60 protein-coding genes and 1 tRNA gene (1 of these 61 only partly in view) are annotated in these 54165 nt (G+C 63.1%); 32 read left to right on the forward strand and 29 right to left on the reverse strand.

All coding sequences use genetic code 11. The features are described from left to right. Nucleotides 1-312 precede the first annotated feature (312 nt). The 9 genes from HZZ16_RS32795 (at nucleotide 313) to HZZ16_RS32835 (ending at nucleotide 9934) form a co-directional block, all read left to right on the forward strand. On the forward strand, nucleotides 313-1128 hold the full coding sequence (locus HZZ16_RS32795; protein ID WP_197954413.1) for a sugar phosphate isomerase/epimerase family protein: 816 nt from the start codon (nucleotides 313-315) through the stop codon (nucleotides 1126-1128). Nucleotides 1129-1158: 30 nt separating this feature from the next. Beyond that, nucleotides 1159-2796, forward strand: coding sequence for an ABC transporter substrate-binding protein (locus HZZ16_RS32800; RefSeq protein WP_197954414.1), 1638 nt, complete (start codon nucleotides 1159-1161; stop codon nucleotides 2794-2796). A gap of 2 nt (nucleotides 2797-2798) precedes the next feature. Next, nucleotides 2799-3782: an ABC transporter ATP-binding protein gene (locus HZZ16_RS32805; protein WP_197954415.1), complete on the forward strand. Its 984-nt coding sequence runs from the start codon at nucleotides 2799-2801 to the stop codon at nucleotides 3780-3782. Next, nucleotides 3779-4765, forward strand: coding sequence for an ABC transporter ATP-binding protein (locus tag HZZ16_RS32810; protein ID WP_197954416.1), 987 nt, complete (start codon nucleotides 3779-3781; stop codon nucleotides 4763-4765). The genes HZZ16_RS32805 and HZZ16_RS32810 overlap by 4 nt, the downstream gene beginning before the upstream one ends. After that, a complete protein-coding gene (locus HZZ16_RS32815; RefSeq protein WP_197954417.1) occupies nucleotides 4765-5694 on the forward strand; it encodes an ABC transporter permease in 930 nt (309 codons plus the stop codon). Before HZZ16_RS32810 ends, HZZ16_RS32815 begins: the two co-directional genes overlap by 1 nt. Next, nucleotides 5691-6554: an ABC transporter permease gene (locus HZZ16_RS32820; protein ID WP_197954418.1), complete on the forward strand. Its 864-nt coding sequence runs from the start codon at nucleotides 5691-5693 to the stop codon at nucleotides 6552-6554. Before HZZ16_RS32815 ends, HZZ16_RS32820 begins: the two co-directional genes overlap by 4 nt. A gap of 300 nt (nucleotides 6555-6854) precedes the next feature. Then, nucleotides 6855-8705 carry a dihydroxy-acid dehydratase gene (ilvD, locus tag HZZ16_RS32825; protein WP_197954419.1) on the forward strand — a complete coding sequence of 617 codons (1851 nt, stop codon included), beginning with the start codon at nucleotides 6855-6857 and terminating at the stop codon, nucleotides 8703-8705. Nucleotides 8706-8924: 219 nt separating this feature from the next. Beyond that, on the forward strand, nucleotides 8925-9248 hold the full coding sequence (locus HZZ16_RS32830) for a hypothetical protein (protein WP_197954537.1): 324 nt from the start codon (nucleotides 8925-8927) through the stop codon (nucleotides 9246-9248). Between the two features lie 488 nt (nucleotides 9249-9736). Then, entirely contained in the window at nucleotides 9737-9934 is a 198-nt protein-coding gene (locus HZZ16_RS32835) for a hypothetical protein (RefSeq protein WP_197954420.1), read from the forward strand. 506 nt (nucleotides 9935-10440) lie between these two features. Here the strand turns inward: HZZ16_RS32835 and HZZ16_RS32840 are convergent. Next, nucleotides 10441-10869, reverse strand: coding sequence for a hypothetical protein (locus tag HZZ16_RS32840; RefSeq protein ID WP_197954422.1), 429 nt, complete (start codon nucleotides 10867-10869; stop codon nucleotides 10441-10443). A gap of 367 nt (nucleotides 10870-11236) precedes the next feature. On the opposite strand from HZZ16_RS32840, the gene HZZ16_RS32845 reads away from it, so the two are divergent. Together HZZ16_RS32845 and HZZ16_RS32850 are read left to right on the forward strand one after the other, a co-directional pair. Next, on the forward strand, nucleotides 11237-11518 hold the full coding sequence (locus HZZ16_RS32845; RefSeq protein WP_197954423.1) for a hypothetical protein: 282 nt from the start codon (nucleotides 11237-11239) through the stop codon (nucleotides 11516-11518). 23 nt (nucleotides 11519-11541) lie between these two features. Then, the gene (locus tag HZZ16_RS32850; RefSeq protein WP_197954424.1) at nucleotides 11542-12033 is read left to right on the forward strand and encodes a hypothetical protein; all 492 of its coding nucleotides are present in this window, start codon (nucleotides 11542-11544) and stop codon (nucleotides 12031-12033) included. A gap of 373 nt (nucleotides 12034-12406) precedes the next feature. Here HZZ16_RS32850 and HZZ16_RS32855 read toward each other — a convergent pair whose 3' ends face one another. From HZZ16_RS32855 to HZZ16_RS32890, 8 genes are all read right to left on the reverse strand, one after another. Beyond that, a complete protein-coding gene (locus HZZ16_RS32855; protein ID WP_197954425.1) occupies nucleotides 12407-12952 on the reverse strand; it encodes a hypothetical protein in 546 nt (181 codons plus the stop codon). Then, entirely contained in the window at nucleotides 12949-13392 is a 444-nt protein-coding gene (locus tag HZZ16_RS32860; protein WP_197954426.1) for a hypothetical protein, read from the reverse strand. The genes HZZ16_RS32855 and HZZ16_RS32860 overlap by 4 nt, the downstream gene beginning before the upstream one ends. A gap of 121 nt (nucleotides 13393-13513) precedes the next feature. Continuing rightward, the gene (locus HZZ16_RS32865; protein ID WP_197954427.1) at nucleotides 13514-14230 is read right to left on the reverse strand and encodes a hypothetical protein; all 717 of its coding nucleotides are present in this window, start codon (nucleotides 14228-14230) and stop codon (nucleotides 13514-13516) included. Nucleotides 14231-14529: 299 nt separating this feature from the next. After that, nucleotides 14530-15990 (reverse strand): terminase large subunit domain-containing protein, encoded by a 1461-nt coding sequence (locus HZZ16_RS32870; protein WP_246510600.1) that lies wholly within the window; start codon nucleotides 15988-15990, stop codon nucleotides 14530-14532. Then, nucleotides 15902-16249: a hypothetical protein gene (locus tag HZZ16_RS32875; protein ID WP_197954428.1), complete on the reverse strand. Its 348-nt coding sequence runs from the start codon at nucleotides 16247-16249 to the stop codon at nucleotides 15902-15904. The genes HZZ16_RS32870 and HZZ16_RS32875 overlap by 89 nt, the downstream gene beginning before the upstream one ends. Next, nucleotides 16242-17003 carry a hypothetical protein gene (locus tag HZZ16_RS32880; RefSeq protein WP_197954429.1) on the reverse strand — a complete coding sequence of 254 codons (762 nt, stop codon included), beginning with the start codon at nucleotides 17001-17003 and terminating at the stop codon, nucleotides 16242-16244. The genes HZZ16_RS32875 and HZZ16_RS32880 overlap by 8 nt, the downstream gene beginning before the upstream one ends. 11 nt (nucleotides 17004-17014) lie before the next feature. Then, nucleotides 17015-18028: a hypothetical protein gene (locus tag HZZ16_RS32885; RefSeq protein WP_197954430.1), complete on the reverse strand. Its 1014-nt coding sequence runs from the start codon at nucleotides 18026-18028 to the stop codon at nucleotides 17015-17017. Beyond that, nucleotides 18028-18225, reverse strand: a complete 198-nt coding sequence (locus HZZ16_RS32890; RefSeq protein ID WP_197954432.1) for a hypothetical protein — start codon at nucleotides 18223-18225, stop codon at nucleotides 18028-18030. The genes HZZ16_RS32885 and HZZ16_RS32890 overlap by 1 nt, the downstream gene beginning before the upstream one ends. A 206-nt stretch (nucleotides 18226-18431) precedes the next feature. Here HZZ16_RS32890 and HZZ16_RS32895 point away from each other — a divergent pair, with 206 nt between their 5' ends. Then, nucleotides 18432-18662 (forward strand): hypothetical protein, encoded by a 231-nt coding sequence (locus HZZ16_RS32895; protein ID WP_197954433.1) that lies wholly within the window; start codon nucleotides 18432-18434, stop codon nucleotides 18660-18662. Nucleotides 18663-18666: 4 nt separating this feature from the next. Here the strand turns inward: HZZ16_RS32895 and HZZ16_RS32900 are convergent, their stop codons facing one another. From HZZ16_RS32900 to HZZ16_RS32935, 8 genes are all read right to left on the reverse strand, one after another. Beyond that, nucleotides 18667-18918: a hypothetical protein gene (locus HZZ16_RS32900; protein WP_197954435.1), complete on the reverse strand. Its 252-nt coding sequence runs from the start codon at nucleotides 18916-18918 to the stop codon at nucleotides 18667-18669. Next, entirely contained in the window at nucleotides 18915-19112 is a 198-nt protein-coding gene (locus HZZ16_RS32905) for a hypothetical protein (RefSeq protein ID WP_197954437.1), read from the reverse strand. The genes HZZ16_RS32900 and HZZ16_RS32905 overlap by 4 nt, the downstream gene beginning before the upstream one ends. A gap of 504 nt (nucleotides 19113-19616) precedes the next feature. Then, on the reverse strand, nucleotides 19617-20672 hold the full coding sequence (locus tag HZZ16_RS32910) for a helicase RepA family protein (RefSeq protein ID WP_210342706.1): 1056 nt from the start codon (nucleotides 20670-20672) through the stop codon (nucleotides 19617-19619). Next, nucleotides 20669-20893, reverse strand: coding sequence for a hypothetical protein (locus tag HZZ16_RS32915; RefSeq protein WP_197954441.1), 225 nt, complete (start codon nucleotides 20891-20893; stop codon nucleotides 20669-20671). The genes HZZ16_RS32910 and HZZ16_RS32915 overlap by 4 nt, the downstream gene beginning before the upstream one ends. Next, nucleotides 20886-21212 (reverse strand): putative PDDEXK endonuclease, encoded by a 327-nt coding sequence (locus tag HZZ16_RS32920; protein WP_197954452.1) that lies wholly within the window; start codon nucleotides 21210-21212, stop codon nucleotides 20886-20888. Before HZZ16_RS32920 ends, HZZ16_RS32915 begins: the two co-directional genes overlap by 8 nt. Next, nucleotides 21212-21523: a TSCPD domain-containing protein gene (locus HZZ16_RS32925; protein ID WP_197954454.1), complete on the reverse strand. Its 312-nt coding sequence runs from the start codon at nucleotides 21521-21523 to the stop codon at nucleotides 21212-21214. The genes HZZ16_RS32920 and HZZ16_RS32925 overlap by 1 nt, the downstream gene beginning before the upstream one ends. Next, entirely contained in the window at nucleotides 21520-21705 is a 186-nt protein-coding gene (locus tag HZZ16_RS32930; protein WP_197954456.1) for a hypothetical protein, read from the reverse strand. Before HZZ16_RS32930 ends, HZZ16_RS32925 begins: the two co-directional genes overlap by 4 nt. Before the next feature lie 207 nt (nucleotides 21706-21912). Then, nucleotides 21913-22101, reverse strand: coding sequence for a helix-turn-helix domain-containing protein (locus HZZ16_RS32935; protein WP_197954458.1), 189 nt, complete (start codon nucleotides 22099-22101; stop codon nucleotides 21913-21915). A gap of 157 nt (nucleotides 22102-22258) precedes the next feature. Here HZZ16_RS32935 and HZZ16_RS32940 point away from each other — a divergent pair, with 157 nt between their 5' ends. From HZZ16_RS32940 to HZZ16_RS32950, 3 genes are all read left to right on the forward strand, one after another. Further along, nucleotides 22259-22513, forward strand: coding sequence for a hypothetical protein (locus tag HZZ16_RS32940; RefSeq protein ID WP_197954460.1), 255 nt, complete (start codon nucleotides 22259-22261; stop codon nucleotides 22511-22513). After that, nucleotides 22510-23676, forward strand: a complete 1167-nt coding sequence (locus HZZ16_RS32945) for a tyrosine-type recombinase/integrase (RefSeq protein WP_197954462.1) — start codon at nucleotides 22510-22512, stop codon at nucleotides 23674-23676. The genes HZZ16_RS32940 and HZZ16_RS32945 overlap by 4 nt, the downstream gene beginning before the upstream one ends. A gap of 68 nt (nucleotides 23677-23744) precedes the next feature. Continuing rightward, nucleotides 23745-23834 (forward strand) — tRNA-Ser (locus HZZ16_RS32950). Nucleotides 23835-24488: 654 nt separating this feature from the next. Here the strand turns inward: HZZ16_RS32950 and HZZ16_RS32955 are convergent. After that, nucleotides 24489-24734, reverse strand: coding sequence for a hypothetical protein (locus tag HZZ16_RS32955; protein ID WP_197954464.1), 246 nt, complete (start codon nucleotides 24732-24734; stop codon nucleotides 24489-24491). 438 nt (nucleotides 24735-25172) lie between these two features. Beyond that, nucleotides 25173-25781, reverse strand: coding sequence for a sll1863 family stress response protein (locus tag HZZ16_RS32960; protein WP_197954465.1), 609 nt, complete (start codon nucleotides 25779-25781; stop codon nucleotides 25173-25175). Nucleotides 25782-26182: 401 nt separating this feature from the next. Between HZZ16_RS32960 and HZZ16_RS32965 the strand changes: the two genes are divergently transcribed. The 5 genes from HZZ16_RS32965 to HZZ16_RS32985 all read left to right on the forward strand — a co-directional run bounded on the left by HZZ16_RS32965 (nucleotide 26183) and on the right by HZZ16_RS32985 (nucleotide 30285). Then, a complete protein-coding gene (locus tag HZZ16_RS32965; RefSeq protein ID WP_197954467.1) occupies nucleotides 26183-26479 on the forward strand; it encodes a hypothetical protein in 297 nt (98 codons plus the stop codon). Between the two features lie 192 nt (nucleotides 26480-26671). After that, nucleotides 26672-28705: a VTT domain-containing protein gene (locus tag HZZ16_RS32970; protein ID WP_197954471.1), complete on the forward strand. Its 2034-nt coding sequence runs from the start codon at nucleotides 26672-26674 to the stop codon at nucleotides 28703-28705. After that, nucleotides 28705-29379, forward strand: a complete 675-nt coding sequence (locus HZZ16_RS32975) for an endonuclease/exonuclease/phosphatase family protein (RefSeq protein ID WP_197954477.1) — start codon at nucleotides 28705-28707, stop codon at nucleotides 29377-29379. The genes HZZ16_RS32970 and HZZ16_RS32975 overlap by 1 nt, the downstream gene beginning before the upstream one ends. A gap of 171 nt (nucleotides 29380-29550) precedes the next feature. Continuing rightward, the gene (locus HZZ16_RS32980; protein ID WP_035999201.1) at nucleotides 29551-29742 is read left to right on the forward strand and encodes a hypothetical protein; all 192 of its coding nucleotides are present in this window, start codon (nucleotides 29551-29553) and stop codon (nucleotides 29740-29742) included. A gap of 222 nt (nucleotides 29743-29964) precedes the next feature. Continuing rightward, entirely contained in the window at nucleotides 29965-30285 is a 321-nt protein-coding gene (locus tag HZZ16_RS32985) for a DUF1476 domain-containing protein (protein WP_197954478.1), read from the forward strand. Between the two features lie 19 nt (nucleotides 30286-30304). Here the strand turns inward: HZZ16_RS32985 and HZZ16_RS32990 are convergent, their stop codons facing one another. Continuing rightward, entirely contained in the window at nucleotides 30305-30880 is a 576-nt protein-coding gene (locus HZZ16_RS32990) for a TIGR00645 family protein (protein WP_197954480.1), read from the reverse strand. 156 nt (nucleotides 30881-31036) lie between these two features. Between HZZ16_RS32990 and HZZ16_RS32995 the strand changes: the two genes are divergently transcribed. Beyond that, the gene (locus HZZ16_RS32995; protein WP_197954482.1) at nucleotides 31037-31327 is read left to right on the forward strand and encodes a hypothetical protein; all 291 of its coding nucleotides are present in this window, start codon (nucleotides 31037-31039) and stop codon (nucleotides 31325-31327) included. Between the two features lie 33 nt (nucleotides 31328-31360). On the opposite strand, the gene HZZ16_RS38040 is transcribed toward HZZ16_RS32995, so the two are convergent. Beyond that, nucleotides 31361-31489, reverse strand: a complete 129-nt coding sequence (locus HZZ16_RS38040) for a hypothetical protein (protein WP_283815893.1) — start codon at nucleotides 31487-31489, stop codon at nucleotides 31361-31363. Nucleotides 31490-32281: 792 nt separating this feature from the next. Here HZZ16_RS38040 and HZZ16_RS33000 point away from each other — a divergent pair. After that, nucleotides 32282-33208, forward strand: a complete 927-nt coding sequence (locus tag HZZ16_RS33000; RefSeq protein WP_197954484.1) for a septal ring lytic transglycosylase RlpA family protein — start codon at nucleotides 32282-32284, stop codon at nucleotides 33206-33208. Here the strand turns inward: HZZ16_RS33000 and HZZ16_RS33005 are convergent. Continuing rightward, nucleotides 33205-34158, reverse strand: coding sequence for an alpha/beta fold hydrolase (locus tag HZZ16_RS33005; protein WP_197954486.1), 954 nt, complete (start codon nucleotides 34156-34158; stop codon nucleotides 33205-33207). The two genes, HZZ16_RS33000 and HZZ16_RS33005, sit on opposite strands and share 4 nt — an antisense overlap. A 154-nt stretch (nucleotides 34159-34312) precedes the next feature. Between HZZ16_RS33005 and HZZ16_RS33010 the strand changes: the two genes are divergently transcribed. The 9 genes from HZZ16_RS33010 (at nucleotide 34313) to HZZ16_RS33050 (ending at nucleotide 43998) form a co-directional block, all read left to right on the forward strand. Then, the gene (locus tag HZZ16_RS33010; protein ID WP_197954488.1) at nucleotides 34313-35575 is read left to right on the forward strand and encodes a D-alanyl-D-alanine carboxypeptidase family protein; all 1263 of its coding nucleotides are present in this window, start codon (nucleotides 34313-34315) and stop codon (nucleotides 35573-35575) included. Between the two features lie 2 nt (nucleotides 35576-35577). Continuing rightward, nucleotides 35578-36264 (forward strand): dTMP kinase, encoded by a 687-nt coding sequence (gene tmk / locus HZZ16_RS33015; RefSeq protein ID WP_197954497.1) that lies wholly within the window; start codon nucleotides 35578-35580, stop codon nucleotides 36262-36264. Further along, the gene (locus HZZ16_RS33020; protein ID WP_197954499.1) at nucleotides 36261-37307 is read left to right on the forward strand and encodes a DNA polymerase III subunit delta'; all 1047 of its coding nucleotides are present in this window, start codon (nucleotides 36261-36263) and stop codon (nucleotides 37305-37307) included. The genes tmk and HZZ16_RS33020 overlap by 4 nt, the downstream gene beginning before the upstream one ends. A 46-nt stretch (nucleotides 37308-37353) precedes the next feature. Further along, nucleotides 37354-39309, forward strand: coding sequence for a methionine--tRNA ligase (metG, locus tag HZZ16_RS33025; protein ID WP_197954501.1), 1956 nt, complete (start codon nucleotides 37354-37356; stop codon nucleotides 39307-39309). Nucleotides 39310-39322: 13 nt separating this feature from the next. Beyond that, nucleotides 39323-40099: a TatD family hydrolase gene (locus HZZ16_RS33030; RefSeq protein ID WP_197954503.1), complete on the forward strand. Its 777-nt coding sequence runs from the start codon at nucleotides 39323-39325 to the stop codon at nucleotides 40097-40099. Between the two features lie 13 nt (nucleotides 40100-40112). Next, nucleotides 40113-40910 (forward strand): MBL fold metallo-hydrolase, encoded by a 798-nt coding sequence (locus HZZ16_RS33035; protein ID WP_028179866.1) that lies wholly within the window; start codon nucleotides 40113-40115, stop codon nucleotides 40908-40910. 161 nt (nucleotides 40911-41071) lie between these two features. Further along, nucleotides 41072-41665: a TRAP transporter small permease gene (locus HZZ16_RS33040; RefSeq protein ID WP_197954505.1), complete on the forward strand. Its 594-nt coding sequence runs from the start codon at nucleotides 41072-41074 to the stop codon at nucleotides 41663-41665. 2 nt (nucleotides 41666-41667) lie between these two features. Then, entirely contained in the window at nucleotides 41668-42981 is a 1314-nt protein-coding gene (locus HZZ16_RS33045; protein WP_197954507.1) for a TRAP transporter large permease, read from the forward strand. Between the two features lie 39 nt (nucleotides 42982-43020). Beyond that, complete coding sequence (locus HZZ16_RS33050) at nucleotides 43021-43998, forward strand: TRAP transporter substrate-binding protein (protein WP_197954510.1); 978 nt, start codon at nucleotides 43021-43023, stop codon at nucleotides 43996-43998. A gap of 54 nt (nucleotides 43999-44052) precedes the next feature. On the opposite strand, the gene HZZ16_RS33055 is transcribed toward HZZ16_RS33050, so the two are convergent. The 3 genes from HZZ16_RS33055 to HZZ16_RS33065 are packed head-to-tail and all read right to left on the reverse strand — an operon-like array spanning nucleotide 44053 to nucleotide 48672. After that, nucleotides 44053-45714, reverse strand: a complete 1662-nt coding sequence (locus HZZ16_RS33055; protein WP_197954512.1) for an acyl-CoA synthetase — start codon at nucleotides 45712-45714, stop codon at nucleotides 44053-44055. A gap of 21 nt (nucleotides 45715-45735) precedes the next feature. Further along, nucleotides 45736-47625, reverse strand: coding sequence for a TRAP transporter large permease (locus HZZ16_RS33060; protein WP_197954513.1), 1890 nt, complete (start codon nucleotides 47623-47625; stop codon nucleotides 45736-45738). A gap of 15 nt (nucleotides 47626-47640) precedes the next feature. Further along, entirely contained in the window at nucleotides 47641-48672 is a 1032-nt protein-coding gene (locus HZZ16_RS33065; protein ID WP_197954514.1) for a TRAP transporter substrate-binding protein, read from the reverse strand. Nucleotides 48673-48997: 325 nt separating this feature from the next. Here HZZ16_RS33065 and HZZ16_RS33070 point away from each other — a divergent pair, with 325 nt between their 5' ends. Next, nucleotides 48998-49579 carry a M24 family metallopeptidase gene (locus HZZ16_RS33070; protein ID WP_246510602.1) on the forward strand — a complete coding sequence of 194 codons (582 nt, stop codon included), beginning with the start codon at nucleotides 48998-49000 and terminating at the stop codon, nucleotides 49577-49579. Here HZZ16_RS33070 and HZZ16_RS33075 read toward each other — a convergent pair. From HZZ16_RS33075 to fsrB, 4 genes are all read right to left on the reverse strand, one after another. Further along, entirely contained in the window at nucleotides 49480-51330 is a 1851-nt protein-coding gene (locus tag HZZ16_RS33075; protein ID WP_197954515.1) for a patatin-like phospholipase family protein, read from the reverse strand. The genes HZZ16_RS33070 and HZZ16_RS33075 overlap by 100 nt on opposite strands. 33 nt (nucleotides 51331-51363) lie before the next feature. Further along, nucleotides 51364-52059 (reverse strand): DUF4956 domain-containing protein, encoded by a 696-nt coding sequence (locus tag HZZ16_RS33080; protein ID WP_197954516.1) that lies wholly within the window; start codon nucleotides 52057-52059, stop codon nucleotides 51364-51366. A 201-nt stretch (nucleotides 52060-52260) separates the two neighbouring features. Beyond that, nucleotides 52261-53088, reverse strand: coding sequence for a hypothetical protein (locus HZZ16_RS33085; RefSeq protein ID WP_197954517.1), 828 nt, complete (start codon nucleotides 53086-53088; stop codon nucleotides 52261-52263). Between the two features lie 87 nt (nucleotides 53089-53175). Continuing rightward, nucleotides 53176-54165: the 3' portion of a siderophore utilization protein FsrB gene (fsrB, locus tag HZZ16_RS33090; RefSeq protein WP_197954518.1), read on the reverse strand. The gene runs 303 nt beyond the window's last position; 990 of the gene's 1293 nt are visible here — the last part of the coding sequence; the start codon falls outside the window, past its right edge; the stop codon is at nucleotides 53176-53178.

Genomic DNA, 54165 nt, shown 5'->3' on the forward strand with positions numbered 1-54165 from the left:
GCCCCATGTGGTCCCCCAACCCCATGTAGCGCGATCAGAGGGTGATGCCCGTGGAAGTAGCCGCCGATCGATGTCCCGCGATGTACGCGAAGGACGGCTGGGATTCCATTCCGGATCACTACGGACACGATAGCGCTTGCCTTGTGCCCGTTCGGCATCGCTTGCAAGCGATCATTGCTGCTGCTTGAACCGCAGCACGCGCGGGCAGGATGTCCACATCTCGTCCACGCTGCGGAAGACGCATTTCACGGGCCTGTCATTGAACTGGTCTAGCGCTGCTCCCCGTCATCGCTGACGACGAAGGAGCATGCCATGTCGAAGCCGGTGCTGGGCGCCGCATTGTCCATCAAATCGATCCCCGCGCATCGTGACTGGCTACTCGAAAAGCAGCGCGATCTGGAAATCCAGGACTTCTTCCGCGCCGATCTGCTCGATAGCGACTGGCGCGCAACCGCAAGCGAGATCAAGCAGATGCTCACCGGTCACAGCGGCCGGCTCGGCATCCATGGCCCGTTCTGGGGCTTCAAAATCGACAGCCACGATCCGATGATCCGCCAGGCCGTGACCAAGCGCCTGCTGCAGGGCCTTGAGGCCGCCGAGTTCCTCGGCGCGACGCAGATGGTAATCCATTCGCCGTTCACGACCTGGGACCACAACAATCTCGATCTCGATCCCGAGAACCGCGCCAATATCGTCGAGCGCGTCAAGGCGACGCTCGCCGAGGTGATTGCGCGTGCCGAGACGATCGGCTGCGAGATCGTCATCGAGAACATCGAGGACAAGGATCCGCGCGACCGCGTGCGCCTCGCCAAGGCGCTGGAAAGCAGCAAGGTCCGCGTTTCTCTCGACACTGGGCATGCCAATTACGCCCACATCTCCACCGGTGCGCCGCCGGTCGACTATTACGTCGAGACCGCCGGCGACATGCTGACGCATGTGCACCTGCAGGACACCGACGGCTTTGCCGACCGGCACTGGGCGCCGGGCGAGGGCAATATTCCCTGGGTCGCCGTATTCCGCGCGCTCGGCCGGCTGACGTCGAATCCGCGGCTGATCCTCGAACTCCGCAATCACGACGACGTCCGTAAGGGCGCGGCGCATCTCGCCGCGCTCGGTCTCGCCGAATAACCGACATCGCAAAGGGCAGGGGTCATCCTCATGAGCAAACTCACCCGTCGCACCATCCTGAAATCCGGCGGCGCCGCCGCAAGCACCTTGCTGCTGCCGCGCTTTGCCATCGCGCAAGGCGACAACCGTCCCTCCGTGACCATCGCAGTCCAGAAGGTCACGAATGCGAACGTGCTCGATGTGCTGCGCGAGCAGTCCAATGTCGGCGAACGGGTGTTCTTCTCCTCGATCTGGGAAGGCCTGATCTCGAAGAATTGGCGCGGCAAACTCGAAGCCGTGCCGGGCCTTGCCACCGAATGGCGCCGCATCGACGACCAGACCGTCGAGGTGAAGCTGCGCCAGGGCGTCAAGTTCCACAACGGGGACGAGCTCACGGCGGAAGACGTCGTCTTCACCTTCAGCCGCGAACGCATGTTCGGCGAGACCGAGGCCAAGAACCGCTCCACCATCAAAGCGTTCGAGAAGATCCCGACTCCGCGCCCGGGCAAGGAGCTGCCGCCGGACGTTCCCGCCGTCGCCCGCCGCATCTGGCCGGACCTCGTGCGCGTCGATGCCGTCGACAAGTACACGGTGCGCTTCTACAACGCGACGCCCGACGTCACGATCGAGGGCCGGCTGTCGCGCTATGGCTCCGACATCATGAACCGCCGCGCCTGGGAAGAGGCGGCGAGCTATCTCGATTGGGCCCGCAAGCCGGTGACGACCGGCCCCTACAAGGTCGTCGAGCTCAAGCCCGACGTCTCGCTGACGCTGGAAGCCCACGACGAATATTGGGGCGGCCGGCCGCCGCTCAAGCGCATCCGCTTCCTCGAAGTGCCTGAGGTCGCGAGCCGCATCAACGGCCTGCTCTCTGGCGAATACCAGTTCGCCTGCGACATCCCGCCGGACCAGATCGCCGGCATCGAGAAGAATTCCGCCTTCGAAGTGCAGGGCGGCACGATTCAGAATCACCGCCTCACCGTGTTCGACAAGAACCACGCCGTGCTCGCCAATCCGCTGGTGCGGCGCGCCTTCACCCACGCGATCGATCGCCAGGCGATCGTCGACAGCCTGTGGGCCGGCCGCACCCGGGTGCCGAAGGGGCTGCAATGGGAGTTCTACGGCGACATGTTCAACGCCGACTGGAGCGTGCCGGCCTATGATCCCAAGCTTGCGCAGGATCTGCTGAAGCAGGCCAATTACAAGGGCGACCCGATCCCGTATCGCCTGCTCAACAATTACTACACCAACCAGGTCGCCACCGCGCAGATCCTGGTCGAGATGTGGAAGTCGGTCGGCCTCAACGTGCAGATCGAGACCAAGGAGAACTGGTCGCAGATCATGGAGCGTGCGCCGACGCGCGCCGTGCGCGACTGGTCGAACTCGGCCGCCTTCAACGATCCGGTCTCGTCGCTGGTCGCCCAGCACGGCCCTAACGGCCAGCAGCAGCAGATCGGCGAATGGACCAACACCGAGCTGAACACGCTCTCCGAGTTCCTGGAGACCTCGACCGACCGGGCCGCCCGCAAGAAGGCGTTCCACCGTATGCTCGAGATCGCCGAGCGCGAGGACCCCGCCTACACGGTGCTGCACCAGAACGCGACCTTCACGGCCAAGCCGAAATCGATCAAGTGGAAGGCGGCGCCCGCCTTTGCGATGGATTTCCGCGCCGGCAATTTCGAGGTGTGAAGGTGACGCCGCTGGTCAGCATCGAGGACTTGCGCGTCGCCTTCAATGGCGTGCCGGTTCTGCGCGGCGTCGATATTGCCTTGCAGAAGGGCGAGGCCGTCGGCCTCGTCGGTGAGTCCGGCTCCGGCAAGTCGGTGACGTGGCTGGCCGCGCTAGGGCTGTTGCCGCGCCATGCGCAAGTCTCTGGCTCGGTGCGGCTCGACGGGCGCCCGATTCTCGGCGCGCCGGCCGCCGAGCTCGACCAGGTCAGGGGCGGGCGCATCGCCATGATCTTCCAGGATCCGGCGAGCGCGCTCAACCCGGTGCTGACCATCCGCAGGCAGCTTTGCGAAGCGCTGGCGCTGCATCGCGATCTCCAAGGCAACGCCGTGAAGGCGGAGGCGCGGCGGCTGCTCGATCTCGTCGGCATCCCCGACGCAGGCCGGCGGCTCGAGGCCTATCCGCACGAATTCTCCGGCGGCCAGGTCCAGCGCATCATGATTGCGATGGCGCTGGCCGGCAATCCCGATCTCCTCATCGCGGACGAGCCGACCACCGCGCTCGATGCCACCATTCAGGCGCAGATCCTGGAGCTGCTTTCAACTGTGCGCCGCGAGCTCGGCATGGCCATGGTGCTGATCAGCCACGACCTCGGCGTCGTCGCGGAGAATTGCGACCGCGTCGCGGTGATGTATGCCGGCCGCATCGTCGAGCAGGCCCCGAGCAACCAGCTGTTCGCCGATCCCGTGCATCCCTATGCGCAAGGGTTGATCGGCGCGCTGCCGCCGCTCGATGGTCCGCGGCGGCGCCTCACCGCCATTCCCGGCACGGTGCCGGATCCCGCGCACATGCCCGGCGGCTGCGCCTTCGCGCCGCGCTGCGCGCTGGTCGCGGACGCATGTGGCCTTGCGGCGCCGACCCTCGCGCCGATCGCCGATGACCGCAGCGTCGCCTGCGTTCGCGCCGAGGTCTCGCGCCGCGCGCTGCTCGGGATTGCCGCCGAATGAGTCCGCCGCTCGTCGAGGTCTCCGCGATCTCGCGCACCTATGCGATGCGCTCCGGAATGTTCGGGCGAGCTGCGGCCGTGCACGCCGTCGATGGCGTGTCGCTCACGATTGCCAAAGGCCAAACGCTGGGCCTCGTCGGCGAATCGGGTTCAGGCAAATCCACCACGGGCCGCATCGTGCTCGGCCTCGAGCCGCCTGACAGCGGCGAGGTACGGTTCGACGGCAAGCCGATGGCCGCGCCTGGGACGACGGCATGGCGTGCGCAGCGCGCGCGGATGCAGATGATCTTTCAGGATCCGCTCGGCGCGCTGGACCGGCGGCTGCCGGTCGCAACGCAGATCCGCGAGCCGCTCGACATTCACGGCCTCGGCACGCCTGCCGCGCGCGACGAGCGCGTCCGCGAGCTGCTGCGCGCCGTCGAGCTCACGCCGGCGCATGGCGCACGCTATCCCGGCGCGCTCTCCGGCGGCCAGCGTCAGCGCATCGTGCTGGCGCGGGCGCTGGCCACGAAGCCGGATTTCCTGGTTTGCGATGAGCCGGTCAGCGCGCTCGACGTCTCGATCCAGGCCCAGGTGGTGAACCTGCTTTGCGATCTCCAGGCGCAGCTGTCGCTGACGCTGCTGTTCATCAGCCACGATCTGCGCGTCGTCAGGCAGATCAGCAACGTCGTCGCCGTGATGTATCTCGGCCGCATCGTCGAGATCGGCAGCGCCGACGATCTGTTTGCGCGGCCCGAGCATCCCTACACCCAGGCCCTTGTCTCGGCCTCGCCCGCGCCGGGCCGTCGCAGTGCCGGCCGCATCCTGCTGTCAGGCGATCCACCGAACCCGGCCGCGCGTCCCACGGGCTGCGCCTTCCATCCGCGCTGCCCACGCGCCATTGCGCGTTGTGCGCGCGAGGTGCCGGCGCTGTCCGCGGTCGGTGGCGACAGGCAGGTCGCCTGCCATCTCGTCACTGGCGCTGCGACACGGGACGCGGCGTGATGGGACGCTATTTCGCCATCCGGATCGGACGCGCGGCACTGACGATCGTGCTCGTCGTCACCTTCGCCTTCGTCGTGTTGCGGCTGTCAGGCGATCCCGCGCTGATGATCCTGGGGCCTGAGGCACCGCCGGAGGTGCTGGCGGCGTTTCGCAAGGCCTGGGGCCTCGATGATCCGATCTGGGCTCAATATTTCGATTATTTCGGAGCCATCGCCAAGGGCGAGCTCGGCCGCTCCATGCGCGACGGCCGGCCCGCGATCGAGCTGGTGCTGGAACGCATCCCGGCGACGCTGGCGCTGACCCTGCCGGCGTTCTTCTTCAAGGTCGCCCTCGGCGTTCCCGCAGGGATCTACGCCGCGCTGCATCGCGGCTCGGGAATCGACCGCGCCGTGATGATGACGGCGGTCGCCGGCTTTACCGTCCCGAGCTTCGTGCTCGCGCTGCTGCTGGTGCTCGTCTTCGCCGTGCAGCTCGGCTGGCTGCCTTCGGGCGGGCAGGACAGTTGGCGCCACGCCATCCTGCCGATCGCAACGCTCAGTCTCGGCGGCGCCGCGGTGCTGGCGCGCTTCACCCGCAGCGCCATGCTGGAGGTGCTGGGCCAGCCCTACATCCGCACCGCATCCGCAAAAGGCGTGCCCTGGCGCAAGGTCGTGACCTCGCATGCACTGCCGAATGCAGCGATCCCGACCGTGACCATCCTCGGCTTCATGGTGGGCACGCTGATCGCAGGCGCCGTCGTGGTCGAGAGCGTGTTCGCCTGGCCGGGAGTAGGGCGGCTGCTTGTCGTTGCGGTTGCCAATCGCGATCTCGCGGTGGTGCAATGTATCCTGCTGCTGGTTGCGATGACCATGGTGACGTCCAACCTGGTCGTCGACTTCCTCTACGGCTTCCTCGATCCGCGCCTGCGCAGCAAGGGAGCGCATGCATGACCGACGCGACGCTGAAGGATGCCAAAGCGTTTTCACGCCGCTTCAGCCTGCCGGCCATTCCGGTCTCGGTCGCGCTGGCGGTCACCTGGATCGTCGCGATGCTGCTGATCGCGGCCTTCGCGGAGAAGATCGCGCCCTACGGCTTCACGCAGCTCGACCTGCGCAACCGGCTGGCCGCGCCCGGCAATGCCGCGCACTGGCTCGGCACCGACGAGCTTGGCCGGGACGTGCTGTCGCGGCTGCTCGTTTCCATTCGCATCTCGCTGCTGATCGCGTTCGGCGCCACCGCGATCTCGGCCGTGGTCGGCACCGTGCTCGGCTTCCTCGCCGCGCATTTTCGCGGAGCCATCGAGCAGCTCGTCCTGATGCTGTCCGACTTCCAGGCCAGCATGCCGTTCCTGATCATGGCGCTGGCCGTGCTCGCCTTTTTCGGCAACTCGCTGCCGCTCCTGGTCGGCCTGATGGGCCTGTTCGGCTGGGAACGTTATGCCCGTATCGCGCGCGGTCTCGCCATCTCCGCCAACGCGCAGGGCTACGCCGCCGCCGTCCGCCAGTTAGGGGCGACGCCGTCGCGGATCTATCTCCGGCACATCCTGCCGAACATTGCCTCGACCCTGATCGTCTCGACCACGCTGGTGTTCCCCGAAGTGATCCTGATGGAGTCAGGCCTATCCTTCCTCGGCCTCGGCGTGCAGCCGCCGATGACCAGCCTCGGCAACATGGTCGGCTACGGCCGCGAATATCTGACCCGCGCGCCCTGGATCATGCTGGCGCCGGCGACCACCATCGTGGTCACCACGCTCGCCGTCTCCGTGATCGGCGACTGGCTGCGCGACCGGCTTGATCCGACATTGCAATAGGGGGTCTCGTGTCCCGGACGCGCGAAGCGCGAGCCGGGACCCAGGAGCCACGAGCACCCACTGCCACATGGGCCCCGGCTCTGCAGCGCACCGTCACTCCGGACGATGCTTCGCATCGCCGGGATAACGCTGCGCTGCGTCCGGGGCACGTGCGAGCCCCCCGCGCCGGGAGCAGGGGAGCCCTGTCCGACCCAAGTTCCCGTTGCGCCCGCCGGGTCCGTGCGCTATCCGGCCGGAAAGGCCTGAGGCGGCTCCATATTTTCCCGCTCAGGCAGCCAAACCCCGAGGACGGAAACCGCCATGCCAGCCTATCGCTCCCGCACCACCACCCACGGCCGCAACATGGCGGGCGCCCGCGGCCTCTGGCGCGCGACGGGCATGAAGGATGCCGATTTCGGCAAGCCGATCATCGCGGTGGTCAATTCCTTCACCCAGTTCGTGCCCGGCCATGTCCACCTGAAGGACCTCGGCCAGCTCGTGGCCCGCGAGATCGAGCAGGCCGGTGGCGTCGCCAAGGAGTTCAACACCATCGCGGTCGACGACGGCATCGCCATGGGCCATGACGGCATGCTCTACAGCCTGCCGTCGCGCGAGCTGATCGCCGATAGCGTCGAGTACATGGCCAACGCGCATTGCGCCGACGGCCTCGTCTGCATCTCCAACTGCGACAAGATCACGCCCGGCATGCTGATGGCAGCGCTGAGGCTCAACATCCCCGCCGTGTTCGTCTCGGGCGGGCCGATGGAAGCCGGCAAGGTCAAGCTCGCCGGCAAGACCAAGGCCGTCGACCTCATCGACGCCATGGTGGCCGCGGCCGATAGCAAGGTCAGCGACGAGGACGTCAAGGTGATCGAGCGCTCGGCGTGCCCGACCTGCGGCTCCTGCTCGGGCATGTTCACGGCCAATTCCATGAACTGCCTGACCGAGGCGCTGGGCCTCGCACTGCCCGGCAACGGCTCGGTGGTCGCAACCCATGCCGACCGCAAGCGGCTGTTCGTCGAGGCCGGCCACACCATCGTCGACCTGGTCCGCCGCTATTACGAGCAGGACGACGCCTCCGTGCTGCCGCGCAACATCGCCAACTTCAAGGCGTTCGAGAACGCGATGACCCTCGACATCGCCATGGGCGGCTCGACCAACACCGTGCTGCATCTGCTCGCCGCCGCCCATGAAGGGCAGGTCGAGTTCACCATGCGCGACATCGACCGGCTGTCGCGCCGCGTGCCCGTGCTCTGCAAGGTCGCCCCGTCGGTCGCCGACGTGCACGTCGAGGACGTGCATCGTGCCGGCGGCATCATGGGCATCCTCGGCGAGCTCGATCGCGCCGGCTTGATCGACACCTCTGTTACGACCGTGCACGCGCCGACCATGAACGAGGCGCTGGAGCGCTGGGACATCAAGCGCACCAAGAGCGAGACGGTGCGCACCTTCTATCGCGCCTCGCCCGGCGGCATCCCGACGCAGGTCGCCTTCAGCCAGGAGCGCCGTTACGACGAGCTCGATGCCGATCGCGAGAAGGGCGTGGTGCGCGATCTCGAACACGCCTTCAGCAAGGACGGCGGTCTCGCCGTGCTCTACGGCAATCTCGCGCAGGACGGCTGCATCGTGAAGACCGCCGGCGTCGATGCCTCGATCCTGAAATTCTCCGGCCCGGCGCGCGTGTTCGAGAGCCAGGACGCCGCGGTCGAAGGCATTCTGGGCGGCAAGGTCGTCGCCGGGGAGGTCGTCGTGGTGCGCTATGAAGGCCCGCGCGGCGGCCCCGGCATGCAGGAGATGCTGTATCCGACCAGCTATCTGAAATCGATGGGCCTCGGCAAGGCTTGCGCGCTCGTCACCGACGGTCGCTTCTCCGGCGGCTCGTCCGGCCTGTCGATCGGCCATCTGTCGCCGGAAGCCGCCGAGGGCGGCAACATCGGCCTCGTGCGCGACGGCGACCGCATCGCCATCGACATTCCGAACCGCAGCATCAGCCTCGAAGTCTCCGACGAGGAGCTCGCCAGGCGCCGCGCCGCGGAGGAGGCGAAGGGCGATGCCGCCTGGCAGCCGACCAATCGCAAGCGCAACGTCTCCACTGCGCTGCAGGCCTATGCCGCGCTCACCACCAGCGCCGCGCGCGGCGCGGTGCGCGAGGTGAAGCGGCGCGCGAAGTGAGCACGCATCGTTCGCCTCACGCGGATGGTCAATAAGTTCTGAACGGCCGGCGCAAGCCGGCTGTTCGCGTTAAGGATGCCCCGATGAAGTTCGGCAGCTTGCGATGTTGCGGCGTATACTAGCGGCCACCTTCGCAAATCCATTTCGGGCAACTGGGGCACCGCACCAATGTCTCGTACTCTTGCTGTCGTTTTCTCAACGGCCGTCGCCGCGATCTCCATGACGGGCGCGGCCTCCGCCGGCTGCTACAATTGCTACACGCCGCCGCCGTGCACAACCTGCTATCAGCAGCAATATGTGCCGCCGCAATACCGCACCGTCGACGAGACCGTGATGGTATCGCCCGGCGCCGTGGTCGCGCATCGCACGCCGGCGCAGTATCGCACCGTGATGGTGCCGCAGACCGTGATGGTCGCCCCGCCCAGCGTCCAGTACGAGCGCATCCCGCCGCAATACGCCACCCGCCAGCGCGTCGAGATGGTCTCGCCGGGCTATTCCTATTACGCCCCGGTGCAGATGAACTGCGCGTCCTGCGGCTACTGAGCCGAAGCGGCAGCGCAAAATCGAAGCGGCGCTCCTCGCGGGGCGCCGTTTGCTTTTGGCGAAGCGCAAAACGAGGCCCGGGTATGGAGACCAATCCGGCCGGGCCTCGCAACCAGCGACGCCCTGGGAGATGTCGCCAGTGTCCGGGAATTTGCGAAGGCACAGCTTAAGCGAACAGGCTGACGCTTGCCTGACAACAGCCGGAAGGCGAGGGCGGGCCAACTTCGCGTTGCCTTGCGCGGGCGACTGGGTTAAGCGACAGCCATTCCAGGCTCTGGAAGGGTGGCCGAGTGGTTTAAGGCACCGGTCTTGAAATTCTGAAACGGCTATGCCGGACTGTCCGGCATTGTCCCGTTAGATGCTGATTTGTCTGGCAAAATGTCAGGTCAGCGCTGCTTTCGTCCTTGCTCATTCTACGTCGTCCCAACCAGTTGGGTAGCAATCCCGGTAGCAGCCGGCGCTTGGCCTGACGTGAGCAGGGGCGAACGATGGAAGCGCTAATCGGGCTGATCCTTGGCATGCTGCTGGGGATCATCGGCTGCGAGCTTTGGCCGAGACGTAGAGAACTACTGATGGCGGCGGCGCTGCTGCTCATCTGGACGCCCATCGTTTTGGTTTATGGTGGAGCTGTGGCTGAGGATGCCGAGGGACTAATTCAGCCGAGGCCGTCCCTTGCTACGGTGTAGAGCCGTATTCCTCCACGCTGTAACCTTGATCACGATACGTTTTCACGATCCGCCTTGCTTGTTCAAACGCCTCGGATTCCTCCGATGCGATCGGGCTGCAGTGGACGGCTGCTTGATGGCCGTTGGACTGCAATCGAGCGAGGAACGCAGCCTCTATGTCGAGCATAGGCCAGTCAGTGGGGCGCGCGGGTCGTGAATAGTAAAGTTTTCTGACCCCATCCTCGACGGTGTTACCAGTGCAGAGCACAAATGTGCCGCTGCGCGCTAAACTCGGCGAAGCAAATAGCAGGAGTACGGCAACTAGAGGCAATCGAAACATTTGACCCTCCAGCAAACGTTGAAATGTTCAAAGATTGCACCTTCGCTCCAGTGAAGTCTAGCCTTTAGGCGTGCCCGCCGGCGGTAAAGCCGGCGGGCACGCGTTTAGCGGCCGCACAGGCGCCGCTCAGCGCGTTTGCGGGCCCACCTAAGCCGGTGAAGTGCCCATAAGGCTCGGATCAGGCGCATCAGACGTACCCGTCCAGTTGCCAGCTTTGCGATCCCACCTGCTCAAGCAAACCTTCCATGTCTCCGATGCCGAATTCGGCGTGGTCCTGCTCCAGGTCGCGCCGGCCACCCGCGGACCATCGCTCTTGGCTGTGGTAGTGGTCGAGGCTCCCCAGGGACGGCTCATCATCGTGGTCGTTCTCCGCCGGATCGTCATCCTCGGCGGGATCGTCGTCCTCTACGTCGGCCGATATGTCGTCCTCGAGCTCGGTGGCGACGTAGGGGTCGGAGGCGTCCAGAAAGGCGATCAGCCGCTCTATTTCGGCCGAAGCCTCTTTCCTGAGTCTGGCGAGGCGCTGGAGCGAGGTTTCACGCGCCCGCTGTTGGGTAGCGAGGCCCGGCGGGAGCGCGTGTGGCGAGTCCGCAGGCAGTTCTCTGACGTTTTCCATGGTGGTGCTTTCGGTATGGCCTCTCACAGCCGTTACCCGGAAACGGACCGGGCAGCCGGGGGGTGAGAACCTGCCGAAAGACAGGTCGTCGCGCTTTTAAGCCTCTCGGCTCTGGACATGGCGCAACGCCCCCGGCATAAAGCCAGAACGGCGCGCCCGCCAAGGCGCTCCTTAGCGCCTAGAAGGCCCGCCAAGGCCTTCCGCGCTTTCGGCAGCAATCGACGCCAATCGATCGCCAGCCTATTTCGGTCCGGGTTCTCACACCCACGGACATGCTGCTCCTGATTTGGTAAAAAATCCACCCCCCTTCGGGGCATTGCCTTTGGGCGCCCGCTGCGGTTGTATGACCGGGAGGGGGAGGGGCACCATGCAGAAGATTGTTTGGACTGGATCGCGCGCGTTGATCTCGATGTCTGTAGTCAGCCTGCTAGGTGGCTGCGGCGTCGCCGCCAAGATCGAGGCGAGGAACGATTACCGGACGTCAGCTGATCAGTACAAGGCCTGCCTCGCTGCCAATCCGGCCGCGCCTCAGAATTGCGAGGGCCTCCGATTGGCGATGGAAACGGACGAGCGCAAGTTCAACAATATGTCGGCTGGTACCAATCCCGGCTCTCAGACGTCGCACAACTTGACAATCCTGAATCGCTGATAGCGGCCAGCGAAGGGGCTTCGATGAAATGGCAATCGGCTCTAGCGGCGCTGTTAGTCTGCGCACGCTCTGCAAACGCGATCGAGCCTAAAAACGCAACCTACTACTGCACCAACGAAGCTTCTGGTGGCGTCAAATACAATCCGCAACTTCAAAAATGGACGTCAGCCCAGTTTAAGTCCGACAAACCATTCGTTTTAAGGCTACAGTTTCTGAACAGTAGGCGCGAAAAGCAGTTTAGCTGGACCGAGCTCACGACCGTGAACAGCTTTGCTGTGACGATTGCCGAAGCTGGATCGAACGAAGCCCGTCCTTGCAAGGCTGTTAAGGATTATCAACGGCCGGTCGAAATCTGGGGCGATGACTGGCTTAGGTGCAACGTTTCGCTCTCGGAATTTCGGTTCAATCCGGCAAACAACCGCTACCTTTCCGCTTATATTGTGGGTTACGTGGGTGGCGATAACGGTGGTGACACACCATCAGTATCCATCGGCACTTGTACAAAGATCGATTAGGCCATGCGCCCGCGCCGCATCGAATTTGTCGTCGCCGCCCTTGTGCTCAGTGGCTGGCTCCTGTGGAGATGGTTACATGCCGGCACCTGAACCGGATTGGTTTGCGCGCCTCGCATCCGGAATTGCTGTGCTTATTTCTGCCGCCACGTTCGACGCGGGTGGACAAGTACCGGGAGCGCAAAGCCAGCGATCAAGCGAAGCTTCCGACGGCTCGCATGCGTTGGAATCCGAATATTGATAGTCAGGGATGGTACACGCTGAAGGTCGGATTTCGAGATCTGACCAAGGCGGTGGTTTTTACAAAAGCCGAGCTGTTGTCGCCTCGCAATGGTGTGATTGCAGACCCCACAAAACCCGGCTCTGAAGGGGCTAATTATGCGACAGCTAGAAACGTCCCCTTCCCATTTAGGCATTCATCGCCAAAGCGCTTGAATGGATGCTCATTGTCCGCAGCATCGCAATCGCAGGTGTGAGGGATCGCGGGCCCAAAAGCCTCCGCTATAGCAATTCGAGCGTTCGCCTTCGCTCTATTGCGCGCGCTCTTTCCTTCGACCGTGATCTTTAAAGCAAAGTCCAGGTGAGACTCTTGCCCATGTTCGACCGTGTTTGTGATAGTCAGAATGTAATCAGGTCCATTGAGCGGGATGGCGCCGTATCTGGCGTTTCTAAAACCGCAATAATATCGACGAGACTTCGCGGTCTGATTCTGGATGGCGGCGATGCCACAGCCAATTTGATGTACCTGCTCGGTTTCCGGCACCAATCGCCTAAGTACGCCGGACTCATGTCCGCAGCCATCTTCGCCAGAGTTTTCAAAGCGCCAGAGCAACTCGTCGAGATGAACTTGATCTTCAGAAAAGAAGCGCGGAAAGATAATGCACCGCGCGATGCTATCATCTTCTTCAAGAGTAACGGTCATTTTAAAGCCGGTGTGTATCCCAACAATTTGAACTCATGTATATTGATAGAGTCCTTCGCCGTCAGCAACTGGCGATTGTCGCGAACAACATAGCCGACTTCACCGTCCGTTATCGTGATGGCACATCGCTTCATGCCTTCCGCCCAGAGCATGATGATGGCTTCATGGTCTTGGGTCGCAATCTTAGGAGGAGGTAGCTGAGCTTTCTCAATCTGATTTAGGACCGCGATTGCTGTTTGTACGGCGCCGCGCTCGACGGCTTCCTCTTTATCCGCCTTTGCCAAAGCACCTAAGCGTTTTTCGATCTCGTCATATCGCTGCTTAACACTTGCTAAGGCGCTCGCGGCCGGGCCTTCATCTATCGCAGGCGACGATCGGCCGTAGACTCGCCTATAGATCAGAGGTTCATAGGTTTCGTTCGGACTTACCTTCTGAAGCATCGAGAGATGCACAGCGCTGTCCGCTTTGTATCGAACTACGAGATTTGTAGCCGAAAGCGGCTCTGCCTTTTTTGCCGGCGGTGTAACCTCGATCGAATTAGGCTGGGACGAGTGCGTAAATCTAAGCATCGGAACCACTCGTTGGATTTTCAAGGCGCGCGGCAGCTCGCTCAGCGAGGCGCGTAAAAACGTGTGCCACATCGACGTTCTGAAGCGACTGGTTCGGCACAGTATTGACGTCCACTTTGTGAGAGAGCCGCTGATCAGTTCTCACGGCAAAGGGAGTTGCACCAGTTGTATCAAATTGCACTAGCTGCAAGTTGGCTACTGACCAGGTTGACAATTGATTCACTTGAAAAGTCGACGAACCATCCTCTGTTGCCTGAATATTGTATTGAATCATTGGATCAATCGAGTTTTTCGGGAATTTTGCTCCCGTCTGCGCCTCGATCATATCCGTTGCAGATCCCTCGAGCGGGAGAAGCTGATTCAAAACGAAAGCTCCCCGGGTCAGCGGGCATTGCTCCTGTATCAGCGCGGCTCCCTTGGTGAGCTCGGCTAGAATCGCTACTGGATTGTCGAGAAAAGGTTGATCCCCTACCGCATCAGGCGGCACATTGACCGTTAGGTCTATTCGACCGATCTGGCTGCTAATCGTGACCTGTCCTTGCGGTGTGGCGCCGCCCGCAATGGTCTGCTTTCCAGGACTGTTTGGAATCCGCCGGAATTCATCCGGGCCAGGCTCTCCATAAATCAACGCCCAAACCTTCCCAGCGTCCAGCGGGTCCGGTCTAGGAACTGTGAAGTACGCCATTTGTATATGATCGATGAATTTCACTGTGATTTTCCGGTTGCCAAATAGTAAATGGCGCGACCAGGCCAGATCAAGAGACGGCAGGCCACAATGGAACTCTATCTTAATAAGCTGAAGACAATGTAAGGGCGCTCTGGATTGCTGTGACGGATCGGGAGCTTGCCAATGCTATCACCCAGCCTCTGATCCGCGCAACTGGAACAAGCATCTGAAAGAGTGTCACAACTTAGACATTAGGTGACATGCAAGGTTTTGCGCTGCCGCCTCGGACGAAAACAGAGATAGGCGGATGCTCTCACAAGTCCAGTTCAGGGCCATGGGAATTACCCACTCATCCAGGCGCCGCTGTCGTGCCCGCCGCCCCAGAAGAACCCCCGCCGGCGCCGCGGCTTGTCCCGCCGATAGATCTGCTCTGCGAAGCGCAGCATCATCATCCCGTAGCGGGTCGCTGAAAGCAGGTCGTCCCCCAGCTTCACCACCTTGCCATCCTTGCGGTGGTACAGCCGGAATTCCTCGAACCAATCGAGCAGGGTGCTGAGCACCTTGAGCTTGCCCGTCTCCATCCGGGTTAGCATGTCCATCAGCCCGGCCTCGACGCTCACTGAGCCGTCCTCAAACTGCGCATGCAGGGCCAGCATGTTGAGCTGCTGGGCCCGGTACTGTTCGGCCAGCGCCACGCCGGCCCCCTCCAGTGTCTCCCGGCGGCCGTCCCGAGGCCAGGCCCAGGGCAGGGGGCCCCAGGACCGGATAGCGGCCGCGTGCATGACCGGAGTGGCTTCCCGCAGCCGGTGGGCCTTAATCACGTAGACAATGTCCTGATCGGCATCCCAGGCCAGCTCCACCGCGGCAAAAGGATGGTCCCAGCCGAAGTCCATGCCGCCGATGCGATGCCAGTGGGTAGGGATCTCGAACGGAGCCACCGTGATCGATTCCTCAGTGACCGGGAAGATGCGGCCAGAGCCCAGGATCGGAATGCCCTTGGTGCGCGCGTCCCGCTCATGGGCCGGGTAGCTGGCGACGATCTTTTTCCGCTGCTCGGGGGTGTAGTGCTCGGCTTCCTCGATCGTCATGGACGTATCGTGACGGTCGGGCGACTTCTCGAGCAGGAAGCGTCGCACGACTTCCGACATGCCGAGCAGGGGCGTGAACGTAAGCCAGACCGGGCCGGCGGTGACGTTGGTGCGTGTCAGTCCTTCCGAATAAATGTCCTCTGGCGGCTCCTCATCGAACCAAAGCCAGTGCAGGCTCTCGCCCTGCCACTTCTCACGGCCCTGAACGTAGGACTTCAAGCCGATAGAGCTGTGACCTGCCTGGACGTCACCACCGCCGCCCCAACGAACAATGATGCTGCCGACCAAGTCAGGCACGCCGGCGCCCGGCACCGTCTCGACGATGGCATCCTTCGGAATTGAGCCGGTGCCATGCTGGCCCACGCGACCGAGCAAGATGCGCTGCGGGTTGTCGCGTAGCGTCTCGCCGGTGGGGCTACCCACCCAGGCATAGGTGGGCTCGTTGAAGACCTTACCTTTCCAATCGTCAGGATAGCGGCCGGTCGCGTGCATGGCCGCTTCAAATCCGCCGGCGATCGTCTTGCCGACTTGGTTGGCCGCACGAAACAGCCGCTCGCGATACACCAGGCCAGCTTCATGGAAGGATCGCTGCTTGGGGTAAGGCCGATAATATTTCAGCCGGTTTTCAGTTGAGCGTCGCTTTTGCTCCGCCGTCAGCTCCGCTTCCAATTTGCTCAGCTTTGAGGCGTCGAATCTCGGCGAGGTATTCTGCAATTTCTTCGTCTCCCATCGCGTCGAGGCGGCCATCCTCAAGGATGAATTCCTTCGGCAGCACGGCTGTGATGATCTTCAGGTAGTCCTTCGGACTTTCCTTGAAGACGATGTCGATCGCGGCTTTGCCGAATTCGGTGAAGTGCTCCTGAAGCGCGACGACAAAATCCGCATGCAACCGGTTGCGCGCGCCCTTGCGCCGGCCGCCGTTGCCTTTGTTGCCGGGCAGAAACTGGCCCGTCTTCTCATCCTGCTCAGCCATCAGCGCCTTCGTTGCCTTGGTTTCCATTGCTGAACGGATGAAGCACAGTGTCATGCTCGACGTAACCGTTTGGATGATGCCCAACGACCTCACCGCGATCAAGATCAGCCAACATGTCGAGGTCAGTGATACCGTCGTCGTCGGTTGCCTTTTCCCAGTTCGATCGGTCATCGCGCTTCAGCGAGAACGGCTCAACCTTGCGGCCGTCAGGCTTCGTTCCGCTGCCATATCTCTCGTTCAGATAACGCTCAAGCTCGCTGCCGAGATCGCGGCTGTCTCCATACCGATCCCCGAACGCCTCGAGTGCAGCCCCTTCGTGGTCTTCGTCGGCGATCAGCTTATCCAACCGCTCGCTGCGCCCGACGTGCTCCCGAGAAAGTTGCGCGTAGGTCTTGCTGTCGATCTTGCCTTCAAGCCATTTCTGCTCGAGCGCGTCTGCCTTGACCTTTCGTTCGATAGCCTTTCGTTGCTCAAGAACGTCGTGGGAGTCGCGGCGGTCATCGTATCCGCGCGCCAGCTTCTCGAGTTCCTCAAGCGAACCATCCTTCATCATTTCCGAGAACTGCTCGACCGGAAGTTCGTCAAGCATCTGGTGCCACAAATGAGCTTCATACTCACGAAACTCCCTTTTTGTGAGCTTGCCGGCGGCAACCATTTCGCTGGCGAAAGCGATGGCGATATTCGCGCCGCGCAGTTGATCGGCAAATTCGCTCTTCGCGAACGAATGACGACGAAGAAGCTCGTGGCTGGGCATGCCCATACTCCCTAAAGCTTGATGAAGGTTGTCGCGAGGATGGTTGGCTGCACGGTTCGCACGGGCGAGGACGTTCCGCCTTGTGGGGAAGTGGTAACGGACCATCCGTTAATTGCCAGATTGGTAGAAGATCCTGGGCCGCTGGCGCCGATCGACTTTACCACCGTGGTGCTGCCTGCACCCTGAACGCCATCGGTTGTATTCCAGATCGTAACGGTACCGGTGTTAAGTGACACAGAGGGAGTGTACGGCGGAAGGTTCGCAGTCAAGAGCGTGCTGCTCTCGTTGCCGCCGGCCGAGCCAAGGGTCGTCGGGTTGAGACCAAAATACGATGCGGACAATCGCCCGGCGGCGCTGTTGCCCATGTCGTCGAGGCTTGCGACGACACGACCGCGACAGTCCGGCAACGTCAAAGTTTTGTTCGCCGCCCAGTCTGCATTGGAAGATGCGCCGCGACCGCCCGAAACCGACAAATTCGCATCGGCGCTCCAGAGATATTGAAACAGCGCCTGCGTGTCCGCGTTCGCTCGCTCCGTTGCCCCCGAGCTTGCAGAGCCGATCGTGCGACCATTGCAGCGGACCCAGCCGGCGAGCGTGCCCGTGCCATAAAACTGCATAAAGGCGCCGGTTTGGAAGATGGTAGTGGGATCAACCGTACCGCCACCGCCGCCACCGCCTGACGGTCCGACGATCAGCAAACTATCCTGAACGAGCTTCTGATTGCCGTTCTTGTCAGTGAGACGGATCTTGATCGTGCCATCAGCGCAGAAGACCTGCGGCACGCGGCCTGCGGCATCCAGCGTCAGCGGGTTGGGCCACGCTTGCGTCAACGCGGTGTCCTGGTAGCAGTTCTGAGGCTGCGCCGTGGTGCCGGCCTGGATGAAGTAGAGCTTCCCGCCGGCGAGAGGCCTTGCAAGCTCGTCCAGTTGCTGGGTCATGCTGATGCCGGGGATGGTGCCCGCGGCAAAGGCGCCCGTAGACGCGATTAGGGAGGCGCAGAGCGCGCCAATCAGGCGGCTGGTCATCACGCAACCCCCGCGGTCGAGGCACGCGGGGAGGGGATCACACCTTCACGGCGCAGCCGCTCCACGACGGTGTCACGGAGGAAGTTCGATCGCGTGGTGAAGCTTGCAGCCGCCGAGCGGTCGATGACCTCAAGTAGCTCGGGCGAGCACTTGAAGATGGCTTTTTCGGTGAAGCGGTCGGGTGTTTGATCGGACATCTTGGTTCGCACCATGAAGTGATTTGGTGCGACTAGCTTACGCCTTATGGGAATCCGAACGAAGAAAAATATGCAATCGCGTCAAATACTTGAGAGTACCAAGAAGGACGAAACAGCACGGAGAAGCACGGGCAGGCAAAATAAATGTGGATCGGCAAGTCCCGCGGGCGCTATCACCCGGCGGGACTCTAATGGGGTGGACCCTAATGACCGGCAACCTCGATCCACAAGATCAGATCAAGCTCGACACATGGTATCACCTCACAACGCTGCTCGATGACTACCATCTGCTGGCATTCGACCCGATCTATCAGCGTGACCAGGAACGGCGTGAGGAGAAAAGGCGGGCAGTCATGGCAAGCCGAGATAGGCTCGTCGCTCGATGGCAGGCCGCGCTTGGGCCGAAATGGCGCGACGCGCTACTGCAGCAGGATTGATATTTCACAATTCAGACGTCTCCGGCCGGATCATACAGACGATCGGCGGTGGCAGATCACCGAGGCGGCGGCGGCACTCCTCACGTGAGAAGTCAAACCGCATGCCATCCTGCCAGCCTTGATCGGGTTGCTGGCCGTACTTCAGCCGATATTCGACGCCATTCACCACGGGCGGGAAGACCTCTCTCTTAGGCTGCTCTTGGCCCTGGACGGCCCCGGTGATGACGAGCAGGCAGACTGCAACAGCGGCCCTCATGGCAGCACCTGGAAGCCTTGCCGTTCGATCTGATCGGCATCGAACCCGGGTGGGTAGGGCTCGGAAGCATCATCCATCCGCCGAACAGCCTGCCACTCGGCACCCAGCTTGCCGAGATTCGGCAGATTGGAGCCGTCGAGCTTGCCCGTGATCGCCGTTCGCTTGCCGTCAGTGAAAACGTACCTAAGAGCCATTTTTGCTCCTCCTCGCTGCTGAGCCGAATTGCCAAACCGGTGCTTGTCCGCCGCTAAGCTATTGAGTGGACTCAAAATCTGTCTTGTCGCCTGATGCGCTTGCTACCGCATTGCTACCAAAGGCCCTGAAAACGACGCCTCCGGGCCGATCTCGCCGGACACGCTGAGCCATTCGAGCAGCTGCTCGCACGATCGCCGTTCGATGCCGCTTCAGCGGCTTTCCTTCCAAGCGAGGATAACACCAGGCGGCCAGCTGTGACGTCGTCAGCTCGGCATCAGGCAAAGCCATGAACGCGCGCCAGACACGTCTCTGGATTTGACCAGCACCGTGCAAGGACACAACCGGCAACTTCTCGCCGCTTTGGCTGGCCGCTGGTGGCCTACCTTTTGCCATTCCCGATCCCTTGCAATTGAATGTTCGGATTGTTCGGACGTGTTCGGTTCGTGTTCGTGTTCGGATGTTCGTTCGGTTCGGGGGTTCTATAGAACCCCGAAACCCGAACATTACGAACATGCGTTCCATCGATCCATGTACTCCCGGGCGAGACCCTTGGCTTTCAGTCCAGCTCTGGCGTCCGTGAGGTCGGCACGGCGCCTCTCTCCGATGCCGGCTTCTCTGGCCTTGGCGTTCCAGTCCTCTGTCATCAGACCGCCTTTGCCGGCTTCCTGAAGCAGCAAGAGCATGGTGCGCTGGTTGGGTGTGAGCTTTGGCTGGCGGGCTTGGCTGGCCTGTACCTCGTCCGTGGGCTCCACGATGTTCACGGTGATAGGGTCTCCGTCCTCGTCCAAGCCGAACTCATGTACTTTCGACTTGAAGGAAAACAGGGGGCCTTCCGGGGCATCGTTGGCCTTGCTGATGGCTGCGGTCTTAATTTCCTCACCGCTGATCGTCACCAGCATATCAACGTCGCCCACGATGGCGCTGCTGCCTCTGGGGCCGCGGTCCGCTTCCTTGCCGGTATGTCCGACCAGCGCGACGTGAGGGCCGCCCGTGACGTTCTTGATGCGCTGCAGGTTCGCGAAGATGGCGCCTTGGTCCTTGGCCTGGTTTTCGTCTCCACCGCCGGCCGCAATGAGCTTGGCCCATGTATCGAAGATGATCACGCCGGCGCCTGAGGCGTTATCGTAGTCGGGCCCATAAAACTCCGCCTCAACGTCCGCAATGGTGTCTAGAACCTTACGGACCGAGTCCGGCCGGACCAGATCAACAACCGCGGGAACGACAGCGATCGGCAGCCTCTCGAGGCCCTTGGCTTTTGCGATCGCAAGCAAGCGCCGCCGGACAAGGTCCGCTCGCTCCAGAGCGAAGTAAATCACTCCGGTCTGATGCTTATTGCGATGGCCGAACCAATCGGAGCCGCTGGCAATTGCGACAGCGGCGTCCGCGAGTAGGGCGGACTTCAGGCTTCCAGGGGGGCCAACCCAGGCCGACGTCTCATCATAGGCGAATATGCCTTTGATGATGTGCGACTTGCCGGCCTCTGTTGGGCAGCGGATGTTGCCAAACAACTCGAACCCGAACCCCTTCGGGCGTACCTGCGCAATGTCGGGGGTTCTCATTCGCACCTCATCAGCTCGGGATAGACGAGGTCGAGCGCGCCCATTTCCTCCAGCCGTGCGTCAACCTCCCGGCTCGAGAGATTGCCGTTCTTCAGATTGACGCCCAGGATTTTTGCCTCGCTCTCCAGCCATCGCGCACGGGTGCACATGAAGCGCAAGCCGGCAAGCTGGAGCTGCTTTCGAATCTCTGGATCCGAGACCATGAGGACGTGCCTATCCATGGCCACCTGCCTTTGCCGCGATCTCGGCAGCCAGCTTGAGCGGAATGACCACAAGAGGCTCTTTGCGGTCCGCCCTGACAATTAGCAGGTCGCGGGCTTCCAGCCATTTGTAAAGCTCGCGGAAGCCGTCCGCGCGGCACTTAACTTCGGCGACGCGATCGATGCCGATCACTGGCACCGTGACGTCGCCGAGATAGGAGCCACCGGCGGAGCCACTGAGCGGCACGCGCTCAGCGGCAAAGCCACGGTCCTGGAGGAATTTGACGATCGCGCGTTCGGCACGATTGCCCTTGTCCCTTGATTTGCGCCCGCCCCTCATCAGAGCACCTCCGGAGGGCAGATACGATCGATGGCGGCTCCGATCGGGGAGGATGCGATGCCAAACCGGTCGCGCTTGACGCTATGGGCGATCTGCCGAAGTGACACTCCATACTGTAAGGCGAGGCTTGCGATGATGGCAGCGTCCGACATCAAAACGTCCAGCATGGAGTCCGACCGATCGGCATTGAGGAATATCTCGCCAACCGTCCCGTCAGGCTTGTAGCCGACCGTGATGGTTACGCGGATCCCGTCGCGATCAAACAGTTCAGTTTCGTTTGGCCGGCGGTTGGGGAGGCGTTCGCGAGTCATGCAGCCCCCTTGGGATTAGAGGGCAAGAGCGAGGCAACAAAGCCTGCTGTTTTACTAGCCTCAATGAGGCGTGCCGCTTCGCGCAACTGCCGGGCAAGCTCTTCCTGCTCTCCGCGCGCATAGTGCACGAGAGCATGATCACGGATGCGCTCGATTTGCTGTTTTAGGGCTTTGACGTGCATTTACCGCGCCTCCCCGTGAATAAGAGGAACCACAATCGAGGCCATGGCGAAGCTGATCGCGCACCGCCGGGTCAGGGCGAGGGCTTGCCGGTCGTTCAGCTTGGGGCTATGTCTTGCATCGAGCCCGCCGCCAAGCAGCTCGATTTCCGAAGCCGGTTCACCGTGTCGCGCGGTGGCCGGCTTCGCCGCGTTTTGAGAAGCCATAAGCTATGCGGCCTCCGTCTTGCGCGGGTTATCGAGCATCTGCTCAAGGGCCTTCACGGGTACTTTCAGCAAGCGCCCGATTTTGATGGTCGGAATCTCTCCGCGCGCCGCCGCGGCATACGCAAGATCGCGGCCAATGCCCAATCGCTTACCCGCAGCCGGCACGCTGATCGTGAGGACGTTCTCGCTCATATCTGCTCCATTCGAGTGGGTACTGATTTGTACCCCCCGAAACTGGGCGACCCGCTGCTACCCTGCAAGAACTTTTTTGTACCTATGAGGCACTTTTTTGTTCCCTGATGCCCTGTCTTGTGCTAAGTCATCCTTATTCGTCCTGAAGGGGAGACCGATGGCTGAAAAAGAACAGGAGCATCTGCGGATCCGACTCGGCGCCAAGTTGCTCAAGAGGATAGACGCAGCCCGCGAGAAGAGCGGCCGCACTCGGACGGACGAGATCGAGGCACGGTTGCTCGAGTCCTTCACCCGTATGGAAATGCAGGAGGTGGCGCAAATCGCGGTCAGGGAAACGCTTGCGGAGCTGGAGCGCCGGAAAGTCAGCGATTTCTACGAAGTCCTTGGGGGCAAAAAGGGGAGCGACAAGTGAAGGGCTGCATCAAAGAGCGTTCCCCCGGCCATTGGGCCATTATCCTTGACCAACGCGATCCTGCGACCGGTAAGCGCAAGCGCAAATGGCATAGCTTCAAGGGCACCAAGCGAGCTGCTCAGCTCGAATGCGCTCGGCTTATCAGCGAAATGACGGAAGGGGCCTATGTCGAGCCTTCCAAGCTCACGCTGGCGCAGTTCTTTGACCGGTGGCTGAAGCACATCAAGCCGAACGTCTCGCCACGCACCCATGAACGGTATGAGCAGATTGCCACCAAGAACATCGCCCCGCTTCTCGGCGCCAAGATCCTGTCGAAGCTTCAGCCGATCGATATCAGCGAGGCTTACGGCAAGGCTCTAGAGAGCGGCCGGCGGGACGGGAAGGGCGGTTTGTCACCCCGGACGGTTCACCACATGCACCGTGTTCTATACTCCGCCCTTGGCCAGGCCGAACGCTGGCGGCTGATCTCCCGTAACCCGGCAGCGCTGCTCGAGAAGCGAGATCGTCCCAAGATCGAACGCAAGCCGGTCAGAACTATTGATGCGAACACTACTGCCGCCGCTTTCGATGCTGCTCGGGAGCGCCGCCTTTTCATTCCGCTGATCCTCGCAACGCTTTGCGGCCTTCGTCGCGGCGAGATCACGGCGCTGCGCTGGCGCTCGGTCGACCTGGACACCGGCCAGCTTGCCGTGGTTGCCAGCACTGAGCAAACGGACGCCGGCACCATTCGCGAGAAGGAAGCGAAGAGCGGCCGCGCGCGCACGATCGCCATGCCGGCGATGGCCGTCGAGGAACTGCGCCGGTGGCGCGTCGTGCAGGCGGAGGAATTGCTGCGCCTCGGTGTGCGCGGCGACGATGACCGCCATGTGGTCACCCAGGCGGATGGCTCGCCGCTTCAGCCTCGCAGCCTTACGCACGCCGTTTCCGAGTTCCTGAAAGAATGGCGCGTGACGCTGCACGGCCTCCGGCACAGCCACGCCAGCCACATGCTGGCCTCGAACATCCATCCCAAGATCGTGCAGGAGCGGCTTGGCCATTCTTCCATCGCGATCACGATGGACATCTACAGCCACCTGATGCCTAACATGCAGGGAGAGGCTGCCGCGGCGGTTGACGTCGCCATGCGCGCCGCCATAAACAAGCGCACCGACGACGTTGGGTAGCAAAGCGGTAGCAGAGTCCACGAAACGTTCTCTGCGAAGCGACGAAAAGCTAAACAATTTCAAGGCTTGGAAGGGTGGCCGAGTGGTTTAAGGCACCGGTCTTGAAAACCGGCGTGCCCGCAAGGGTACCGTGGGTTCGAATCCCACCCCTTCCGCCACCTGCAAGTCCGATAGTGTCCTAACCCGTCTTTCTGTGTCGAAGAAGTGCTTGAGACTAAAGCGCTTGTCCAACATCTCTGTTCGATGTTGTCCGACGCCGCACGACCTCATCCAAGCCTAAGCCGTGGGTTGGGACGTGGGTTTAGGCGGACACTTCACGGAGCAGGCGAATGGGAAATCTGACCAAAAACGATGTGAAGAACGCAAAGCCTGGCGACAAACTCGCCGACGGCGGCGAGATAATCGAGAAGTCCCGCCATGGGCGGCCGCGCTCCGTTCAAATCAATTGCAGAGAATGTAGGACAAGTGGCCGACACTCGCCACGGAATTTGTACGTAGGAATTTACGCTGATGGACGTTGCTGGAATTTATCTTTGATTTCCTGCTGGCAATCGAGCCATGAGGCAGAAGACGTTTCCGCCAGACCTACCGTTGAACGGTTAAACATCTTGCCAGGGTTCCGCCGTTACGCATGCGTTGCGCGCAACGATCAGGGCCTAGCGTTGCACCGTTGCGTTACGCCTCCGCCACCCTACACGGGCGGGCGTAACCGCAACGCGTAACGCCCTCACGCGCGCGTAGCTGTTTCGTTTGACGCCGGGTGGCGGGACAGTTTCCGCATCCTACGGCATGACGGCGTGAGCCATTGTCAGTTAGGCGACCGGCTTCAAGGTCATCCGCATCGCCATGCCGGGATGCCAATTACATCCCGGCGGCTTGTAGTCCGATGATTGCCCCGTCGCTCTGCCTTTCCAGTAAGCGGCCGAACATTCGGCCTTCCTCAGATCGGCGTTGAGCAGGATCGTTTGGGCGCCGAAGTAAATAGCTGCGGCGCACAAAGCCACAAGTCCAAAAAAATTAAGAAAACCACGCCAATCGGCGTCCTCGACCTTACCCATGATACTCCACTCGCAATACGAGCGGAAACTATCACCGCAACTCCGTCGTAGGCAACCCCAGGCAACCGGCGGACAGCGGCGTGTGAGCCAGGAGCATCATTGCAAGCTGCCTAGATTGGTCTCAGTCAGCATGCGGGCCCCGAGGTAATGCCGACGCAAGGCAGCCTCGATAATCCCGAACACCGCTTCCGGCATCTCGTCGGATGGCGCGATCTGCTCGATTAGGTCTACGGCCCACGCTGCATCGCGAATCTGATACTGGATGAGTGCTCGGCTTGGTCAGCCAAGTGCGGCGCTTCAGATCAGACGCTTATTGCAATTGTTCTGATTATTTTGGCGTTGGCCCGTAAGGGCAGGGGCGTGCACCACGCTCCGCGCGCGGCCGTTGCCGCACGCGTTCCGCCCCCGTCTCCTCGGGCATGCAACTGAAGCCCACCTTCAGCTCTTCGTATCACCGCCCTTCAGCGCGTCCCAGGCGGCCTTGTTGGCCTGGTCGAACGCTTTGCGGGATTCGGCGAGTGCGGCGCTCATCACCGACCAGGACTCGCTGCCGGCCTGCTTCAGCTTTTGCAGGCGTGCTTCGGCTTCGGAGGCCTCGGACTTCATCTGCTTGAGCGCGGCGTCGACGTCCACGGTGCGGGCTGCAACGACCTTGCCTGCGGCCTCGCGGAATTTCTCTGCGGCTTCGCCCCAGGCCTTGGCCTGTGCAGCGGCAAGATCCCTGAACGTGGCCTGTTGCTGCTCCAGCTGTTTGCCGGCGCTTTCGAAGTAGGTTTTCATCTGGGCTTCGAATGCGTTCCATTGCCGCTCCAACTCGGCCTTGGCGTCCGCCCACGCTGCTTCACCCTCGTTCGCCTTGGCCTTGAGCAGCGCCTGAAACTCGCCGCGGCGCTGCGTCAGGTCGGACAGGAGCTGATCGGTCTTCACCTTGGACTCGGCCTTGGCCTGGCCGGCCTTGACCGCGAACGAGGCCAACGCGGCGTCCATTTCGTCGATCCGCTCCTTGGCCCAGTTGAGATAGAAATGCATGCTGCTCTGCTGTGACATGGCGGTCTCGGTTGATTTGCGTGAGGTCAATTTTCCAGAGCTTCGGCTTGTTGGTATTGACCTGTCTCAATGAAGCTGTGGAGGGAGCGCAGCGCGCCCGAGCCGAGGGACGCACGAACCTGCGGCAGGAACACTATCCAATGTGGGAAATTGGCCCGACAGGACGCTTCAAAGCGGGCAACGCATGTTCTTCTTTTTCTCGAACCGGCTGGGCTGTCTCGGCTCGCTGGTGATCTCCGGCCTGGTCACGGTGGCGCTGCTCCTCCTGCTCGGAGTAGTTCGGTTCTGATCATCAGCGCCTGGGATCTAATCCGTCATCTCCGCTGTCGCGATGGTGCTCCCTCAGGAACTTGGCTCCAGCTCGCCAGTTGTTCGCAGTCTCGACCACACGGAGAGCAGCCTTGGAAAGCACCATCATTGGAGAATTCGATACGCGCCGCGGCGCCGAGCTTGCGGTTGAGCATGTCGTGCAGGAATGCGGCGTGCCGCGAGGCGACGTCTTCGTCCAGCCTGCCGGCGCTGCGAACACGGTGGGAACACGCGCGGCAGGTCCTGACGTCAAGACAGCGCCCACTCCGGAGGGGCGGCAGAAGCTGGAAGGTCTGATCGAGGTGTCCGTCGATTTTCACGGCGATGCCCCTGAGAAAATTGCGGATGTTTTGAGGAGCGCCGGCGCGAAGACCGTCCGCACCAAATGACGAATTGTGCGATGGGCCCAGTCAGCGCCGGACGTCCGGCATTCGCATCGAACCGCAGCCGTTGACGGCGTGGAACCCCTTGAGCCTCCAGCGCGTTTAGACGCAAACGCGAATTGCGAGGTCCATCTGCTTCAGAGTTCATCGACACTGACTCCCGGCGACACCGTCTGGCGGCGGTGCAAGGCGCGGCGCGTGGCGGTTCTGAACGATGCCGCTGCCTATTTCGCAGCCCTGCGGGAGGCCCTGCTTCAGGCGCAGGATCTCGTCTACATCGTCGGATGGGATATTCATAGCAGGACGCGCCTGGTCGGAGCCTCCGGACATGCCGATGATGGCCTGCCTGAGGAGCTCGGTCCCTTCCTGCGCGCCCTGGTGCAGCGCCGGCCCGCCTTGCGCATCAACATCCTCGTCTGGGACTTCGTCTCGTTTTACGCTTCCGAGAGGGAGTGGAATTCCGCGGCGAAGTTCACCGCCGACACCGATGGCCGCGTCCGGTTTCATCTGGACGCCACGCTTCCGTTCGGTTCGGCGCAACACCAGAAGGTCGTCTGTGTCGACGGATCACTGGCATTCGTCGGCGGCCTCGATCTGACGATCAGGCGCTGGGACACGAGTGACCATCGCGCCGACAATTCCATGCGCTGCGACCCTCAGCGCAAGCCGTATCCGCCGTTTCACGACGTTCAGTGCCTGGTCGACGGCGAGGCCGCGGAGCAGCTGTTCGCCCTCGCGGAGCAACGCTGGCGTGCGGCTGGCCAACCGGCCGATGAACGGCGCGCACTGAGGAACGGTCGCTGGCCGGCGAACGTGCCTGTCGAGGCCGAGCACTTGCCGGTCGGGATCGCCAGGACCGAGGTGGTCTGTCCTGCAGGCTCGACCATCAAGGAGGTCGAACGCTCTTTCATTGCGGCGATCCGGTCGGCAACGAGCTTCGTGTACATCGAAAATCAATTCACCAGCGCGACCAGGATGGCGCAAGAATTGGCGGAGCAGATGCGCCGCGTGCCGTCGCTTCGGGTTCTGGTCGTCGCTCCGAAACTGCATTCCTCGTGGCTTGAATCCCAGGCCATGCAGAACGGACGTGGCGCCTTCATCGACTGCTTCAGCACGGCTGGCGTGGCCGATCGCATCCGCTTCGTCTATCCGGTCTCCCGCAGCGGGACCAAGGAAGCCGCCGTGATGGTGCACAGCAAGCTCATGGTCGTCGATGACCGGATCTTGCGGATCGGCTCGGCCAATTTGAACAATCGTTCCATGGGCGCCGACAGCGAATGCGACCTCATCTTCGAAGCTGAATCCGAGCAGCATCGGGATTTCATCGCTTCGGTCCGCCGTCGCCTCATCGCTCATTTCTGCGGTCTCGACGAGCAGGCCGTCACGCAAAACGAGCATCGGCTGTTTGCCATGCTGGACCAGATGTCGAAAAAGGGTGGGGCGAAGACGCTGCGAAAAGTGGAGTCCTCGGTTCTGACCAGCACGCTGGCCACCCTGGTTCAGCCGGTGGCGGACCCTGAACTGCCCCTTCATCTGGAGCGCGCGGCGTCGCGCATGTGGAGCACGAAGACGATCATGGGGATCGCCTCGATCGCGCTGGCGCTTCTTGGACTGGCGCTGGCCTGGACGTACACGTCCCTGAGCGATTACGCCGATGCGGGCCGGATCTCCTCGTTCCTGTCTGCCTATTCGCAGTCCGTCTGGGGACCGCCATTCGCGATTGCGGCCTTTGTCGTCGGCGGGCTGGTCATCTTTCCGGTTCTCGTGCTCATTGCTGCGACTGCCGCCGCCCTTGGGCCATGGCTGGGTTTCGTCACCGCAATGGCGGGCGTCTCGCTGAGCGCGCTCCTCCTTTTTGCGATCGGACGGTTCCTGGGCCGAGAGCGCCTTCAGCGCTTGCTGGGACGCCGTGCCGCGCGCATCCAGGAACGCGTTGTCGGTAAGGGAATCCTGGCCGTCGTCGTCATCCGGATGATTCCGATCGCCCCATTCTCGCTGGTGAACGTCGTGGCCGGTGCGAGCACGCTGCCGCTCCGTGACTTCCTGGTCGGAACGCTGCTGGGCATGATGCCCGGTATTCTCGCCATGGCCGTTCTTGGCGCCCAGATCGCAGATCTGGCCAGGAATGCGTCCTGGAGCAACGTATTGCTGCTCACGCTGGCATTTCTGGGCTGGCTGGGCGTCTGTGCGGGCGCTCAATTCCTCGCGACGTGGCTCGCCGGGAGGCGCTGATGGTGCCGATGCGCTTCATGACGTGGAATGTGCACGGCACGTTCAATCTCAATCCGACGTTCGATCTGGAGGGTGTTTGCTCCATCATTCGCAAATGGTCACCGGACGTCGTCGCGCTTCAGGAGGTGGATTCCCGATCGCGGTCGGACGATCCGTTCGCGAAGCTGGCGCGTGTCGTCGGCGATCATCGCATTCATGCCAAGTCGATCGTCACGGAGGACGGTGACTACGGCCAGATGCTCATGAGCCGCTTTCCGTTCTCCAGCGTGCCCGAGATCGTCGACGTCTCGTATCGGGAGCGGGAGCCGCGCAGGGCGATCGCGACGGGATTGCTGACGCCTTTCGGCGACGTCCGCGTGGTCGCCACTCATCTCGGCCTCAGCATCCACGAGCGTTATGCGCAGGCTCAGGCCGTGGTGAGCCTGGTGAAGCCGGAAAGGACCGTCGTTCTCGGCGATTTCAATGACTGGTTCTGGGTGAAATCGGTGCGGCGCGTGCTCGCGCAGGTCTGCCCGAACCGGACGCGGCTGCGGACCTTTCCGGCGTATCTGCCTTTGCTTCGGCTCGACCGCATCTATGCAACGCGGGACAGCCGGCTCGACAAGGTCTGGACCGACCAAGGGGCGAGAGCCTATTCGGACCATTTGCCCGTGATTGCGGACATCACGATCTGATGGCTCCGGCGCGCGGAGCGCGGGCGGGCTCTGACGCCATTGAGAAAAGCGTTTTGGTATAGGGACTTAGCTACTGTGCATGGGGTTGTTTTCGCAGAACTTCATGCCCCCGGCCAACGCTCTCGAGCGGGACCATGCGGAACTTTTTCCTCACGGCCACGTTCATTCGGCATGACTGAAGACCTTTCCTTCCGACGCAAACCCCTGACTCCCGAACAGCGCCACGCGCGCGATGCGGCTCGCCGGATCGAGGCCGAGAAGGCCATGCGCGACCACGAAGCGGCGCAGAAGGCGTTCTATGCCAACAAGGAACGGCTGAAGGCCGAGCGGCTGGCGCGCGAAGCGGCGGCGGCGAAGGGCTGAGCGAACGCGCTTCGCCGCTCAATCTCCAAAATCGCATCTGCTGGCGGCCTGCATTTGATCGTCGGCCGCCAATGCCGCTTGGGTGTCCGCTTCCCACCGGTAGGCTTGACGGCGCTCGGCTTCCGGGAGGAAGCTTCTGATGATCCAAAACTGACGTGAACCACGGAGACGTTCGTTCCCAGCAAGTCCGATCCTCATCAGCGACGCAGAATGGAGCTGACCATGACCACGTTCGACAAGCGCGAGCAGGGCTTTGAAGCCAAATTCGCCCACGACGAGGAATTCATGTTCAAGGCCACCGCGCGGTCCAACAAGCTGCTCGGGCTGTGGGCCGCAGGCCAGCTCGGGCTCAGTGGCGATGCCGCGGCAAGCTACGCAACGGCGCTGGTGACGGACCATCTGGAGAGCCGGACGATGGACGATGTGGTCGGCAAGGTCTCGGGCGATCTCGCAGGCAAGGGGATCGCGCGCGAGCAGGTCGCCGCCAGGCTCCAGGAATGTCTGCACCAGGCGCTGGCGCAGCTCGAAGCGGACCAGCAATGACACCTGCCGCAGCGCGTCATTAGGCGCGCTTGCGCATCCCGGACTCGCTGATCTTGTCGACATAGGCGATGCCGAGCGCCGACACGATGAAGGTGATGTGGATCAGCACCTGCCACATTACGCCGGTCTCGGTGAAGCCGGCGCGGTTCGAGCCCAAATTGCCGGCCTCGATGAAGGTGCGCAGCAGCGCGATCGAGGAGATGCCAATAATGGCCATGGCGAGCTTGATCTTCAGGACGCTGGCATTGACGTGGCCGAGCCATTCCGGCTCGTCGGGATGGCCCTGGAGGTCGAGCCGAGATACGAACGTCTCGTAGCCGCCGACGATCACCATCACGAGCAGATTGGAGATCATCACGACGTCGATCAGCGCCAGCACGCTCATCATGATCTGCTGCTCGGTGAGGTCGAGGGCGTGCCAGGAGAGGTGCCACAGCTCTTTCAGGAACAGCGCAATGTAGACGCACTGCGCCACGATCAGTCCGAGATAGAGCGGCAGCTGCAGCCAGCGCGAGCCGAAGATGATCATCGGCAGCGGGCCGAGCTGCGGCGAGGGCGGGCGGGGACCGGTTCTTGTCTCAGGCTCAACCGACATTCGGGCAGCACCCTCGCATCGCGACGATCTCGCCGTCATGTACCCCGACAAGATGGCTGGCGGAAGATGCGCCGCGCGCCTGCCGCCTTCCGCGGGCTATGCCGTTTCGTGCTACCGTGCCAGCCGCCGGAGACGGCGGCGAGCGGGAGGTCGGGCATGTCTCGGAGCGGCTTTGGCAAGTGGTTCGGCGCAATCGTGTGCGCCGGCGCCACGGTGGTCACTGCAGGTGGCGCCGAGGTCTCGGCGACGCCGCTGACGCCGTTTCGCTACGAGGCGCAGGCCCAGCGCCATTGCCCGCGCGACAAGGTCGTCTGGCTCGACTTCGGGAAGGGCGTCTATTATCGCAAGGGGCAGAAGCGCTACGGCCAGGGCTTCGACGGCAGCTTCGTCTGCCAGAACGAGGCCCGCGGCAGCTTCTATCGCCGCTCGCTGTTGGGCCTGCGCTGAGCGGCGGGTTTCGGCGGCTGGCGGACGCGCCGGCTATTTCCGTGGCGGCAGCCTGACCGGCACATGCGGGGAGGTGCTGATGACCCGGGGGCTTCCATCCGGATAGGTGCGGTCGCCGCGGATCAGGGATTCCAGGACCAGGAAGAACTTCTCGGCAAGCATTTGCGTCACCCTCGTTGGTGATGGCCTCTTGCAATTGGTCGAGGCGCCGAACGCAATAATTCAATCAACTGAATGGGAGCGGGGACAGCTGCGCCTGCTGCGCCGCAATGGAGAGAACCGTATTGGATAGCAGGACGTGCGGTTCAGCCAAACGCCAGGGCGACGAGACTCGAGCAGAGCAGCACCAAGCCGCCGGCGGTCAAGGCCAGGAAGCTATCCGATACGAGGTCATGATTACGCATGGGACACCTGCCGCTCTCGTGTTCGATGCGCGACCGGATCGACCAAGACCGTCCGAACGCGCCGCTTTGAAAGAGGTGATGCTTGCCGTCCGCGCGAGTGCCTTCAGGCCCTCGTGCGGTAACCCTCGAACGCATGGGCCAGGAAGATCCCCGCGCTTACCAGACCCATCAGTGCCGAAACCGTCTCGATCATCGTTAAATTCCAATTCCCGCCCTCGCATCCGAGAGAACGCGTGCGGCCTTGCACAGTCAAAAGAATTTCGGAGAGCGTTGCGACAATGGGGGTGGAGTGAGGATTTGGCGCAACAGAATGTCCTGCACTGGCACAGTGCAGGCGCCATCGGCCCGTACAACAACGGAAAAATGCGAACGTCCCGTTTACCATCCCGGCGTGATCGTCGCGGGCTCCCCATTTCCGCCGCGTTCGGGTTGCGTTATCGTTACTGTGTTCGATGCGGTGGTGGGCCGCCTCGGATGAGATGACCGGACAGCGCTCCCCCGTAGCCAAAGCGGGTTGGGTACGCCTCCGGCGAAGTGGTATTTGGGGCGCATGGGGATCCGTCGGTCAGATTCGGTTTTGCGGGCCGCGCGCGGTGTTGCGGCGGTCGCGACCTGCCTTGCGCTCGCCAATTGCGCCTCCTCGAACAAGTTCGCCAGCCGCGTCGATCCGAAATACGGCGTGTCCTCGAGCCCGCGCGTGGTGGCCTGGGGCGACCCGGTCCCAAAGGGTGGCGGCACCTACCGCGTCGGCAAGCCCTATGTCGTGGCGGGCAGGACCTACGTGCCGGAGGAGGACGTCAACTACCGCGCTGAGGGCATGGCGTCCTGGTACGGCGATGATTTCCACGGCCGCCTGACGGCCAACGGCGAGGTGTTCGACATGACCTCGCTAACCGCCGCGCATCCGACGCTGCCGATGCCGTCCTACGCACGGGTCACCAACATTTCGAACGGCAAGTCGCTGATCGTCCGCGTCAATGACCGCGGGCCCTACCACGGCAACCGCCTCATTGATGTCTCGAACAAGGCTGCCGAACTCCTTGAATTCAAAGGCAATGGCGTCGCCAAGGTCCGGGTCGAATATGTCGGCCGGGCGCCGCTCGAAGGCTCCGACGACCGTCAGCTTCTGGCGACCCTGCGGACCGGCGTCCCGGCGCCGTCGCCCTCGATGGTCCGGGTCGCCTCGGCCAAGCCGTTCGTGCCGGAGCTGCCGTCCTCCACCCGCGGCGCCATTCGCGGCGAGGTCCCGATGCCGGAGGGGCGGCCGTACAATCTCGGCAGCACCTCGGCCGACATGGCTTCGCTCAACGCCACCTCGGAAATGTCGGCCTCCAGCCGCAGCCGGGGGCGGGCCCTCCAGAACGCCCGCGCGGTGTCCTATGACGAGGACGGCCGCTACGCCGCCGACAGCGCGGCCGCATCGACCGATGGCGCCGCCGAGGCCCGCAGCATCCTGAGCGGCCGCGGTCTCTACTAGCCCGCGCTCTCCTTCAGGAAAGCCAGCAACGCCGCGTTCACCTCGTCGGGCCGCTCCTGCTGCACCCAATGGCCGGCGCCCTCGATGATCAGCTTGCGCTTCAGATTGGGCAGCACGCGCTCGAGCTCGTTGACACGCTTGGCGCCGATCAGGCCGGTGATGACGGCATCCTTGGAGCCGGCGATGAACAGCGAGGGTTGATGGATCTGCGCGTCCTGCCAGGGCGCCGTCAGCTCCCAATTGCGGTCGATGTTCCGGTACCAGTTCAGCCCGCCGCGAAAGCCGGACTTGCGGAAGGCCTCGGTGAAATAGGCCAGGTCTGCCTCGCTGAGCCAGGCAGGCAGCGGCTCGTCGGCGCCCGCATGGCCGAGAAAGCCCTTGCCCTCCTGCACGAACATGGCCGCGGTGGGATCGGCGAGGCCGCGCCCGCCAAGGACGATGCGCATGGTGCGCGCGACGTCGCGCTCGAGCTCGGCCTCGGCGACGCCCGGCGTCTGGAAATACTGCCAGTAGAAATTGGTGACACCGCCCTGGCGCAGCAGGTCGAGCGGCCTGCCGCGGCCGCGGAACGGCGGCGGCACGCTGAGGCCCGCGACCGCCGTGAAGATGTCGGGCCGGAACAGCGCCGCGTGCCAGGCGACCGGCGCACCCCAATCGTGGCCGACCACCATCGCCTTGGTCTCACCGAGCGCCTGGACGAGGCCGACCACGTCGCCGACCGTGTCGAAGATCGAGTAGGCGTTCACATCGAGCGGGGCCGCGCTCTGACCATAGCCGCGCATGTCGGGAGCGACGACGTGAAACCCGGCTTCGGCGAGCGCCGGGATCTGGTGGCGCCAGGAATAGGACAGTTCCGGCCAGCCATGGCACAGCACCACCAGCGGTCCCTGGCCGGCTTCGCGGACGAACAGCTCGACCCCGTTGGCCTTGATCGTGCGGGTTGAGGGCATTCGCTTTTCCGCCTTGTTTCAGAGGTTTGGTCGAAAAACATGAGGCGCCACGATAGGGGCGCGGCGAGAATCGTGCAATCTCAGCGACAAGCGTCCAACCGCGTGTTGTTCGCATCTGTTCCAGCTGTTAGAACGCCTCTCTCAGGGCTTCGCCATGGCACTTCGTCTTCCTTTGGTTCGTGGCAACTGGCTCACCGCCGGAACGCTGGCGCGCGGGCTGATCGCGGCTGTTTTGGTGGCTAGCATCGGCTGGGGCGGGACGCTCTATGCGGCCAACCAGAGCGTCCAGGGCGCCAAGAAAGCGGAAGATACCGGCTTCGACGGCGATGCCCCGACCGCGATCCTGATCGAAGCCTCCTCTGGCAGCGTGCTGTTCGAGAAGAACGCCGACGAGCTGCGCGCGCCTTCGAGCATGATGAAGCTGATGATCGCGGAGGTCGTCTTCAATGCGGTCAAGAAAGGCGACATCAAGCTGACCGACGAGTATCGGATCAGCGAGAACGCCTGGCGCAGGGGCGGGGCCCCCTCGGGCGGCTCGACCATGTTCGCCGCCATCAACAGCAAGGTCTCGGTCGACGATCTCCTGCGCGGCGCGATCATCCAGAGCGGCAACGACGCCTGCATCGCGCTGGCCGAAGCCATGGCAGGCAATGAGCGGATCTTTGCCGCCGACTTCATGACCAAGCGCGCCCGCGAGCTTGGCATGACCAAGTCGACCTTCGCCAATTCCAACGGCCTGCCCGATCCCGGCAACAAGATGACGGTGCGCGAACTCGGCATGCTCGCCCGGCACATCATCCTGGACTTCCCCGAATTCTACAAACTGTTCGGCGAGAAGGAGTTCACCTGGAACAAGATCCGTCAGTTCAACCGCAATCCGCTGCTCAATTCGATGGAAGGCGCTGACGGTCTGAAGACCGGCTACACCAAGGAAGGCGGCTACGGCATGGTCGGCTCCGCCGTGCAGAACGGCACGCGGCTGATCGTCGTCGTCAACGGCCTTGACGATCCCGAGGACCGCGCCACGGAAGCCAAGAAGATGCTGGAATGGGGTTTTCGCAATTTCGAGACCCGCACCCTGCTCGCGGCCGAGCAGCCCGTCGGCTACGCCAAGGTGTTCGGCGGCGAGAGCCGGTCGGTCAAGCTCGTCGCCAAGACTCCTGTGAAGGTGATGGTGCACAAGAACGGCAGCGACAAGCTGATTGCGCGCATCGTCTATAGCGGCCCGGTGCGTGCGCCGGTCGAGGCCGGCCAGCAGGTGGGCGTGGTCAGGGTCTGGCGCAGCGGCAACATCGCGGTCGAGACGCCGGTCTATGCCGCCGAGGCGATCGGCACCGGCTCGACCATGCGCCGCGCCATCGACGGCGCCAGCGAGCTCGTGATCGGCATGTTCCGTGCAGGTGCCGAGAAGCTCTGATCATGAGTGAGAGCGCGGCACAGCGGCCGTCCGGACGCGGACGCTTTATCACCTTTGAAGGCGGCGAGGGCACGGGCAAGTCGACCCAGATCAAGAAGCTCGCCGATCGCCTCACGGCGGCCAAGCTGCGCATCCGGGTCACGCGTGAGCCAGGCGGCTCGCCGGGCGCGGAGATCATGCGCCATCTGGTGCTGTCGGGCATGGGCAAGCTGCTCGGCCCCGAAGCCGAGACGCTGCTGTTTGCCGCTGCGCGCGACGACCATGTCCGCACCGTGATTCAGCCGGCATTGAGCCAGGGCGTCTGGGTGCTGTGCGACCGCTTCGCCGATTCGACGCGGGCCTATCAGGGTAGCCTCGGCCGCGTGCCAGAAGGCCTGATCAACGCCATGCAGCGGGTCACGATCGGCGATCTCAAACCGGACCTCACTATCATCCTCGACTTGCCGGTCGAGATTGGCCTGCAACGCGCCGCCGCGCGCCGCGGCAGCGGCACGCCTGATAGGTTCGAGGCCGAGAAGCTCAGCTTCCACCAGGGCCTGCGCGAGGCCTATCGCAGGATCGCAGCGGGGGATCCTGCGCGCTGCGTGCTGATCGACGCCAATTCCGATCCGGACACGGTTGCCGCGCGCGTCTGGACGGCGTTGCGCGAGCGCCTGCTGCCAACGCCTGCGTCAGTGGTGTCGGTATGAGCCCGCGTCAGGCCGAGCGCGAAACCGCCATGCCGCATCCGCGCGAGACGTCGCAGCTGTTCGGCCATCGCGAGGCGGAGGCCGCGCTGCTCGATGCCTATCGCAGCGGACGCATTCCGCACGCCTGGCTGATCGGCGGGCCGCAAGGGATCGGCAAGGCCACGCTGGCCTATCGCATGGCGCGCTTCGTGCTCGCCCACGCGCAGCCGCTGGCGCCGGCTGTGCAGCGCGCCGAAAGCCTGGCGATCGATCCCGACGACGCCGTGGCGCGGCAGGTGGCGGCCGGCTCGCATGGTGGCCTGCTGACGCTCGAGCGCACTGCCAACGAGCGCGGCGTGATGCGCACGGTGATCACCGTTGACGAGACGCGCGAGACGATCGCGTTCTTCGGCTCGACCGCGGCGGCCGAGGGCTGGCGCGTCTGCATCGTCGACACCGTCGACGAGCTCAATCCGAACGCGGCCAACGCGCTTCTGAAGATTCTTGAGGAGCCGCCGCAGCAATCGCTGTTCCTGCTGGTGAGCCACGCACCCGCACGGGTGCTCGCCACGATCCAGTCGCGCTGCCGCAAGCTGCGCCTGCGGCCGCTCGCTACGAACGATGTGATCGGCGCTGCGGCTTCAGCGGCCGAGCTCGATCCGAACGATCCTGCTCTGCGCGAGGTGGCCGAGGCCTCCGAGGGCAGTGTCGCACGGGCGCTGACGTTGCTCGGCGGCGACGCCCTGAAGCTTCAGCAGCGCACGGCGGCGCTGCTCGCGCGCCTGCCGCAGGTCGATCCGCGCGAATTGCACACGCTCGGCGATTCGCTTGGCACCAGCGACCGCGTGGCGCTTGCGGCTTTCATCGATGGCATCGACCGCTGGATTGCGGAGCGCCTGCATGCGGATGAGGCCAATGCCAACCAGAACCTGCCGCGTCTTGCGCGCTTAAGCGAGGTATGGGAAAAGATCGTCCGCGCCGCGCGCGATACCGAAACCTACAATCTGGAGCGAAAGCCCTTGGTTTTCTCGGTGTTCGGCTGGCTGGCGGACGCAACGCGCTAGGCGCCGAGCCGTTTCCAAATTCGAGAAGCCGGTAAAGGAATTCGTGGTGGCAACGCGAGCTAAGAAATCCGTCAAACGCAAGAGCGGCAAGAAGGCTGCGAAGAAGGCCGTCAAGAAAGCCGCGACAAAGGCCAAGGCGCGCGCGGCCAAAGCTGCCAAGAGCAACAAGAAAGCCGGCGCCAAGAAGGCGGTGAAGAAGGCCGCTGCGAAGACGTCCAGGAAAACCGGCAAGAAGGCCGCGAAGAAGCAGGCCGTCGCCAAGAAAGCGGTGAAGAGAGCTGCCAAAGAGCCGGCCAAGGCTCCGGCGAAGAAGGTCGCGAAAAGGGCAGCTGCGCCTGCCGTGAGCGACGCGCCGGCTCCCGTCGTCACGCCTGTGAAGCCACCGGCGAAGCCAAAGGCTCCGCGTTCGCCGAAGCCCGTCGCTTCGCCGCAAGCTGCCGCGCCTGCGGTCGCCGCAGCGCGCGACAACATCTTCTACATCACCACCGCGATCGCCTATCCCAACGGCAGCCCGCATATCGGGCATGCCTATGAGGCGATCGCGACCGACGCGCTGGCGCGCTTTGCGCGGCTCGATGGCAAGGATGTGTTCTTTTTGACCGGCACCGACGAGCACGGTCAGAAGATGATTCAGACGGCGGCGAGCGAAGGCATGTCCACCGCCGCGCTCGCGACACGCAACGCCGGCCGGTTCAAGGAGATGGACGAGCGCCTGGACGTGTCGTTCGACCGCTTCATCCGCACCACCGAGGAACAGCATCACCGCTCCAGCCAGGAGATCTGGCGCCGCATGGAAGCGAATGGCGATATCTACGCCGACACCTATTCGGGCTGGTACTCGGTCCGTGACGAAGCCTATTACGCCGAGGACGAGACGCGCGTGAACGATGACGGCGTGCGGCTCGGGCCACAGGGCACGCCGGTCGAATGGGTGGAGGAGAAGAGCTATTTCTTCCGCCTGTCGGCGTACCAGGACAAGCTGCTCAAGCTCTATGCGGATCAGCCCGATTTCATCGGGCCGGATTCCCGCAAGAACGAGGTGGTGAGCTTCGTCAAGGGCGGCCTGCGCGATCTCTCGATCTCGCGCACCACGTTCGATTGGGGCGTGAAGGTGCCCGGCGACGAAGAGCACGTGATGTATGTCTGGGTCGATGCGCTGACCAACTACATCACCGGCGTCGGTTTCCCCGATGAGAGCGACAAGAATTGGCGCTATTGGCCGGCCGACGTGCACGTCATCGGCAAGGACATCATCCGCTTCCATGCGGTGTATTGGCCGGCCTTCCTCTTGTCGGCGGGCATCCCGCTGCCGAAGCGGGTCTATGCCCACGGCTTCCTGTTCAACAGGGGCGAGAAGATGTCGAAGTCGGTCGGCAATGTCGTCGATCCCTTCAACCTTGCCGACCAATACGGCGTCGACCAGATGCGCTATTTCTTCCTGCGCGAGGTGCCGTTCGGCCAGGACGGCAATTACAATCACGAGGCCATCGTCGCGCGCATCAATGCCGATCTCGCCAACGATCTCGGCAATCTCGCGCAGCGCTCGCTGTCAATGATCGCAAAGCAGCTCGGCGGCGTGCTGCCCGAGCCCGGCGAGTTCAGCGACAACGACAAGGCGATCCTGACGATGGCCGACGGCATGATCGCGGCCTCGCGTGAGGCCATGGCGACGCAGCAGATCCATCAATGGCTCAACGCCGTCTGGGCCGTGGTCGCGGAGGCGAACCGCTATTTTGCGGGTGAAGCGCCGTGGGCGCTCGCCAAGACGGATCCGGCCAGGCAGAAGACGGTGCTCTACGTCACCGCCGAAGTCGTGCGTCAGATCGCGATCCTGGCTCAGCCCGCGATGCCGACCGCTTCCAGCAAGCTGCTCGACAGCCTCGGCATTCCCGAATCCGAACGTAATTTTGCGATGCTCGGCGGCGCAAAGCGCATCGCGCCCGGTTCGACGCTGCCGGCGCCGACGCCCGCGTTCCCGCGCTACGTCGAGCCGGCGGCCTGAAGGCGTTCGGACGATGCTGATCGACAGTCATTGCCATCTGGATTTTCCGGACTTTGCGGAAGATCTCGACGGGATCGTGTCGCGAGCGCGCGCGGCCGGAGTCGCGCGCATGGTCACGATTTCGACGCGGGTGCGGCGGCTGCAGGACCTGCTCGCCATCGCCGAGCGCTATGACGACGTCTATTGCTCGGTCGGCACCCATCCGCACCATGCGGACGAGGAGGACGGCATCGCGCCGGACGAGCTGATTGCGCTGACCCAGCATCCCAAGGTCGTCGCACTTGGCGAGGCCGGGCTCGACTATTTCTACGACAACGGCTCGCCGGAAGCGCAGGCGAGGGGCTTTCGCGCCCACATCGCCGCCGCCCGCGCCACCGGCCTGCCGCTGGTGATTCATACCCGCGAGGCGGACGAAGATTGCGCGCGCATCCTGGAAGAGGAGGCCGGACGCGGATCGTTTCGCGCTGTCCTGCATTGTTACACCGGCGGGCGCGAGCTGGCGCTGAAGGCGGTGTCGCTCGGGCTCTATATCGGCTTCACGGGAATCCTGACCTTCAAGAAATCGGAGGCCTTGCGCGCGATCGCAGCCGAACTGCCGCCCGACCGTATTCTGGTTGAAACAGACTCGCCTTATCTTGCGCCCGGCAAGTTTCGTGGCAAGCGCAACGAGCCGGCCTATGTGGTCGAGGTCGCAAAGGTGCTCGCCGAGACGCGCGGCGTGTCCCTTGACGAGATATCTCGCCAGACCAGCGAAAACTTCTTCCGCCTGTTCTCGAAGGTGAAAGCTTGAGACTGGGAGCCACATGACGCTAACGCTGACGATCCTGGGCTGCGGCTCCTCCGCCGGCGTGCCGCGCCCGGCACTCGGCTGGGGCGCCTGCGATCCGAACAATCCGAAGAACCGCCGCCGCCGCTGCTCGCTGCTGGTCGAACGGACGTCCGAGCACGGCACGACACGCATCGTGATCGACACCTCGCCGGACCTGCGCGAGCAATTGCTCTCGACCAATGTCGACCACATCGACGCGGTGTTCCTGACGCACGAGCATGCCGACCAGACTCACGGCATGGATGATTTGCGCTCGGTCGTCATGCACATGCGCCGGCGCATTCCGACCTATTTCAACCAGTCGACCGCCAAGGACATCCTGTCGCGGTTCTCCTATTGCTTCATCTCGCCCGAGGGCAGCGACTATCCACCGATCCTGACGCGGCATTCGATCGAGGCGGGAGAAAGCCAGACCATTCTGGGGAAGGGCGGCGCGGTGACGATGACCGCCTTTCTGGTGCAGCACGGCAACATTCCCGCGCTCGGCTACCGCATCGGGGATGCGGCCTATACGCCTGATCTCAACGATATCCCGCGCGAGAGCTGGGGGGCGCTGGAAAATCTCGACCTCTGGATCGTCGACGGCCTGCGCTACACCAGTCACGTCAGCCATTTCAGCATCAACGATGCGCTGTCCTGGATCGAGCGCTTCAAGCCGAAGCGCGCGGTCATCACCAACATGACCGCCGACGTCGATTACGAGGTCATCCGGCAGTCGCTGCCCGCGGGCGTGGTGCCGGCCTATGACGGGCTGCGGCTGGAGACGCACTAAACCCGCGGTGGAAATTCCACTGCCAGCCGGCATAGACCTTGCTTGCTTCGGCCCCATCATGTTGATCTAACGTCTGAAAGACAGGCGCTGGGCAGGGCGATATTCAAACGGGACCGGCACTACCCAAGTGCGATCGGTCGGTCGAATCGCCTCGTGTGAGGATGGGGATCGCATTGGCAGAGGATGATGTAGCGACTCAAGGACGGGTGCGACGCGCTCTGGACCTCCTTTATCTCGGCGCGGGCTATGCCGCGGGCGTCTTCCTGGTCGCGATCTTCGCAATCATGATGGTGATGTCGGTCGGGCGCCAGTTTGCGCTCAACATTCCCGCCGGCGATGATTTTGCGTCGTGGTGCATGGCCGCGATGGCGTTCCTCGGCCTTGCTCACACCTTCAAGCGCGGAGAGATGATCCGCGTCGGCCTGCTGCTTGAGCGTCTGCACGGACGGACCAAGCAGATCGCGGAGATCGTGGCGCTCGGTATTGCCGCCGCCTTCATTCTCTACTTCACCCGTCATGCGGTGCAGATGACCTACGATTCCTGGCGCTTCAACGACGTGGCGCAGGGCGTCGTCGCGCTTCCGCTCTGGATTCCCCAGCTCGGCTTTGCCGGTGGCCTCGTGATCCTTTCGATTGCGCTGATCGACGAGATGGTTAACGTCATCGGCGGCAACCGTCCGAGCTACGAGAAGGGCTCGCCCGACGAAACTCCGGAAGAGTTCGTCGAACGCATCTCGCAGGGTGGTGGGGGCTGACCATGGCCAATCTCGGCATGATCGAGCTGTCGTTCGTCCTGCTCGGCGTCATGATCCTGCTGCTGGGAAGCGGCGTCTGGATCGCGGTCTCGCTCGGGTTGGTCGGCTTCGTGGCGATGGCGCTCACCACGAGCCTGCCGCTTGGCACGGTGCTTGCGACCACCACCTGGAGTGCGAGCTCATCCTGGACGCTGGCGGCGCTGCCGTTGTTCATCTGGATGGGAGAGATTCTCTTCCGCACCAAATTGTCGGAGGAAATGTTCCGCGGCCTGTCTCCCTGGGTGCAGTGGCTGCCGGGACGCCTGACACATGTGAACGTGATCGGCTGCGGCATCTTCGCGGCAGTGTCGGGCTCGTCGGCGGCGACCTGCGCGACGATCGGCAAGATCGCGCTGCCGGAGCTCGACAAGCGCGGCTACGACAAGGGCCTGAGCCTCGGATCGCTGGCGGGCTCGGGCACGCTCGGCCTGCTGATCCCGCCGTCGATTCCAATGGTGGTCTATGCCGTCACGGCGAACGTCTCCGTGCTTCAAGTGTTTCTCGGCGGCTTCCTGCCGGGACTGCTCGTGATCGTGCTCTATTCCGGCTACATCATCATCTGGTCGCTGCTTAACCCGAACAAGGTTCCGCCGCGCGATCCGCCGATGCCGCTCCGGCAGAAGCTGCGCGAGTCCGCCAAGCTCGCGCCCTGCCTGCTGCTGATCCTGGCGGTGTTCCTGTCGCTCGTTCTCGGCTTTGCAACGGCGACGGAATGCGCGGCCTGGGGCGTTTCCGGCGCGCTGCTGCTGGCTTGGTGGAGCGGCACGCTCACGCGCAAGAACTTCCTCGAGAGCATCATGAGCGCGACGCGGCTGACCTGCATGATCATGCTGATCCTGGCAGGCGCGGCCTACACCACGGCTGCGATGGCCTATACGGGCATTCCGGCCGCGCTCGCCACCTGGGTCCAGGGCCAGCAGCTCACACCGAGCATGCTCGCGCTGTATCTGAGCATCATGTACATCATCCTGGGATGCCTGATCGACGGCATCTCGATGATCGTTCTGACTGCCGTCATCGTGCTGCCCATGGTCAAGCAGGCCGGCCTCGACCTGGTCTGGTTCGGGGTCTATCTGATCATCCACGTCGAAATGGCGCAGATCACCCCGCCAGTGGGGTTCAACCTGTTCGTGCTCCAGAACATGAGCGGCCGCGATACCTTCACGGTTGCGCGGGCGGCGTTTCCGTTCTTCGTGCTATTGCTCGCAGCGGTCTTTATCATCACGGAGTATCCGCAGATCGTGATGTTCCTGCCGAAGCTCGCTTTCCCAGACTGAGCGTACCCGTTCTCTAGATCGACTGTGAGGAGAAGCCCGATGATGTCTCGTTTATTCCACGCATCCTTGATCGCCGGCGTCGTGCTGGCCGCGACACCTGCCTTGGCTCAGACCAAATGGAATCTGCCTGCAGCGTATCCTGCGGATAACCCGCACTCCGAAAATCTGCTCGCGTTCGCCAAGGACGTCGAAGCCGCCACCTCGGGCAAGCTCCAGATCACGGTTCATCCGGGCGCCTCGCTGTTCAAGGCGCCCGACATCAAGCGCGCCGTGGTGACCGGGCAGGCGCAGATGGGTGAGGTGCTGCTGTCGATCCACGAGAACGAAGACCCGATCTTCGGCGTCGACGTCGTGCCGTTCCTCGCGACCAGCTTCCCGGAGGCGATGAAGCTGTATCAGGCCTCCAAGCCTGCGATCGCCAAGAAGCTCGATGCGCAAGGTCTCAAGCTGCTGTTCGTGGTGCCGTGGGCACCGCAGGGCGTCTACGTCAACAAACCGCTGGCGACGATCGAGGACATGAAAGGTCTGAAGTGGCGCGCCTACAATGTCGGGACCGCACGGATCGGCGAACTGGTCGGCGCGCAATCCGTCACGATCCAGGCCGCGGAACTGCCGCAGGCACTGGCGACCGGCGTGGTGAACTCCTTCATGTCGTCGGGCGGCACCGGCTACGATTCGAAGGCCTGGGAGTCGCTCAAATACTTCTATGACGTGCAGGCCTGGATTCCGAAGAACTACACCTTCGTCAACAAGGCTGCGTTCGAGGCGCTCGACAAGCCGACCCAGGAAGCCATCCTGAAGGCGGCCGCCACCGCGGAGACGCGCGGCTGGAAGGCGTGGGAAGAGAAGGCCAATTGGTACCTCGATCAGCTCAAGGCCAAAGGCATGACTGTCGAGCCGCCGAGCCCCGCTCTCAAGGCCGGCTTCCAGAAGATCGGCGACCAGCTCACGGCCGACTGGCTCAAGAAGGCAGGGGCCGACGGTCAGGCGGTGGTCGACGCCTACAAAAAGATGTGAGGATGAGAGAGCTTCCGCCCGCCATGCGCGGGCGGAAGCTTCTTTGGCCGCTGTTCAGGCCGAAATCGCCTTCACCGAGCCGACTTCGTTGCGCAGCAGGAACTTCTGGATCTTGCCCGTGGACGTCTTCGGGATCGGCCCGAACACGACTGCCTTCGGCGTCTTGAAGCCGCTCATGTGCGAACGGCAGAAGGCGATGATGTCGGCTTCGCTGGCGCTGGCGCCCTCTTTCAGTTCGACGAAGGCGCAGGGCACTTCACCCCATTTGGGATCGGGTTTTGCCACCACGGCTGCGAACAGCACGGCCGGGTGCTTGTAGAGGACGTCCTCGACCTCGACCGAGGAGATGTTCTCGCCGCCTGAGATGATGATGTCCTTGGAGCGATCCTTGATGATGACGTAGCCGTGCTCGTCGAGCACGCCGAGATCGCCAGTGTGAAACCAGCCGCCTTCGAAGGCTTCCTTGGTCGCCTTATCGTTCTTCAGGTAGCCCTTCATCACGATGTTGCCGCGGAACATGACCTCGCCGATGGTCTCGCCGTCGCGCGGCACCTCCTGCATGGTTTGCGGATTGATCACGGTGACGGCTTCCTGGAGCGGGTAGGGCACACCCTGCCGGCGCTTCATGCGCGCGCGCTCGGCAGGCGGAAGCTCGTCCCAGCCGGGCTGCTCGGCGCAGACCGAGGCGGGCCCGTAGACCTCGGTCAGGCCGTACACATGCGTTAGCTTGATCCCGATGCTCTCGGCGCCTTCCAGCACCGCGACCGGCGGCGCAGCACCCGCGATCAGGCCGACGACGCGGCGGGCGGCATTGCCGGTTGATGTTTCCTTGGGTGCATCGGGAGCGTTGATCAGCGTGTTGTAGACGATCGGCGCGCCGCACATATGGGTGACGCCGTGGCTCTTGATCAGCTCGAAGATCCTGGTCGGCTCGACCTTGCGCAGGCAGACATTGATGCCGGCAGCCGCCGCAATGGTCCAGGGAAAGCACCAGCCGTTGCAGTGGAACATCGGCAGCGTCCAGAGATAGACCGGATGCTGGCCGAGATTGCCGGCGAGGATATTGCTGACGGCGTTCAGATAGGCGCCGCGATGGTGGGTGACGACGCCCTTGGGATTGCCTGTCGTGCCCGAGGTGTAGCTCAGCGCAATCGCGTCCCATTCATCGCCTGGCACGATCGGCGCGAAGCCGGGATCGCCTTGCGCGACGGCTGCCTCATATTCGATCTCGCCGATGCGCTTGCCGCCTTTGAACGATGCGTCGTCGACGTCGACCACCAGCGGCTTGGGGCCGGTCATCTGCGCCAGCGCGTCGCTGATGACGCCTGAAAATTCTGGATCGACCAGGATGATCTTGGCGCCGCCGTGGTCGAGCTGGAACGCGATCGACGGCGCATCGAGGCGGATGTTGAGCGCGTTTAGCACGGCGCCGGTCATGGGCACGGCGAAGTGCGCCTCGTTCATCGCGGGAATGTTGGGCAGCATCGCCGCGACGGTGTCGCCGATACCGATGCCCCTACCTGCGAGCCAGGAGGCAAACCGCCGGCAGCGCTCATAGGTCTGCGCCCAGGTGAAGCTGCGGCCCTCATAAACGGTGCTGACGTGTTCGGGATAGACCGCCGCGCTGCGCGCAAGGAAGCTCAGCGGGCTCAGCGGCACATAATTGGCTCGCGTCTTGTCGAGGCCGATATGGTACGGGTTCTGTCGCTCACTCATCGACACCCTCCTTAAACCGCGTCAAAGAAATCCGATCGAGATCCAGGGGAAGATCGCGACGATGATCAATCCCACCAGCAGCGCCAGCAGATAACCCCAGATCGGCCTGATGCCTTCGGCCGGATCGACGCGTCCGATGGCGCAGGCGGCATAATAGCCGACGCCGAAGGGCGGAGCGAATAGCCCGATACCCATGGCCAGAATGATCACCATGGCGTAGTGCACCTCGTGCACGCCGACGGCGCGGGCGATCGGAAACAGCAGCGGTCCGAACAGCACGATCGCCGGGATGCCCTCCAGCACGCTGCCGAGGATGGTGAAGGCCAGGATCGACACGGCGATGAAGGTCGCAGCCCCGCCCGGCAATCCCGTCATGGCCGCAGCCAGCGAGCGCGAGAAGCCGGATTGGGTCAGGCCCCAGGCCATGCCCGTCGCCGTGCCGATGATCAGGAGGATCGCGCCCGACAGCGCGGCGGTCTCGACCAGCATCGGAAACAGCCGCCGCCAGTCGAAGCGGCGGTAGACCAGGAGGCCGACAAGAGCGCCGTAGACGATGCCGATGGTGGACACTTCGGTCGCGGTCGCGATGCCCTCGACCACGGCATAGCGGATCACGAAAGGCAGCGCGAGCGCGGGCAGGGCGATGACGAACGTCTTGCCGATCTCGGACGCCGAGGCGCGGCGGACATGGCTCATGTCCTCGTGGCGGTAGCGCCACCACACCAGCATGCAGAGCGTGACCGCGAGCACGACGCCGGGCAGCAGGCCGCCGGTGAAGAGGGCGGCAATCGAGACGCCCGTGACCGAGCCGATCGTGATCAGCACGAGGCTGGGCGGGATCGTCTCGGTCTGGGCGCCCGTGGCCGCCAGCAGCGCGACGAGGTCGCCGGGCTTGGCGCCGCGCTCTTTCATCTCCGGGAACAGCACGGGCGCGACCGCGGCCATGTCGGCAGCCTTGGCGCCGGAGATGCCGGAGACCAGGTACATGGCGCCGACCAGCACGTAATGCAGGCCGCCCCTGATATGGCCGAGCAGGCTTGCCAGGAACGCCACCATGGCCCGCGCCATGCCGGTCATCTCGATCAGTAGGCCCAGGAACACGAACAGCGGCACGGAAAGCAGGATGAGGTGGCTCATGCCCTCGTCCATCCGCCCGACCAGCACCATGACCGGCGTGCGCGTGGTCAGCGCGAGATAGCCGAAGATGGCGAGGCCAAAACCGAACGCAATGGGAACGCCTGCGAAGACGCAGAAGCCGGCGACGCCGACGAAGAAGATGACGAGGTTGAGATTGCCGAGAGGTCGCAGCAACGGCTCGGCCAGCCAGAACAGGCCGATCACGACCGCAACCGACAGCACGGCGGCCGCAACCATTCGGTGGTCGGCCGCGCGCACGAGCCGCAGCAAGGCAAAGGCCGCCATCAAGCCGATGCCGGCCGGCAGCGCAGCGGCGCGCCACATGTTGGAGATCTGCAGCGCCGGCGTCGTAATGTAGCTTTCTTCATAGGCGTAGTCGCAGGCCGGCCAGACGATCAGGATCAGGAACGCCAGGGCCGCGGAGGTCGCGACCAGATCGAGATAGGCCCGCATCGCCGGCCTGGCGCTGGCGACGACCGCGGTCATGCGCATGTGCTCGGAGCGGCGGAACGCGACCGCCGCGCCCAGCATGGCGAGCCACAGGAACAGGATCGAGGCGAGCTCGTCCGACCAGATCAGCGGCCGGTGCAGGCCGTAGCGCGCGACCACGCCGGCAAACAGGATCACGATCTCGGCGACCACCAAAATCGCCGTCGGGATTTCGACTACGAGGCCGAGCACGCGCTCGACTGAGGCCAGCAACGAAGGTCGACGAGGGGACTGCAACGTCACCTCGCCCACCACTTCGGTCACCTCGATCTCGACATGAGCCATGCTGGCCCCAACGCGCTACGACAGCTTGCCGACGGCCTTTTCTAGGAGCTCCCAGGCCTGATCGCCATATTTGCCCTTCCATTCGGCGTAGAAGCCGGCGGAGCGCAGCTTGTCGCGGAACGGCGCGACGGCCGGCTGGTTGAAGGTCAGGCCCTTGCCCGCGAGCTCCTGCTGCAGGTTGGCATTCAGCTTGGCGGTATCTTCACGCTCCTTGACGGCGGCGGCATTGATGTTCTTGGCGACGACGGTGCGCACGTCCTGCGGCAGCTTTTCCCAGGCTCTGCGGTTGGCCAGGAACCAGAACCCGTCCCACATGTGGTTGGTCAGCGAGCAGTACTTCTGCACCTCGTAGAGCTTGGCGGTCGAGATGATGGCCAGCGGGTTCTCCTGGCCCTCGACGATCTTGGTCTGGAGCGCGGAATAAACCTCGCTGAAATTGATCGAGGCGGGCGCGGCATCGAACGCCTTGAACATCGAGGTCCATAGCGGCGACACCGGCACGCGGATCTTGAAACCCTTGAGGTCGTCAGGCCCGGCGATCGGCTTGGTCGACGACGTGGTCTGGCGGAAGCCGTTGTCCCAGATCTTGTCCATGACCTCCAGGCCGGCCTTCTTGATCTCGCCGCGGACATGGGCGCCGAGATCGCCGTCCATGGCCTTCCAGACCGTGTCGTAGTCCGGGAACGCGAAGCCGATGCCGTTGATGGACGCCGCCGGCACCAGTGTCGACAGGATCAGGCCGGACAGCGTGAAGAACTCGACGCCGCCGGAGCGGATCTGGCTCAGCATGTCGGTGTCGGAGCCGAGCTGGTTGTTCGGGAAGATCTGCAGGTCGAACTTGCCGCCTGTCTCGGTCTTGATCGCCGCCGCCATCTCCTTGGCGCGGACGTTGAGCGGATGGGTGTCGGGCAGGTTATTGGCGTACTTGTAGGTGAACTCGGCGCTCTGGGCGTGGGCCACATGAGGCGCACCAAGGCCGCCCAGGGCCGCGGTCGCGGCGGAGGCCTTGAGAAGCGTGCGTCGGGAAAAGCGCGTGGAAAGGACCATGGGTCTGCTTCCTCGGAAGGTTTGTTGTTGTTCTGAGATGCAAACCTATACGGACGGTCCGCCTCAAGGTCATCTGCGATCTCGCGGAAGCCTCGCTTATTGCAGCCGGACAAGGTCACGGCAATATCGGCTTTCGGCACACGAGACCCGACTTAAAATCTGCAAAACAACCCCATGCACAGTAGCCGTCGAAAGCTCGGTCCACGTCCAGGCGCTGGCCGCGACCAGCGTCCGAGTGGAGATGCGATGGCAGGAGTTTCAGCTAAATTATTGATCTGACTGTATATAAAAATATTCCATAATATACCTTATGCGAATTATGATAATGGCGAGACGCCCTGAGCGATATATCGGCGACGTCGCGCGCATGGCCGTGCTGGGCGAGCCCAACGGTGAACTGAAGGATTGCCTGGCCGCGATCGAGGCCGTCCAGCGCGCCGCTTTCGCCGCGGTCCGGCCGGGCGCCATGGGCGGCGACATCTGCGTCGCGGCCGAGCGGCAGCTTGCCCAGATCAGCCAGCGCGACTGTACTGATTTCCTGGCCCACGGCATGGGCCTCGTCAGCCACGAGGCCCCTCGCCTGACCGCCAAGGGTCCCGTTCGCTACGAGGACACCGACGCGCGCCAGCCGCTTGAACCACGCACGGTGATCTCGATCGAGACCACCATGAAGCATGCGAGGCGTGGCTTCATCAAGCTCGAGGATACGGTCGCAGTGACACCGACGGGCTATGAGACTTTGGGGACGGCGGTCGCGGGTGGAATGCTGGCGGCAGCGGGCCCGCGTAGCTGTACGGTCGAACTGGTCTACCGGCTGATCCAGACTTGCAGCGTGTTGGCTGCAACGCGTGGGTCCCTCTCGGCTCGGATGGGCCGCGTTGTCTGGATCGACTTGCCAAGCTCCTGAGCCAGCAGAGTCGCGGCCTGATCGTCATCACCGGAATAGCGGATCTCATTTAGGCCAGCGGCAGCTGGCGTGCGTTGGAGATTGCCCAGGACACGCCAGCCCAAACCAACGAGTTTGTCCCTCACCCCGTTGATCTCGTCGCGCGTGATGACACCAGCGAATTGAACGAACAGCGCATAGTCGGAGCGTCGTATCTTTGACGCTGTATCCGGTGCCGTCCCGGGTGTCATGGTAGGATTGGGCGTAGGCGTTGGGCTGGGTGCGGTCGTGGAGCTAGGTGTAGCTGTGGGGCTGGGCGTGGGCTGCAAATTCGGAGGGTTGTCCTGCTTCGCCCCTGGGGGCGCTGCCTGTGCTTGCCTCGCAAGTGCATCCGCCTGAGACACAGCAACCCGAGCCTGATCGATCAGTACGGTCGCCTCAGCGGATTGCTGCTCGACCGCCGCGCTGCGGACCCACAGGACGGCGGGTGCGGCGCTGACGAGAATCAAGATCCAGGCGATGAGTGCGAAACTCGCCCAGTCTCGGCCATTGAAAATGCCGATGCTCCTGACATCCGCGCGGTGCAGGCGTTGCAGGTCCGCCTTGGTGGCCTCGCCGTCGTATTGTCGCCATGAGGCCGGGCTGCCCGGCCGATTTGCTGGCATGTGGCCGTCTAGCGCATCGCTGCAGACCTCGTAACCAAAACGGATCAGAAGATCGGTCTCGATTGGCGAGAACACATCGAGGTCAGTTCGTATCTTTGCAATTCGCCTTTGCAGATCGACGGGAAGCAGATCAGCCTTATCTCGAGATTTGGATATTGGAAGATGGATCGTTCGCGACCTGCTCGTCGTGACGGCCGCGAGCACCCTTTCGTCGAGGCGCTTCATCAGGATATCGGTCGCCCTTATCGTCCGAGAGACGATCCAGGAGAATTGACGCTTGACGTCCCAGTCGAAACTGGCTCCCGCATCGCTGAGAATGAGCCAGTGCGGTTGGTCGTCTTCTCCGAACTTCGTACGCGAAAATTTCTCGAAACCGAGATTGTCAAACACCCCGCCGTCGGAGAGGTAATCGGGCTCCAGCGGCATTTCCGCTTCACTGGCGCCCAGCGTCTTACGGGTGATCGGCACGGGTGGAAAAAGCGGTGGAAACGCTGAGGAGGCTGTCACCGCGAGCGATAGGGGAATGATTGTACTTGGAATCAGCCGCGGATCGCCGCCGTCGTCCATCCAAAATCCTTTGCGCGAAAACGAGCATAGGTTCCCCGTCGTGAAGCTCGTCGCGAGAATGTGGATGTCAGGCTGTGGGGGCTTTGTGGAGCGGCCGAGATCGGCCAGGCTCTTCTCGTTATAGAGCCGGCTGTACTCACGTTCGAGTAGGTCTGTCCGACCAAACTTTCCCATGATCCGCAGGAATGGAAACGTGCATCCCAACAACCAGCGGCGCACGACCCTGCCCCGTAGGTCTCTGGCGCCGAAGGCCCGCAGCTCCTGCTCCATGTCAGCGTAATCTTGGTCGCTTCCGTTGTATTTGTCCCAGTTCAGCACCAGATGGGCGCCGAGGATGCTGCCGCCGGACACCGAATAGATTTGCTTGACCCGGGCAAGCAGTCCGCGTGCACGCAAAGCACGGATCACGCCGAGATGGAAAAAAGTGGCCCGCAGGCCGCCTCCGGAGAAGCAAAGCCCGATCCGGTCAGGAGCTTGGCCCGGCTTAAGCGGCGCGCCGGCAATGACGGCTTCTGCGCCCAGCAACTGCTGATCAGACATGGTCACCCCCTGCGATCATCGTTCCCGCAAGAATCAATCCCCGTCCCGTTCCGGGCCTCTTCCACGCTGCAGGCGAATGACGTTGACCTCCGAGGTTCCTGGTATGGCGCGAAGGACCGCAGCGATGGTCGGGATATCTTGGCCGGCAGCAGCGACAATCTCAAACGCATAGGTCGTGCCGCGATCAGGCGTGTGCCGCAAAGACACGGAATTGACGCGTTCGGCAACGCCTCTCAGGACGGTTTCGTACTGTGCGAACGTATCTTCGGCGCCCGTCGCCTTGACGCGCAGCGAGGGCGCGCGCGGTGTGCCGAACTTTATGCGCTCTAGTACGATCAGGAGCATCAGCACGAATATGCATCCTACAGCGGTCAGGACGAGCTGACCGCCTCCGATGCCCACGCCTGTCACGATCGATATGAAGACGAAGGTGAACTCTCGCGTGTCACGGACGATAGTCCGGAATCGGATGAGGCCCAGAAGGCCGATCAACGCGAAAGCGAATCCCTCGCTCATGGCCCGGTTGGCGTTGTCGAGCGCCGTGGCCGAGCGGATCGTGTGCATCACCAGCGCTGTCAGAGGCACAATGACCACGCAGGCGTGAACGAACGAGGCCGAGAGCAACATCCCGCGGTAACCACGCGCGTAAGCAAAGCCGATCAGCAGACCAAGCGCTATCGACAGGACCGTGGCGCTGAGGACGTACTCGATCTGTGGAGTCATGGCCATTTGTGCTCCCAGACAACAGTCGACTGCGACATTAAGGATGATTGTTCATTCAAAGACTAGCGGTCAAGTTGTACGGCGGAGGAACATCTAAGAGACGTGCAGAAGACCTACGTCGGTGCGCTTTGATAATTGGCTGAGCGTGATTTCTTCGTGAAATCGCCGTGCGCTTTGCCGATGAAGCCCTTTGGGCGCCGCCCATGTCTACCGCAGCGGCAGCAGGTCCAGCTGCGCCTGCGCCTTCTTGACCGCGGCCGCATACCAGCTCTGGCTGGGGGCTTCCTTGGCGAAGCACGCCGTGAAGGCGGTCATTGCCTTGTCTTCGCGGGTCATCTCGCCGCGTGGGGCCTTCTTGTCGACGCGCTTTGCCATCATCTGCTTCCAGATCTTCTCGCAGGGCGGGATCGGTGCGGTCTTCACGGCCTCTCTTGCCGCGAGGAAATAGACCCTGTCGCCCTGGATCGCGACGACGTCGATTTCGTCCGGCGGACCCTTGAGGTCGCCATTGCCGCGCACGCCGAGCACAGCGGCTGCGGCGCTCGCCCTTGCCGGCTTGGTGATCGGCAGCTCCGCATAGATCGCGAAGGCGGCGTCCTGGATGGCATAATAATAGAAGCGGTCGGATTTCAACGCGGCGCCGCTCTCCTGCGGCATGCCATCCTCGCGATGCTCGCCCAGCCAGTGCTTGAGCAGCCCGGTCGTGGTCACCACGGCCTGCATCTTGTCGCCCTCTGACGTGAAGCTCAGCCCATCGAGATGGCCGAAGCCGATGTCGTTCTTGAACAGCGTATCGACGTTCGACTTGCCCTCGGCCGGGAGCCCCTTGATCGCGACCGGACCGATCAGACCACGCAGCACGCCAGTCAGCTCCTTCACGGCCGCATCGTGTTGCTTATAGATCTCGTCGCTCTCCTTGGCGTTCGAGAATTTCGCGATGTAGCGGTCGCGCAGGTCGAGATAGTGTTGCTCGGGCGCAGCCGCCTTGGCGGGCGCGGCCAGGACGAGCAGGCAGAGCAAGGCAAGCAATCTCATTGCAATTCCGGAAGACTGGAGAGCGATCTCCCGTCTTTGTGCCGGCGCCGCGTGCCAAGGTTCATCCGTTGGCGGAACGCGGGTGCCCTACTCTGCCGGCGTAAGTTGCTCCCGGTTCAGCCGCAGGGCCGCCGTCTCGCGCACGCGAACCCGGGCGCGGCGCTTGCGCCACCAGATCACGACGCCGGTGACCGACAGCGCGGCGACTACGAGGCCCATCACCGAGATCAGGATGCGCCCGAACAGTCCGACGATGCGGCCCGAATGCAGCGGAAACTGTGCCTGCACGAAGATATCGGCGGCGGTACCGACCCAGGGCAGTCGCTCGCCAATGGGGCGGCCGTCTTCGCTGTCGTAATAGAGCTGCGCCGGGCCGACGCCGCCGGCGCCGTGATCATCGCCGGGGTGGAAGAAGGCTGCGGCATAGACGCCATGGGCCGGGCCGTAATTGATCGAGCCGACGGGGACCGTCCATCCACGCGTCTTGCCGTCGGCCGCGGCGCGCGCCGCGATGTCGGCGAAGGTGACCTTGGGCTCGATGGGATCGTCGAGATCGCGATACGGCCGCTGCTCATAGGGAGTCGGGGTGTAGTTCGAGACCATCTTCATCAGCGGCGAGAACACCTCGAAATAGAGATTCAGCGAGAACGCGGTGAAGGCGATGATGAACAGCACGCCCCAGGTCCACAGGCTGAAGGCGCGGTGGATGTCGAAATTGATCCGGTAGGCGCTGCCCGAGGTCTTGATGGTCCAGGCCGGTGCCCAGCGCGCCCAGAAACCGCGCTCGAGCTGGCGCGCGACTTCAGGCGGCCGCGCCGCCCTGGCGCGCCGACGTGAGGGCAGCGTCAGGTAGAAGCCGACGAAGCAATCGATGGTCCAGATGATGGCGATGATGCCGAGCACGCGCATGCCCCAGCGGTCGCTGCCCCAGAATTCCGGGATGTGCATCGTGTAGTGCAGCTTGTAGAGAAACGAGACGAAATTCTCGCGCGTGACGGGCCACACCGCGCCCCAATAGCGCCGGCCAAGCTCCGCGCCGCTGTTGGGATCGAGGAAGACCTGATTGTAGTCGAGCGG

It is taken from the genome of Bradyrhizobium glycinis, assembly GCF_016031655.1.
Lineage (GTDB): Bacteria > Pseudomonadota > Alphaproteobacteria > Rhizobiales > Xanthobacteraceae > Bradyrhizobium > Bradyrhizobium glycinis.

Excerpts from the sequence above, each read along its gene's own strand:
- HZZ16_RS32795 (WP_197954413.1), top strand. The coding sequence starts at position 313 with ATGTCGAAGCCGGTGCTGGGCGCCGCATTGTCCATCAAATCGATCCCC.
- HZZ16_RS32800 (WP_197954414.1), top strand. The coding sequence starts at position 1,159 with ATGAGCAAACTCACCCGTCGCACCATCCTGAAATCCGGCGGCGCCGCC.
- HZZ16_RS32810 (WP_197954416.1), top strand. The coding sequence starts at position 3,779 with ATGAGTCCGCCGCTCGTCGAGGTCTCCGCGATCTCGCGCACCTATGCG.
- HZZ16_RS32815 (WP_197954417.1), top strand. The coding sequence starts at position 4,765 with ATGGGACGCTATTTCGCCATCCGGATCGGACGCGCGGCACTGACGATC.
- HZZ16_RS32820 (WP_197954418.1), top strand. The coding sequence starts at position 5,691 with ATGACCGACGCGACGCTGAAGGATGCCAAAGCGTTTTCACGCCGCTTC.
- ilvD (WP_197954419.1), top strand. The coding sequence starts at position 6,855 with ATGCCAGCCTATCGCTCCCGCACCACCACCCACGGCCGCAACATGGCG.
- HZZ16_RS32830 (WP_197954537.1), top strand. The coding sequence starts at position 8,925 with ATGACGGGCGCGGCCTCCGCCGGCTGCTACAATTGCTACACGCCGCCG.
- HZZ16_RS32835 (WP_197954420.1), top strand. The coding sequence starts at position 9,737 with ATGGAAGCGCTAATCGGGCTGATCCTTGGCATGCTGCTGGGGATCATC.
- HZZ16_RS32840 (WP_197954422.1), bottom strand. The coding sequence starts at position 10,869 with ATGGAAAACGTCAGAGAACTGCCTGCGGACTCGCCACACGCGCTCCCG.
- HZZ16_RS32845 (WP_197954423.1), top strand. The coding sequence starts at position 11,237 with ATGCAGAAGATTGTTTGGACTGGATCGCGCGCGTTGATCTCGATGTCT.
- HZZ16_RS32850 (WP_197954424.1), top strand. The coding sequence starts at position 11,542 with ATGAAATGGCAATCGGCTCTAGCGGCGCTGTTAGTCTGCGCACGCTCT.
- HZZ16_RS32855 (WP_197954425.1), bottom strand. The coding sequence starts at position 12,952 with ATGACCGTTACTCTTGAAGAAGATGATAGCATCGCGCGGTGCATTATC.
- HZZ16_RS32860 (WP_197954426.1), bottom strand. The coding sequence starts at position 13,392 with ATGCTTCAGAAGGTAAGTCCGAACGAAACCTATGAACCTCTGATCTAT.
- HZZ16_RS32875 (WP_197954428.1), bottom strand. The coding sequence starts at position 16,249 with ATGGCTGAGCAGGATGAGAAGACGGGCCAGTTTCTGCCCGGCAACAAA.
- HZZ16_RS32880 (WP_197954429.1), bottom strand. The coding sequence starts at position 17,003 with ATGCCCAGCCACGAGCTTCTTCGTCGTCATTCGTTCGCGAAGAGCGAA.
- HZZ16_RS32885 (WP_197954430.1), bottom strand. The coding sequence starts at position 18,028 with ATGACCAGCCGCCTGATTGGCGCGCTCTGCGCCTCCCTAATCGCGTCT.
- HZZ16_RS32890 (WP_197954432.1), bottom strand. The coding sequence starts at position 18,225 with ATGTCCGATCAAACACCCGACCGCTTCACCGAAAAAGCCATCTTCAAG.
- HZZ16_RS32895 (WP_197954433.1), top strand. The coding sequence starts at position 18,432 with ATGACCGGCAACCTCGATCCACAAGATCAGATCAAGCTCGACACATGG.
- HZZ16_RS32900 (WP_197954435.1), bottom strand. The coding sequence starts at position 18,918 with ATGAGGGCCGCTGTTGCAGTCTGCCTGCTCGTCATCACCGGGGCCGTC.
- HZZ16_RS32905 (WP_197954437.1), bottom strand. The coding sequence starts at position 19,112 with ATGGCTCTTAGGTACGTTTTCACTGACGGCAAGCGAACGGCGATCACG.
- HZZ16_RS32910 (WP_210342706.1), bottom strand. The coding sequence starts at position 20,672 with ATGAGAACCCCCGACATTGCGCAGGTACGCCCGAAGGGGTTCGGGTTC.
- HZZ16_RS32915 (WP_197954441.1), bottom strand. The coding sequence starts at position 20,893 with ATGGATAGGCACGTCCTCATGGTCTCGGATCCAGAGATTCGAAAGCAG.
- HZZ16_RS32920 (WP_197954452.1), bottom strand. The coding sequence starts at position 21,212 with ATGAGGGGCGGGCGCAAATCAAGGGACAAGGGCAATCGTGCCGAACGC.
- HZZ16_RS32925 (WP_197954454.1), bottom strand. The coding sequence starts at position 21,523 with ATGACTCGCGAACGCCTCCCCAACCGCCGGCCAAACGAAACTGAACTG.
- HZZ16_RS32930 (WP_197954456.1), bottom strand. The coding sequence starts at position 21,705 with ATGCACGTCAAAGCCCTAAAACAGCAAATCGAGCGCATCCGTGATCAT.
- HZZ16_RS32935 (WP_197954458.1), bottom strand. The coding sequence starts at position 22,101 with ATGAGCGAGAACGTCCTCACGATCAGCGTGCCGGCTGCGGGTAAGCGA.
- HZZ16_RS32940 (WP_197954460.1), top strand. The coding sequence starts at position 22,259 with ATGGCTGAAAAAGAACAGGAGCATCTGCGGATCCGACTCGGCGCCAAG.
- HZZ16_RS32955 (WP_197954464.1), bottom strand. The coding sequence starts at position 24,734 with ATGGGTAAGGTCGAGGACGCCGATTGGCGTGGTTTTCTTAATTTTTTT.
- HZZ16_RS32960 (WP_197954465.1), bottom strand. The coding sequence starts at position 25,781 with ATGTCACAGCAGAGCAGCATGCATTTCTATCTCAACTGGGCCAAGGAG.
- HZZ16_RS32975 (WP_197954477.1), top strand. The coding sequence starts at position 28,705 with ATGGTGCCGATGCGCTTCATGACGTGGAATGTGCACGGCACGTTCAAT.
- HZZ16_RS32980 (WP_035999201.1), top strand. The coding sequence starts at position 29,551 with ATGACTGAAGACCTTTCCTTCCGACGCAAACCCCTGACTCCCGAACAG.
- HZZ16_RS32985 (WP_197954478.1), top strand. The coding sequence starts at position 29,965 with ATGACCACGTTCGACAAGCGCGAGCAGGGCTTTGAAGCCAAATTCGCC.
- HZZ16_RS32990 (WP_197954480.1), bottom strand. The coding sequence starts at position 30,880 with ATGTCGGTTGAGCCTGAGACAAGAACCGGTCCCCGCCCGCCCTCGCCG.
- HZZ16_RS32995 (WP_197954482.1), top strand. The coding sequence starts at position 31,037 with ATGTCTCGGAGCGGCTTTGGCAAGTGGTTCGGCGCAATCGTGTGCGCC.
- HZZ16_RS38040 (WP_283815893.1), bottom strand. The coding sequence starts at position 31,489 with ATGCTTGCCGAGAAGTTCTTCCTGGTCCTGGAATCCCTGATCCGCGGC.
- HZZ16_RS33000 (WP_197954484.1), top strand. The coding sequence starts at position 32,282 with ATGGGGATCCGTCGGTCAGATTCGGTTTTGCGGGCCGCGCGCGGTGTT.
- HZZ16_RS33005 (WP_197954486.1), bottom strand. The coding sequence starts at position 34,158 with ATGCCCTCAACCCGCACGATCAAGGCCAACGGGGTCGAGCTGTTCGTC.
- HZZ16_RS33010 (WP_197954488.1), top strand. The coding sequence starts at position 34,313 with ATGGCACTTCGTCTTCCTTTGGTTCGTGGCAACTGGCTCACCGCCGGA.
- tmk (WP_197954497.1), top strand. The coding sequence starts at position 35,578 with ATGAGTGAGAGCGCGGCACAGCGGCCGTCCGGACGCGGACGCTTTATC.
- HZZ16_RS33020 (WP_197954499.1), top strand. The coding sequence starts at position 36,261 with ATGAGCCCGCGTCAGGCCGAGCGCGAAACCGCCATGCCGCATCCGCGC.
- HZZ16_RS33030 (WP_197954503.1), top strand. The coding sequence starts at position 39,323 with ATGCTGATCGACAGTCATTGCCATCTGGATTTTCCGGACTTTGCGGAA.
- HZZ16_RS33035 (WP_028179866.1), top strand. The coding sequence starts at position 40,113 with ATGACGCTAACGCTGACGATCCTGGGCTGCGGCTCCTCCGCCGGCGTG.
- HZZ16_RS33040 (WP_197954505.1), top strand. The coding sequence starts at position 41,072 with ATGGGGATCGCATTGGCAGAGGATGATGTAGCGACTCAAGGACGGGTG.
- HZZ16_RS33045 (WP_197954507.1), top strand. The coding sequence starts at position 41,668 with ATGGCCAATCTCGGCATGATCGAGCTGTCGTTCGTCCTGCTCGGCGTC.
- HZZ16_RS33050 (WP_197954510.1), top strand. The coding sequence starts at position 43,021 with ATGATGTCTCGTTTATTCCACGCATCCTTGATCGCCGGCGTCGTGCTG.
- HZZ16_RS33055 (WP_197954512.1), bottom strand. The coding sequence starts at position 45,714 with ATGAGTGAGCGACAGAACCCGTACCATATCGGCCTCGACAAGACGCGA.
- HZZ16_RS33060 (WP_197954513.1), bottom strand. The coding sequence starts at position 47,625 with ATGGCTCATGTCGAGATCGAGGTGACCGAAGTGGTGGGCGAGGTGACG.
- HZZ16_RS33065 (WP_197954514.1), bottom strand. The coding sequence starts at position 48,672 with ATGGTCCTTTCCACGCGCTTTTCCCGACGCACGCTTCTCAAGGCCTCC.
- HZZ16_RS33070 (WP_246510602.1), top strand. The coding sequence starts at position 48,998 with ATGGCGAGACGCCCTGAGCGATATATCGGCGACGTCGCGCGCATGGCC.
- HZZ16_RS33075 (WP_197954515.1), bottom strand. The coding sequence starts at position 51,330 with ATGTCTGATCAGCAGTTGCTGGGCGCAGAAGCCGTCATTGCCGGCGCG.
- HZZ16_RS33080 (WP_197954516.1), bottom strand. The coding sequence starts at position 52,059 with ATGGCCATGACTCCACAGATCGAGTACGTCCTCAGCGCCACGGTCCTG.
- HZZ16_RS33085 (WP_197954517.1), bottom strand. The coding sequence starts at position 53,088 with ATGAGATTGCTTGCCTTGCTCTGCCTGCTCGTCCTGGCCGCGCCCGCC.